53 protein-coding genes (1 of these 53 only partly in view) are annotated in these 57,671 nt (G+C 64.5%); 19 read left to right on the top strand and 34 right to left on the bottom strand.

Going from position 1 to position 57,671, the window contains the following annotated elements; genetic code table 11:
- The first annotated feature begins 120 nt into the window (after window positions 1-120).
- Complete coding sequence (locus VFO25_09825; protein ID HET9343198.1) at window positions 121-513, top strand: STAS domain-containing protein; 393 nt, start codon at window positions 121-123, stop codon at window positions 511-513.
- 13 nt (window positions 514-526) lie between these two features.
- Window positions 527-697 (top strand): hypothetical protein, encoded by a 171-nt coding sequence (locus tag VFO25_09830; protein ID HET9343199.1) that lies wholly within the window; start codon window positions 527-529, stop codon window positions 695-697.
- Between the two features lie 62 nt (window positions 698-759).
- On the opposite strand, the gene VFO25_09835 is transcribed toward VFO25_09830, so the two are convergent.
- Both VFO25_09835 and VFO25_09840 read right to left on the bottom strand, forming a co-directional pair.
- Window positions 760-1,656 (bottom strand): hypothetical protein, encoded by an 897-nt coding sequence (locus tag VFO25_09835; protein HET9343200.1) that lies wholly within the window; start codon window positions 1,654-1,656, stop codon window positions 760-762.
- Window positions 1,657-2,373: 717 nt separating this feature from the next.
- Window positions 2,374-4,935 carry a diguanylate cyclase gene (locus VFO25_09840; protein ID HET9343201.1) on the bottom strand — a complete coding sequence of 854 codons (2,562 nt, stop codon included), beginning with the start codon at window positions 4,933-4,935 and terminating at the stop codon, window positions 2,374-2,376.
- Window positions 4,936-5,174: 239 nt separating this feature from the next.
- Here VFO25_09840 and VFO25_09845 point away from each other — a divergent pair, with 239 nt between their 5' ends.
- Window positions 5,175-5,552, top strand: coding sequence for an STAS domain-containing protein (locus VFO25_09845; protein HET9343202.1), 378 nt, complete (start codon window positions 5,175-5,177; stop codon window positions 5,550-5,552).
- Here VFO25_09845 and VFO25_09850 read toward each other — a convergent pair.
- Window positions 5,549-5,968, bottom strand: a complete 420-nt coding sequence (locus VFO25_09850; protein ID HET9343203.1) for a hypothetical protein — start codon at window positions 5,966-5,968, stop codon at window positions 5,549-5,551. The two genes, VFO25_09845 and VFO25_09850, sit on opposite strands and share 4 nt — an antisense overlap.
- A 68-nt stretch (window positions 5,969-6,036) precedes the next feature.
- On the opposite strand from VFO25_09850, the gene VFO25_09855 reads away from it, so the two are divergent.
- Window positions 6,037-6,231, top strand: coding sequence for a hypothetical protein (locus tag VFO25_09855; protein HET9343204.1), 195 nt, complete (start codon window positions 6,037-6,039; stop codon window positions 6,229-6,231).
- Here VFO25_09855 and VFO25_09860 read toward each other — a convergent pair.
- A complete protein-coding gene (locus VFO25_09860; protein HET9343205.1) occupies window positions 6,228-6,443 on the bottom strand; it encodes a hypothetical protein in 216 nt (71 codons plus the stop codon). The genes VFO25_09855 and VFO25_09860 overlap by 4 nt on opposite strands.
- 100 nt (window positions 6,444-6,543) lie before the next feature.
- Between VFO25_09860 and VFO25_09865 the strand changes: the two genes are divergently transcribed.
- Entirely contained in the window at window positions 6,544-7,653 is a 1,110-nt protein-coding gene (locus tag VFO25_09865) for an iron-containing alcohol dehydrogenase (protein ID HET9343206.1), read from the top strand.
- Between the two features lie 112 nt (window positions 7,654-7,765).
- On the opposite strand, the gene VFO25_09870 is transcribed toward VFO25_09865, so the two are convergent.
- Both VFO25_09870 and VFO25_09875 read right to left on the bottom strand, forming a co-directional pair.
- On the bottom strand, window positions 7,766-8,104 hold the full coding sequence (locus tag VFO25_09870) for a hypothetical protein (GenBank protein HET9343207.1): 339 nt from the start codon (window positions 8,102-8,104) through the stop codon (window positions 7,766-7,768).
- 21 nt (window positions 8,105-8,125) lie between these two features.
- Window positions 8,126-8,764: an MBL fold metallo-hydrolase gene (locus tag VFO25_09875; GenBank protein HET9343208.1), complete on the bottom strand. Its 639-nt coding sequence runs from the start codon at window positions 8,762-8,764 to the stop codon at window positions 8,126-8,128.
- A 65-nt stretch (window positions 8,765-8,829) separates the two neighbouring features.
- On the opposite strand from VFO25_09875, the gene VFO25_09880 reads away from it, so the two are divergent.
- The 4 genes from VFO25_09880 to VFO25_09895 all read left to right on the top strand — a co-directional run bounded on the left by VFO25_09880 (window position 8,830) and on the right by VFO25_09895 (window position 14,249).
- A complete protein-coding gene (locus VFO25_09880) occupies window positions 8,830-10,080 on the top strand; it encodes a hypothetical protein (GenBank protein ID HET9343209.1) in 1,251 nt (416 codons plus the stop codon).
- Between the two features lie 88 nt (window positions 10,081-10,168).
- Window positions 10,169-11,206 carry an acyl-CoA reductase gene (locus tag VFO25_09885; protein ID HET9343210.1) on the top strand — a complete coding sequence of 346 codons (1,038 nt, stop codon included), beginning with the start codon at window positions 10,169-10,171 and terminating at the stop codon, window positions 11,204-11,206.
- On the top strand, window positions 11,203-12,558 hold the full coding sequence (locus tag VFO25_09890) for an aspartate aminotransferase family protein (GenBank protein ID HET9343211.1): 1,356 nt from the start codon (window positions 11,203-11,205) through the stop codon (window positions 12,556-12,558). The genes VFO25_09885 and VFO25_09890 overlap by 4 nt, the downstream gene beginning before the upstream one ends.
- A 419-nt stretch (window positions 12,559-12,977) precedes the next feature.
- Window positions 12,978-14,249, top strand: a complete 1,272-nt coding sequence (locus VFO25_09895; GenBank protein HET9343212.1) for an MFS transporter — start codon at window positions 12,978-12,980, stop codon at window positions 14,247-14,249.
- A 204-nt stretch (window positions 14,250-14,453) separates the two neighbouring features.
- Here the strand turns inward: VFO25_09895 and VFO25_09900 are convergent, their stop codons facing one another.
- The 5 genes from VFO25_09900 to VFO25_09920 form a co-directional block, all read right to left on the bottom strand.
- Window positions 14,454-15,287, bottom strand: a complete 834-nt coding sequence (locus VFO25_09900) for a hypothetical protein (GenBank protein HET9343213.1) — start codon at window positions 15,285-15,287, stop codon at window positions 14,454-14,456.
- A 110-nt stretch (window positions 15,288-15,397) separates the two neighbouring features.
- Window positions 15,398-16,693: a dihydrolipoamide acetyltransferase family protein gene (locus VFO25_09905; GenBank protein ID HET9343214.1), complete on the bottom strand. Its 1,296-nt coding sequence runs from the start codon at window positions 16,691-16,693 to the stop codon at window positions 15,398-15,400.
- A gap of 66 nt (window positions 16,694-16,759) precedes the next feature.
- Window positions 16,760-17,743 (bottom strand): alpha-ketoacid dehydrogenase subunit beta, encoded by a 984-nt coding sequence (locus tag VFO25_09910; protein HET9343215.1) that lies wholly within the window; start codon window positions 17,741-17,743, stop codon window positions 16,760-16,762.
- Between the two features lie 8 nt (window positions 17,744-17,751).
- Window positions 17,752-18,768: a thiamine pyrophosphate-dependent dehydrogenase E1 component subunit alpha gene (locus VFO25_09915; protein ID HET9343216.1), complete on the bottom strand. Its 1,017-nt coding sequence runs from the start codon at window positions 18,766-18,768 to the stop codon at window positions 17,752-17,754.
- A complete protein-coding gene (locus VFO25_09920) occupies window positions 18,765-20,210 on the bottom strand; it encodes an NAD-dependent malic enzyme (GenBank protein HET9343217.1) in 1,446 nt (481 codons plus the stop codon). Before VFO25_09920 ends, VFO25_09915 begins: the two co-directional genes overlap by 4 nt.
- A gap of 133 nt (window positions 20,211-20,343) precedes the next feature.
- Between VFO25_09920 and VFO25_09925 the strand changes: the two genes are divergently transcribed.
- Window positions 20,344-21,477 carry a hypothetical protein gene (locus VFO25_09925; GenBank protein HET9343218.1) on the top strand — a complete coding sequence of 378 codons (1,134 nt, stop codon included), beginning with the start codon at window positions 20,344-20,346 and terminating at the stop codon, window positions 21,475-21,477.
- 236 nt (window positions 21,478-21,713) lie between these two features.
- Here the strand turns inward: VFO25_09925 and VFO25_09930 are convergent, their stop codons facing one another.
- The 6 genes from VFO25_09930 to VFO25_09955 are packed head-to-tail and all read right to left on the bottom strand — an operon-like array spanning window position 21,714 to window position 29,837.
- On the bottom strand, window positions 21,714-23,192 hold the full coding sequence (locus VFO25_09930) for a glycosyltransferase (protein ID HET9343219.1): 1,479 nt from the start codon (window positions 23,190-23,192) through the stop codon (window positions 21,714-21,716).
- A complete protein-coding gene (locus VFO25_09935) occupies window positions 23,189-24,337 on the bottom strand; it encodes a HEAT repeat domain-containing protein (GenBank protein HET9343220.1) in 1,149 nt (382 codons plus the stop codon). The genes VFO25_09930 and VFO25_09935 overlap by 4 nt, the downstream gene beginning before the upstream one ends.
- Window positions 24,338-24,366: 29 nt before the next feature.
- On the bottom strand, window positions 24,367-24,756 hold the full coding sequence (locus tag VFO25_09940) for a response regulator (protein HET9343221.1): 390 nt from the start codon (window positions 24,754-24,756) through the stop codon (window positions 24,367-24,369).
- The gene (locus tag VFO25_09945; protein ID HET9343222.1) at window positions 24,757-25,152 is read right to left on the bottom strand and encodes a response regulator; all 396 of its coding nucleotides are present in this window, start codon (window positions 25,150-25,152) and stop codon (window positions 24,757-24,759) included. It abuts the gene before it with no gap.
- A gap of 4 nt (window positions 25,153-25,156) precedes the next feature.
- Window positions 25,157-27,736, bottom strand: a complete 2,580-nt coding sequence (locus VFO25_09950; protein ID HET9343223.1) for a M1 family aminopeptidase — start codon at window positions 27,734-27,736, stop codon at window positions 25,157-25,159.
- A 34-nt stretch (window positions 27,737-27,770) separates the two neighbouring features.
- A complete protein-coding gene (locus tag VFO25_09955) occupies window positions 27,771-29,837 on the bottom strand; it encodes an elongation factor G (GenBank protein ID HET9343224.1) in 2,067 nt (688 codons plus the stop codon).
- Between the two features lie 207 nt (window positions 29,838-30,044).
- Here VFO25_09955 and VFO25_09960 point away from each other — a divergent pair, with 207 nt between their 5' ends.
- Together VFO25_09960 and VFO25_09965 are read left to right on the top strand one after the other, a co-directional pair.
- On the top strand, window positions 30,045-30,734 hold the full coding sequence (locus VFO25_09960) for a 7-carboxy-7-deazaguanine synthase QueE (GenBank protein ID HET9343225.1): 690 nt from the start codon (window positions 30,045-30,047) through the stop codon (window positions 30,732-30,734).
- Window positions 30,731-31,099, top strand: coding sequence for a 6-carboxytetrahydropterin synthase (locus VFO25_09965; GenBank protein ID HET9343226.1), 369 nt, complete (start codon window positions 30,731-30,733; stop codon window positions 31,097-31,099). Before VFO25_09960 ends, VFO25_09965 begins: the two co-directional genes overlap by 4 nt.
- 85 nt (window positions 31,100-31,184) lie before the next feature.
- On the opposite strand, the gene rpoZ is transcribed toward VFO25_09965, so the two are convergent.
- Window positions 31,185-31,427, bottom strand: coding sequence for a DNA-directed RNA polymerase subunit omega (gene rpoZ / locus VFO25_09970; protein HET9343227.1), 243 nt, complete (start codon window positions 31,425-31,427; stop codon window positions 31,185-31,187).
- A gap of 83 nt (window positions 31,428-31,510) precedes the next feature.
- Window positions 31,511-32,074, bottom strand: coding sequence for a hypothetical protein (locus VFO25_09975; GenBank protein HET9343228.1), 564 nt, complete (start codon window positions 32,072-32,074; stop codon window positions 31,511-31,513).
- A gap of 147 nt (window positions 32,075-32,221) precedes the next feature.
- On the opposite strand from VFO25_09975, the gene VFO25_09980 reads away from it, so the two are divergent.
- On the top strand, window positions 32,222-32,740 hold the full coding sequence (locus VFO25_09980; GenBank protein HET9343229.1) for a hypothetical protein: 519 nt from the start codon (window positions 32,222-32,224) through the stop codon (window positions 32,738-32,740).
- A gap of 118 nt (window positions 32,741-32,858) precedes the next feature.
- Here VFO25_09980 and VFO25_09985 read toward each other — a convergent pair whose 3' ends face one another.
- Entirely contained in the window at window positions 32,859-33,230 is a 372-nt protein-coding gene (locus tag VFO25_09985) for an STAS domain-containing protein (protein HET9343230.1), read from the bottom strand.
- A gap of 124 nt (window positions 33,231-33,354) precedes the next feature.
- On the opposite strand from VFO25_09985, the gene VFO25_09990 reads away from it, so the two are divergent.
- Window positions 33,355-33,534, top strand: coding sequence for a hypothetical protein (locus tag VFO25_09990; GenBank protein HET9343231.1), 180 nt, complete (start codon window positions 33,355-33,357; stop codon window positions 33,532-33,534).
- On the opposite strand, the gene VFO25_09995 is transcribed toward VFO25_09990, so the two are convergent.
- From VFO25_09995 to VFO25_10025, 7 genes are all read right to left on the bottom strand, one after another.
- Window positions 33,531-33,941 carry a thioesterase family protein gene (locus tag VFO25_09995; GenBank protein HET9343232.1) on the bottom strand — a complete coding sequence of 137 codons (411 nt, stop codon included), beginning with the start codon at window positions 33,939-33,941 and terminating at the stop codon, window positions 33,531-33,533. The two genes, VFO25_09990 and VFO25_09995, sit on opposite strands and share 4 nt — an antisense overlap.
- Window positions 33,938-34,378, bottom strand: coding sequence for a PaaI family thioesterase (locus tag VFO25_10000; protein HET9343233.1), 441 nt, complete (start codon window positions 34,376-34,378; stop codon window positions 33,938-33,940). The genes VFO25_09995 and VFO25_10000 overlap by 4 nt, the downstream gene beginning before the upstream one ends.
- 7 nt (window positions 34,379-34,385) lie before the next feature.
- Complete coding sequence (locus tag VFO25_10005) at window positions 34,386-34,838, bottom strand: DUF5069 domain-containing protein (protein HET9343234.1); 453 nt, start codon at window positions 34,836-34,838, stop codon at window positions 34,386-34,388.
- A gap of 268 nt (window positions 34,839-35,106) precedes the next feature.
- Window positions 35,107-35,919: an ABC-2 family transporter protein gene (locus tag VFO25_10010; protein HET9343235.1), complete on the bottom strand. Its 813-nt coding sequence runs from the start codon at window positions 35,917-35,919 to the stop codon at window positions 35,107-35,109.
- Window positions 35,912-36,709 (bottom strand): ABC-2 family transporter protein, encoded by a 798-nt coding sequence (locus VFO25_10015; GenBank protein HET9343236.1) that lies wholly within the window; start codon window positions 36,707-36,709, stop codon window positions 35,912-35,914. The genes VFO25_10010 and VFO25_10015 overlap by 8 nt, the downstream gene beginning before the upstream one ends.
- Window positions 36,706-37,788 (bottom strand): kelch repeat-containing protein, encoded by a 1,083-nt coding sequence (locus VFO25_10020; protein HET9343237.1) that lies wholly within the window; start codon window positions 37,786-37,788, stop codon window positions 36,706-36,708. Before VFO25_10020 ends, VFO25_10015 begins: the two co-directional genes overlap by 4 nt.
- On the bottom strand, window positions 37,785-38,795 hold the full coding sequence (locus tag VFO25_10025) for an ATP-binding cassette domain-containing protein (protein ID HET9343238.1): 1,011 nt from the start codon (window positions 38,793-38,795) through the stop codon (window positions 37,785-37,787). The genes VFO25_10020 and VFO25_10025 overlap by 4 nt, the downstream gene beginning before the upstream one ends.
- A gap of 90 nt (window positions 38,796-38,885) precedes the next feature.
- Between VFO25_10025 and VFO25_10030 the strand changes: the two genes are divergently transcribed.
- Window positions 38,886-39,272 carry a gamma-glutamylcyclotransferase family protein gene (locus VFO25_10030; GenBank protein HET9343239.1) on the top strand — a complete coding sequence of 129 codons (387 nt, stop codon included), beginning with the start codon at window positions 38,886-38,888 and terminating at the stop codon, window positions 39,270-39,272.
- Between the two features lie 184 nt (window positions 39,273-39,456).
- On the opposite strand, the gene VFO25_10035 is transcribed toward VFO25_10030, so the two are convergent.
- Entirely contained in the window at window positions 39,457-42,954 is a 3,498-nt protein-coding gene (locus VFO25_10035; GenBank protein ID HET9343240.1) for a hypothetical protein, read from the bottom strand.
- 106 nt (window positions 42,955-43,060) lie between these two features.
- On the bottom strand, window positions 43,061-44,377 hold the full coding sequence (locus tag VFO25_10040) for an NAD(P)/FAD-dependent oxidoreductase (protein ID HET9343241.1): 1,317 nt from the start codon (window positions 44,375-44,377) through the stop codon (window positions 43,061-43,063).
- 78 nt (window positions 44,378-44,455) lie between these two features.
- On the opposite strand from VFO25_10040, the gene VFO25_10045 reads away from it, so the two are divergent.
- Window positions 44,456-46,792, top strand: a complete 2,337-nt coding sequence (locus tag VFO25_10045; protein ID HET9343242.1) for a bifunctional YncE family protein/alkaline phosphatase family protein — start codon at window positions 44,456-44,458, stop codon at window positions 46,790-46,792.
- Here the strand turns inward: VFO25_10045 and VFO25_10050 are convergent.
- The 3 genes from VFO25_10050 to VFO25_10060 are packed head-to-tail and all read right to left on the bottom strand — an operon-like array spanning window position 46,746 to window position 50,326.
- Complete coding sequence (locus VFO25_10050; protein ID HET9343243.1) at window positions 46,746-47,810, bottom strand: cupin domain-containing protein; 1,065 nt, start codon at window positions 47,808-47,810, stop codon at window positions 46,746-46,748. The two genes, VFO25_10045 and VFO25_10050, sit on opposite strands and share 47 nt — an antisense overlap.
- Window positions 47,811-47,813: 3 nt before the next feature.
- On the bottom strand, window positions 47,814-48,182 hold the full coding sequence (locus tag VFO25_10055) for a response regulator (protein HET9343244.1): 369 nt from the start codon (window positions 48,180-48,182) through the stop codon (window positions 47,814-47,816).
- Window positions 48,182-50,326 (bottom strand): ATP-binding protein, encoded by a 2,145-nt coding sequence (locus VFO25_10060; protein ID HET9343245.1) that lies wholly within the window; start codon window positions 50,324-50,326, stop codon window positions 48,182-48,184. Before VFO25_10060 ends, VFO25_10055 begins: the two co-directional genes overlap by 1 nt.
- A gap of 124 nt (window positions 50,327-50,450) precedes the next feature.
- On the opposite strand from VFO25_10060, the gene VFO25_10065 reads away from it, so the two are divergent.
- Window positions 50,451-54,035 (top strand): SNF2-related protein, encoded by a 3,585-nt coding sequence (locus VFO25_10065; protein ID HET9343246.1) that lies wholly within the window; start codon window positions 50,451-50,453, stop codon window positions 54,033-54,035.
- A gap of 169 nt (window positions 54,036-54,204) precedes the next feature.
- Entirely contained in the window at window positions 54,205-54,390 is a 186-nt protein-coding gene (locus VFO25_10070) for a hypothetical protein (protein ID HET9343247.1), read from the top strand.
- Between the two features lie 253 nt (window positions 54,391-54,643).
- On the opposite strand, the gene VFO25_10075 is transcribed toward VFO25_10070, so the two are convergent.
- Window positions 54,644-55,783, bottom strand: a complete 1,140-nt coding sequence (locus VFO25_10075) for a citrate/2-methylcitrate synthase (GenBank protein HET9343248.1) — start codon at window positions 55,781-55,783, stop codon at window positions 54,644-54,646.
- Between the two features lie 102 nt (window positions 55,784-55,885).
- A complete protein-coding gene (gene solA, locus VFO25_10080) occupies window positions 55,886-57,010 on the bottom strand; it encodes an N-methyl-L-tryptophan oxidase (protein HET9343249.1) in 1,125 nt (374 codons plus the stop codon).
- 54 nt (window positions 57,011-57,064) lie between these two features.
- Between solA and VFO25_10085 the strand changes: the two genes are divergently transcribed.
- A protein-coding gene (locus tag VFO25_10085) for a glycosyltransferase (protein HET9343250.1) crosses the window boundary here: on the top strand, window positions 57,065-57,671 show its 5' portion. Its footprint extends 599 nt past the window's final position; only the first 607 of its 1,206 coding nucleotides appear in the window; it begins with the start codon at window positions 57,065-57,067; its stop codon lies off the right edge, out of view.

Raw genomic sequence — 57,671 nt, forward strand, 5'->3', positions numbered from 1 at the left:
GTTCTTCACCGTAACAATTAAGGTTAGCGTGGTGTAATCTTTATACGAGAACCAAACGGTTCACGCCAACGTTACAACTTCAGCGAGCGCTAAGCTCGCCCACATAAAATGGCAATGGACATGCAACAACTCGAACATAGCGCAGCTGGTCGTAAACGCGGACGCCGTCGTGTCATTCCGACGGATCAGATCCTCGTCGGCGAGCGCCTCGACGCACAATCGGCAAAACGTTTCGCGCGCTCGATGTCGAGACTCGTCGAATCAGGCTCGCGCGATTGCATCATCGATCTCTCGAAGACCGAAGCGGTCGATTCGTCGGGCTTCGGCTCGCTCATCGCCGCCGTCCGCAAGATCGGCGACATCGGCGGTGTCGTCGCGATCGTCTGCAGCAACACTACCGTCCGCCGGCTATTCGAAGTCGCCGGCCTCACCCGTTTCGTCCCGGTCGTCCCCCGCATCGAAGACGCGCGCCTGCTCCTGAGCGCAAGCGCCCGAGCCGCGCTCGCCTCGTAGCGAGCGGTCCGCCATGGCCACCGGCATCAAGATATTCCCGAGCCTCGAAGAAGCGCAGGCTGCCGGATTCACGCTCTACGAAAAGCGGCCCGACGGCTTTCTCGTGCGCCGCGACGACGGCCATTCGTTCGCGCTCGCGCTCGTTATCACCGAACCGCCGGCCGACGAGAAACCGCAAGAATAGTTCGTTCGACTTCGCCACCCGTACCCGCAAATCGCACGCGCCAAGGCGCGTGCGATCGTTTTTTATTGGGCGAACGCGATGCCGCTCGGCAGCGTTCCAAGAACGAGCTTGCGATTGGGCCCGAGAATGGTCCCTCCGTTCTTTTGATTGGCTTGCATCAAATAGAGATCGCCGGTCGTCGGGTCAAACGCAGCGCCGAGGAATCTCGTCCTATCACCCGCCCTGCCTAGCTGCTGCCCCAAAGTGAACGGCGGCTCCAAGCTGACGGAATAGGCTTCTTGGTTGCAGCAGCCGCGTACGACCACGACGGCTTCGTTGGTCGCTGGATCGGTGCCGAGAAAGAAAGCTGCCGGACGACAGCAGTGGTGTAGACCCACCTCTTCCTTCGATATGATCGAATCGGTCGATGCATCGATGGCGATAATCGTTTGCTGCCGGGTCCCGGCTAGGACATATAAACCGTCCGAACTCGCCACTAAACTGATCGGGTCGCAGTTGTTTTGCTGGCGGCATTTCCCAGCCGCAATACTCTTACGTTGTATTCCCGTGACCGTATCGATGACCGCGATGCTGTTCGTGTCCGGCTCGCCGACGTAGAGCCGATGAAACGCTGCCGAATAGGCGATACCGCTCGTACTGGCACCGACGTCGATGGTCTTGACGACCGCCTTTTGTACTGTGGAGATCTCGGATACGAAATTGCTGCTAAAGCCGCCCGCGGCGTAGATGCGATCGCCCCGGCCGGCGGTCGCGCCACCACCTACGGTGTCCGGCACGGAGATTGTGCCGGCTAGTCTGTTGCCTGCAACGTTGAAGATGATGAGCGACGTCCCCGAGTGCGATTCGAGGTAGGCGAGAGGTCTATTCGGATCGATGAGTACTCCGGTAATCTGGTCGCCGACGTCGAAAATGTTCTTGATTGTAAGGCTGGCCGGGTCGACCGCGGCGATGGCGCTCAATGCGGGGAGCGTGACCACCAGCTCGGGCGATGGACTCGGGGCCGGGGCTCCTCGGACCGATCGTTCAAGAACCGTTACGGGGCGGACCGCCGTCGTCGCGGAACATCCGACGACCAAAATTGCAAGGACCGCGGCTACTGACAACAGCACCGATGATGAGAACGGACGCATGGCAGTATCTCCCGCAAGCGAGCTTTGGGCCGCGGTTCTTCGGAAAGGCGGTTTGGGCTCCTTCGGTCAGAGATGTCTTGACGCGACTAGCAAGCGCTTCTTTGGTTCGGTGTCGAGACGCGCGTCTCTAATCGTCCGGCTGGACCGGCGAGAATCTCGCCAGTCGTCGGATCGACAACGTAGTCCGGCATGTTGATCACAGATGAGGCCATGAAGCCACGCCCGCCGCTGCATAGCTGGTCCTGTCTGATCTCGAACACAGCCACTCCACCCTCGTAAGGCATCCAACGAACGCCGGGTCTTTCGTCAATGGGCAACCGAGCGACGATCGCTGACACGATGCCTCGAAGGCGAGGCGTGAGATGCTGTGTTGCAAAATCGCTTTTCGTCGGGCGCAAGAAGTGCGGCCAGATGTGCTCGACGCTTGGCTGCGGAGTCTTGTGCGAATCTCGTTCGCTCGCAGGCATGCCTTTGACCACACCGCCTGGTGCGACAGGGACGGGAGAAAATGCGCAGCTTGCCGGACGCGTCGTGGTTGCGCAACGGCTATCTTGCCGCGTCTTTTCCGTGAAGCGTCTCGAGGGAGCGCCCGAAGATTTTGACGAGTGCCGGATCGTAAGCGGTGCCGGCTTGGCGTTCGATCTCGCGCAACGCGGCTTCCGATGAAACCGCGCGCCTGTGCGGACGATCGTTCGTCAGCGCGACGTACGAATCGATGATCGCGAGCACCCGCGCCACGAGCGGGATCTTCGCGCCGATGAGCTTTTCCGGATAGCCGCTGCCGTCGAAGCGCTCGTGGTGGCAGGCGACGGCTTCTGCGACCGGCTCGCAACCCGCCATCATCCGCAGGATGTTCGCCCCGACGGCCGTGTGCGTCTTGACAAGCTCGTACTCGTCTTCCGTCAGCCGGCCGGGCTTGCCGAAGACCGAGCGCGGGATCGTGATCTCGCCGAGGTCGAGCAGAGCGGCTGATTGCAGCAGGGTGTCGCGATCGGTCTCGTCGAGTCCGGCGACGCGAGCGAACGCCGCGGCCAAGCGGTTGCAATCGACCATGTGCGTCCGCGCGTACGAACCGCTATTCGCGATCGCCGCGACGAGCCCGGCGAAAGGACCGATGTTCCCCTCGAGCATTCTGATCGCTTCCGGCGGCGGGGTCGGCGCCGCAGCCGCGCGCTTCTTCGTGTAGAGCGATGCATCGGCGGCTTGGATGAGATCTTCGCGGCGCTCCGCATCATCGGGGAAGACCGCGACGCCGATCGAGAGGTCGATCGGCACCGTCCGCCCTTCTTCGATCTCGAACGGACGGCGGTTCACCTCGGCGATGAGGCGCCCCGCGAACGTCCACGCGGCATCGTCGTCCGTGTCAGGGAGGATCGCGCAGAATTCGTCACCGCCGTAGCGGCCGACGACGTCGGTCTCGCGAGCGATGCGTCGCAGCGCGCTGGCCACCGTCGTCAGGACGCGATCGCCGGTCGGGTGGCCGTACGTGTCGTTGAAATGCTTGAAGTTATCGATGTCGATCATGAGCAGTGCGAGGCGCCCGTCGCTCCGCTGTGCGCGCTTGAGCTCGACCATCAGACGCTCTTGGATGCCGCGATGGTGGAAAAGCTCGGTGAGCGGGTCGTGATCGGCGAGGACGCGCGCGTGCTCGTAGAGACGCGCGTTCTGAACGGCGACCGCCGACTGCTCCGCGATCGCGCCGAGCAGCTGCATATGCCGTTCGGTATACATGCCCGGCTCGTACGACTGGGCAGAGATAGCGCCGATGACTTTGCCGCCGACGATCATCGGCACCGCGACGACCGACTGCACGGTCGTCGGGCCCGAGCCGATCGGCTGGTTCGTCAGCTGGTCGCGTTCGGCGGCGTTGCGGACGCGGATCGGCTTGCCCGCGGCCATGACCATGCCGACGATCGTACCGGTCGTCGAGAATTTCTCGGGCTCGAACACCTTTTCGCCTTCGACGAGGTACTCGAGGCGGACCGAGTCGCCTTCGCCGCTGTCGAGCGCGACGAAGAACAGCGGCGCGTCGATGACGCGCTTCACCTGGCTGTGGATCTTCGAGAAGACGCGGTGTAGATCGAGCTCCGATGAGACCGCGTTGGCGACTTCGACGAGCAGGTTGAGGTCCTCGGCGCGGCGCGTGCTCTCCAAGAGGTTCTTCGAATTCTCGATGGCGACCGCGAGCTGTTCCGAGATAGCGACGAAGATGTCGCAATCGGTCTCGCTGTACGCCCGGGCGCGGTTGCTCTGCACGGACAGGACGCCAAGCACGCGGTCGGCGAGCTTCATCGGCACGATGAGCGCCGACGCAGGGTTCAGCGCGTCGCCGAGCGTCACCGAACGGACGCGATCCCAATCCTCGGGCTGTCGGATGATGACGGGCCGGCCGGTGCGCATGACCTCACCGGATACGGTGTTCGTCGGCATGCGGATACGCTCGTTGTTGATTCGGCCGAATTCGGCGTTGTAGTGGATCTCGAGCGCCTCTTCATCTTCGGTGCGAAGCGCGGCGAAGAAGATCGACGCGTCCATGACGCGGCCGATGAGCGTGTGGAAGCGGCGGAACAATTCATCGAGGTCGAACTCGCGCGCGAGTACGCGTGCAGTCTCGAGGAGCAGCGACAGCGAGCGCGCTTGGACTTCGCGATACGCGTCGTCGCGCAGCAGCGTCAGATGTTGTGCGACGAGGGTCGACAGCATCGTGACGTCGTCGGCCGCGTCGCCGGAGAATGCGACGTCCGCTTGCGCGAGGATGAATCCGACGTGCCGGCCGCCACACCACAACGGCGCGACGAGCGCATGCGCGAGCCTGCCGACGGTGCTCGAACCGTTCGTGACGGATGCGCGGCGGATCGGTTCGACAGTCGGCAAGAGCGTCGGCTGCTGGCACCCGAGCGCGACGGCGAGCGTCTGCGCGTCGAGCGGTTCCGGCATCGGCTCGGCGAGATCGGCGTGATATTCGAAACGGACGGGGCTCGATTCGTTCGCGTCGAGCGTCGCGATCGTCAGACGGCGGACGTCCTGCTCGGACAGGATGCGATGCACCGCGGCGAATGCTTCGCCGCCGCGTTGACGCGCGAAGACGTCGGCCATGCGGACATGCACGGAACCGGCCCTCGGCCGCTCCCGCGCGGAGCGCACACCCGGGTTTTCCACTGTCTCTGGCTCGCCTCTCTTGTCGACCGCGGTCCCTCGCTTGGATTATCGGCACGGTCGACGCCCCGGTTGCACTTTACGTGATGTCCGTCACACTTTGACCAGCGTCACACTCTGGACCATGAGGTCGTTTGCCGTCACGGTGGGACCACCGTCGGGTCCTACGAGCAGGACGGTCGAACAAGCGTATGCAGACACGGGATAAATTCGATTCCGCACTTCGCAGCATCAAGATGCCTGCGACGGAATCGTCGCGTTCGCCGGTAGCGATCATCGACGTCGGAACGCGGCTCGACTATCGCGCGGCGGAGCGGATGAAGCGCCGTTTCAAGCAATTCGCGGCCGACGGCCGCCATCGCCACATCGTCGATCTATCGCAGACGAGTGCGCTCGACTCAGCCGGACTGGCCGGTTTGATCTCGGCGTTGCGCGCGGTCCGCGACAACGGCGGTTCGGTCGACCTCGTCGTCAAGTCCGGCAATGTCACGCGCATCCTCGAGCTCACCTCGGTCACGCGGGCGTTCAGGGTCCACCCTTCATTGCAAGAGGCGCTCGCCGCCGTCTAGTCCGCCTGCGGCGCGCGATACGTCGGGCCGCACGTCATCGGCGCATCCGGCCGGAAATCGCGCCACACCGACTCGATCTCGACCTCGAACGTGGAACGACCGTCGTGCGCGGCCCTTGGCGGCTTCGTCATGCGTCCTTTTATGGTATAGGCTGCCCCATCGAGGACGTACCAGAGCGACATGGCTTTGCGCGCGATCAGATTCGAGCATGTCGTGCTCTCTGCGGCGAGTGCGATGCGAAGGCGCTTGTCGTCGATAGGTGAGATCTCGGCGGTTGAAAGAACGGCGAAGCGGATAGAGCCGTCTTCGTCGATCGTGCCTAGGATGACGGCAGTCGCCGCCTCACCGGACCTGGGCCGATGGCCGAGCTCCAGGCCGACGGGTGCCGGAAGGCGGTCCCCGACGTGGTCCGACACGGCCGGATCAACGCCTCGCTGCGCGGGCGGGCGTGTTGCAGCTGCCGCCTGATGCCGAATATATATGTATGCAACGCTCGATCATGTTCTGCAACGAGTGCGGCACGCGGCTCGAAGAAGAGGACCGCTTGTGCTCCTGCTGCGGCACCGACGCGAGCGAGGCCAACTCGATCAAACTGCTGCGGCGGACGCCGCCGCGCAAGGGCAAACGCGACGGCTTCGAAGAGGCCAAAGACGAGGACTTCTTCGAGCTGCTCATCTAGGCGTCGCCCTTTTGCCGCGTGAAGCGTTCGAGCACGTACTGCGCGATCTGCTTCGCCGCAGCCGATGAGAAAAACCCGAACTGGCGCGGAGACGTCGTGCTCTTCGCGATCGCTTCGTCGATGACGCCCCGCGCGAATGTCTCGAGCGCGTCGTCTCGTTCGTACTGATACGGATTTACGGCCGCGGCCGGCTTCGCTGGCGTATCTTCCATTCTTGAGCCTTCCTCGGGTGTGAAGTGATTTCCGCGCCTCGTCGCGAACGACATGTGGCGTTACGCGCAATCGCGCGCACGCCGACGTCAGGGAGCACGCATGAACGCTGCTAGCAATCCCGTGCCCGCCATCGCCGCAGATCTCGGATTCACCCATCAATCGCTTCCGCAACGGGTCGTCTGCAAACGAGGCTGTCGCCTCGATATCGCGGACGAACTCGCGTTGCTCGGATGCTCGCGGGCGATGTTCGTCACCGGGCCTCGGGCCCACGGCCATCCTGGCGCGCAGGAGATCAAGGGCGCGCTGCTCCCGCTGCTTGCGGACGAGTTCCTCGAAGTCGATCCGCGAATGCCGACGTCGCTCGTCGCATCGTTCGCATCGCGGGTCGATGCGGCGGGCGCCGATGTCGTCGTCGCCTTCGGCGGTGGTGCGACGATCGATCTTGCGAAAGCGGGTGCGCGCGCGACCGGGCAACTGCGCGGAGGTGCGAACGAGGTGCCTGCGGTCGTGGCGATACCGTCGACGCTCGTCGGCGCCGAACTCACCGCCGTACCGGGCGGGAGCGCTCGGACCGTCTTGTACGACCCCGAAGTGCTGGCGCGAGCCGGCCTTTCTTCTGTTCTCGCGAGCGGTGCGGCAGCGCTGTCGCACGGCGCAGAGGCGCTGTATCGGCGCGGCGATCCGCTCGTCGAGACCTCGGCGTCGGAAGCGATCTATCGTCTGGCCGACGCGTTGCCGCGTTTCCGCGACGACCCTGAGGATCTGCTGGCGGCGCAAAGCTTGTTCCACGGGGCGTATCTCGCGGCGTTCGCAATGTCGCGGTCGCAGATGGGTTTGGCCCACGGGATCGCGCGGACGATCAGCGCGCGCACGCCGGTCTCGTATTCCGTCGCGCATGCGATCGTGTTGCCGCACGCACTGCGCTACAATCGCTCGGTGCTAGGCGATCGGATCGCGCTTGCCGGCCGCGCCCTTGGCGCCGCGTATCGAAGCGAGCCCGACGACGACGCGGCGGTCAAGACGTGCAATGCGCTCGAGCGGCTCGTGCGCGCTTTAGGATTGCCGGGGCGCCTAAGCGACGCCGGCATCGAAGAGGGCGCGCTATTGTCGCTCGCAGAGGCCGCGCTTGCGAACCCGTGCATGATGACGAACCCGAAACGGATCGACAGCGCAGGCCAGATCCTGTCGGTCCTCCGCGCCGCCTTCTAAACGGCGACAATCCGGGCGCTCGACGATCCGCGTCGCTCGACAGTCCGCGTCGCTCGAAATAGAGCGGTCGACCTTTAAGGTCGACCGCCGCGGTCTTTTCGCTGGGCTGATCCTAATGTGGCAACTTAGCCTTGTCCACGATCATAATAACGTGCTCTTGAAGGAGCGTCGGACCTCCCGCGGGTTCCACGACAACTGCGTAGTATTTTTCGTATTCATGAACGATGATGCTGCCACCACGAACATACGCGTCATCGCACGAGTGATTAAAGCCCTTGATTTGTTCGCAAGCGACAACCAAGACCGGCACAATGGCGCCCTTCACTTCGTATGTCGCGAGGGGTGAGGGCACGGGGATGGGGGTCGGATCGTTCGCCTGACTCCAACCAGCCGACGCAGAAGCACTAAGAGCGACCGCCGAAGCCGCGGCCACGATCAAAGGAATATTCACACGCGCCATTTCTGGCCCCCACTACAGGAATGGATTCGCTTTGCGCTCCGTGCCGATCGTCGTGCGAGGGCCGTGCCCGGGTATGACGATCGTTTCATCCGGCAGCGTCAAGAGTTTCGACTTGATCGAAGTGATGATCTCCTCGAACGATCCGCCCCACAAGTCCGTCCGTCCGATGCTGCCCGCGAATAGCGTGTCGCCCGACAGCACGATCGGCGTGCTCTCGGGCAGCACGAGCGAGACGCTGCCCGGCGAATGTCCAGGGGTATGGCGCACGTCGAAGGTCACGGCCCCGAGTGAGAGGCCGGCTTTCTCGTCGAGCGTTCCGTCGAGCTTCGTCATCGAGGGCGGATCGATGCCAAGCCACTGCGCTTGCATCGCGAGCTCGTCGTAAAGCGGCGCGTCGGCTTCATGGAGGAGCACTTTCGCGCCGGTCAACCGCTTGAGGTCGCCGAAGCCGCCGACATGGTCGATGTGCGCGTGTGTTGCGACGATCGCCGCCACTTTGAACCCGCGGCGGTCGAGCACAGCGGTCACGCGCTCGATCTCATCTCCCGGATCGACGACGATGGCCGTCTTCGTCACGTCATCGCCTACGATCACGCAGTTGCACATCAGCGGACCGACCGGAAACGTCTCGATGACGAGATTGGCGGGCATGGCGCGCGATGTTCTCTGGGTTCGCGAAAGGTCCCCGCACGCGTGCGCGAAAGTCGGACGCCGACATGACCCTGACGACAAACGGGGATGACGGCCGCGATGCGCAGGCTCGCGCGCTCGACGAGCAGATCCTGAGTTTCATCGCATCGGAGCGGCCATCAGACGCCGATTTCGACCGGCTCGCGCTGGCCTGCTTCGCATATCAATACGAACGCTGCGAACCATATCGGCGGCTTTGCGATCGAGCGGGGCAATCGCCGCACGACGTTTCGTCGTGGGTTGACGTACCGCCGGTCCAAAGCGCGTCATTCGCGATCGCGCGCCTCGCATGCTTCCCACGCGAACGCACGACGGTGGAATTCCATTCGAGCGGAACCACGTCGTCCGGCGAGCGCGCATCGACGATCGAGCTCGATTCGCCCGAGCTCTATGAAGCTTCGCTGCTCGCGCATTTCCGCCGCCGCATAATGCCCGACGCTCCGACGATGCGGATCCTCGCGCTCGTGCCCTCGCGAACCGATGCGCCCAACTCGTCGCTATCGTACATGGCCGCGCACCTCATCGATTCGGTCGGGGCTGACGGCAGCGGCTTCTTCATCGTCGACGGCGAGCTCGCGTACGAAGCATTGTGCGAAGCGCTCGCTCGGCCGGAGCCGGCGATCGTCTTCGGTACCGCGTTCTCCTTCGTCCACCTCTTCGACCGTTGTCGCCCCGATGGCCTGACCTTCCGTTTGCCGGCGGGCAGCCGCGTTGTCGAGACCGGAGGCTTCAAAGGGCGGTCGCGCGAGGTGCCACGCGAAGAGTTGTACGGGTCCTTCACCGAGTTTTTGGCCGTGCCGCGCGAGATGTGCGCATCTGAGTACGGCATGTGCGAACTCAGTAGCCAGTGGTACGATGCGACGATCGAGCGCCGACCTTCGCTCGGCATACCACATTCTGCCGGCATACCACATGCTGTTGACATACCACATGCTGTTGACATACCACATTCTGTTGACATACCACATCCTGTCGGCATGCCACATTCTGTTGGCAAACAACATTCTGTTGGCACAGCACATTCTGTCAAGGTCGGGCCGCACTGGGCCAAAGCGATCGTCGTAGATCCCATGACCGCACGACCGGTCGAGCCGGGAACCGAAGGGCTCATCCGCATCTTCGATCTGAGCAACCGAGGATCGGTGTGCGCGCTCGTCACGGGCGATCTCGGCGTCGAGCGCGATGGCGGCTTCGTCCTGCTCGGGCGATCCGCGGGCGCCCCACCGAAAGGATGCAGCATCGAAGCTGACGAGCTGCTGACTCGCGGCCGTGGTTGATACCTCGGTTCGCGCGCAGCTCATCGCGCGCGGCGCGGCGCAATGGCGCGATCATCGATCAGAGGTCCGCGAAAAAGCTCGGCTGGCTTTGCGCGACTCGGAGTGGTCGTCGGCCGTCGTGGAGGCAGCGCTCGGCGATGTCTTATTCGACCTCGACGACGAGCGCTCGCAAACGCTGGCAGTGGAACGGCCACGCGAAGATGAGCGACCGGTTCTCGTCATCCTGCCGGGCAACATCATCGGTCCGGCGATCGCGTCGGCCTACTGCGCTGCGGCGGCGGGCGCGAACGTCATCCTGAAGTCGCCTGGAAGTGAGAGGAAGATCGCGCCGATCATCGCCGAGCAATTCGATACGCTCGGCAAGCCGCTCGCCGGCACGATCGACGCGCGATATTGGAAGGGTGGCGATTTCGAGATCGAGCCGGCTTTGTTCCAATCGGTCAGAAAGATCATCGCGTTCGGCTCGGACGAGGCGCTCGACCAAATCGAACGACGCGCGCCGGTCCCTCTCCGCGGCTACGGTACATCATATTCCGTAGGCTTCGTCTCTGCGGACACTGATCTGGCGAGCGCCGCTTCCTGTGCGGCGCGCGACGTCGCGATGTTCGACCAGCGCGGCTGCATGTCACCGCGGACGATTTACGTCGAGGGTGATGAAGGACGCTCGTTGTTGTTCGCTCGCGCACTCGAAGCCGAGATGCGGAACGTCCGGCAGACATTGCCGCGAGGGCGGATAGCGCACGACGAAGCCGCGGCGATCGCGATGTCAATCCGCAAGTTGTCGGTGAACGCCCTCGCGCCGAAGACGCACGGGCTCGACACACTCATCGTCGGCCCGGACGAGGGCGGCGTGCCGGGCTTCGTAATCGTCGTGGAACCGGATGGTCCGCCGACCACCGAGGGCTTCTCGCGCATCGTCTCTGTCAAACCGTGCGGGAACATCGATACAATCGTAGCCATCGCGATGACGGCAACGATCAAGCTCGAGTCACTTGGAGTGTGCGGCGTCGTCACTTCCGCTCAGCGCGAACGCCTCCTCGCCGCCGGCTTCCTACGCGTGTGCCGGCTTGGCGAGATGCAGCGTCCGCCGTTCGGCTACCGGCCGACCGTTGAGGATTTCAGATGACCGGCCGCGACCTCGCGAAGATCGTCGTGACGCCTCCCGGTCCGAAGAGCCGGGCGCTCACGCGCGACCTCCAGGCGGTCGAGAGCCGGAACATCACCTTCGTGTCCGACGATTTTCCCGTCTTCTTCGAAGCCGGCGCGGGCGCGAATCTCCAAGACGCGGACGGCAACGTCTACGTCGATCTGTCGGGCGCGTTTGCCGTCGCAGCTGCCGGGCACAGCGACCCGGATATCGCCGAAGCGCTCGGAGATCAAGCGAAGCGGCTCATGCACGGCATGGGCGACGTTCACCCGAACAGCCTCAAGGTCGAACTTGCGAGACGGCTGTGCGCGCTCACGCCGGGCGACGGGCCCAAGCGGGTCATCTTCTCTTCCTCGGGCGCCGAAGCGATCGAATCGGCCATCAAGACGGCCGCGATCGCGAGCGGCAAGCCGGGCGTCCTTTGCTTTACCGGCGCCTACCATGGTCTCACGTACGGCGCGCTCGAAGTGACCGATCGGAGCATCTTCCGCGCGCCGTTCGTCCGACAGCTCGGCGGTTTCTCGACGCGCGTGCCGTACGCGTACTGCCATCGCTGCCCGATCGGCCTTCATTATCCCGGCTGTTCGATCGAGTGCTTGCGGCTGGTCGAGCACGCCCTCGATGGACCCGACGGCGCCGACGTCGGCGCGATCATCGTCGAGCCGATCCAAGCGCGCGGCGGCGACGTCGTGCCTCCGAACGAGTGGCTTCGAGGTCTGCGAGCGCTCTGCGATAGGCGCGGTCTGCTCTTCATCGCAGATGAGATCTACGCAGGCTTCGGTCGCACCGGGAAATGGTTCGCCTGCGATCACGCCGGCGTCGTCCCCGACCTCATCTGCGTCGGCAAGGGGATGTCGTCCGGATTCCCGATCTCCGCGTGCGTCGGCAGCGCGGATCTCATGGATCGTTGGCCCCCATCGTCGGGCGAGGCCATCCATACGTCGACGTTCCTCGGCAATCCGATGGGCTGCGCCGCAGCCCTCGCTTCGATCAGGCAGCTGCACGACAAGCGGCTCGTCGAGCGTGCTGCGACACTCGGAGCGGGGTTGGCACAGCGGCTCGAAGCTCTTCGCGCAAGATCGGAGGGCCGTATCGCTGATGTCCGCGGTCGCGGTCTCATGTGGGGCCTCGAGTGCGTCGACGAAAGAGGCGAGCCCGACGGAGCGCTTGCCGGCGCGATCGTCGTCGGCGTCTTGCGACGCGGCGTCGTGATGCTGGCGTCTGGTCCCGCGGGCAGCGTGCTCCAGCTTGCTCCGCCGCTCGTCATCACGGACGAGCAGTTGCGGTTCGGTGTCGACGAAATCGAGTCGGCGCTGGTTCAAACCCGCTAATCGATCTTATCCACAATTTAATTTCAAAACGAACAGAGATTCGTCTTGCGCCTTGGGAGCGCAGCAAGTATACTGCGCATACACCGACCGCGGTGCCGAGAAATAAAGCAACAACGGATGCTACGTTTGCAAGCGTAGAGAGCAGAGTTTCTCGGGGATGGTACCCCGCCGTTGGGGATCCGGCTTCCAGCCGGATGATGGACCCGGGGATCGCGTCCCGGTAAAGTCTACGCAGACGGATCAGAGTTCCGGAAACTCTAAGATCCCGAGCGCGACGATAGCGCCATCGACCAAACAGGAAAGGACCGGGCAGCAATGCCCGGTCCTTTAAGTTTTGTTGTGCGTGAGCGCACATGCGCGCTCGATTGCGCGTGCGACGAGGTAGGGCATGGCTTGCGCCTCCGGAAAAGTTAACCGTAATGCCCGTCGACGCGTCCCTAGACTCCACCACACTTGATCCCGCCCCACCACTTCGCTCCAGATTCGGCGCCCTCGCGTACCGCGAATTCCGGCTGCTCTGGTCGGGTCTTGTCATCTCGAACACCGGCTCGTGGATGCAGTACTTGGCGCAAGGCTGGCTCGTCGTCGAGTTGGCGGCGAGCGCCAGCCAAGGCGCTTTGTATCTCGGTCTCGTCGGCCTCGTCAGGGCCGTCCCGGTGCTCCTCCTGTCAGGCGTTGCGGGCACGCTTGCGGACCGCATGGACCGTCGGCGGATCCTCGTGGTCGCTCAATGCGTCATGGGAGGCAGCGCGCTCGTCCTCGGCCTGCTCACGCAGTTCGGCGTCGTGCGGATATGGGAGGTTATGATCGTTGCGGCCTTCTCGTCCGCCGGCGCCGCGTTCGACGCGCCGACGCGTCAGTCGCTCGTGCCGCTCATCGTCCATAAGCGCGACCTCATGAACGCGATCGGCCTCAACTCAGCGGCGTTCAACGGACCGGCGATCATCGGCCCGGCGCTCGCAGGCGTTCTCGTCGCATCGATCGGCGTCGTACCGTGCTTCTATATCAATGCGGCGTCGTACGTCGCGGTGCTCATCGCCGTCGGTATGATGTCGCCGAAACCACCCGTCGAAGGCGTCCATCGGCCGGGGATCTGGCACGAGATGCTCGCCGGCGTCAGGTACATGCGCAGCAGCACGCCGCTCATGGGCATCATGGTCCTCTCGACGATCGTCGCGATCGTCGCGCGCCCGTATATCCAGTTGCTGCCGGCGTTCGCAAAGGGCGTCATCGGCGGGGGGCCGGGCACGCTCGGAATCCTCGGAAGCGCGGCCGGAGCCGGAGCGCTGGTGGGATCGATCACCACGGCATTCATCGGATTGAAGCGCCATCGCGGTCGAGTTCTCATAGGCGCAGCGCTTTGCGCCGGTCTCGCTCTCGCGCTATTCGCGAGCACGCGCAGCGAGCTGACCGCGTCGATCGCGCTCATCTTGCTCGGCTCGACGATCATGCTCTTCATGGGGATGGCGAACACGCTGTTGCAGACGTACACGCGCATCGACATGCGCGGGCGCGTCATGGCGCTTTACACGATGACGTTCCTCGGTCTCATGCCGCTCGGTACGTGGGTGCTCGGTTCGGTCGCGAGCGTTTCGTCATTGCCGGTCGCTTTCACGTTCGCAGGTTTGGGGATCGTCGTCGTCGCGCTCGTGTGGGGTTATCGAGCGGTCGAACTGCGCGCCCTCGACTAGCCGAGCTTCGCTCGGCCTACTACATCATCGAGGGAAAGTCCGCGGCGGTCGACCATAAAGGTCGACCGCTCCCCATTCCCATTTTAAAAGACCGCGGCGGTCGACCATAAAGGTCGACCGCTCCCCATTCCTATTTAAAAGACCGCGGCGATCGAGATAAATCTCGACCGCTCCCTATTTCTATTGAATAGCGATCGAGCTGATCTAGCCGTTCGTGTCTTCGATGCCGATTATCTGGAAGCCGCTGCCGAGCGTGTCGACGACGTAGATGCTGACGTTCTGCTTGCCGAGCGGATCGGGCAGAACGTCGCCGGTATTGAGACCATTGAGCGCCGAGGCCGGAATCGATGCGGTCGCTGTGCCGAGCGTGTAGCCGCCCGACGGGATAAGACTGGTCGGACCACGCGAAACACCCGCTGCGGCCGGATTGCCGATCGGCTGATTCGTCGGACACGCCTTGCAATTGACCGTGAATTGCACGGAACCGGCATTGAGCGAAGCGTTATGGAATACGCCCATGACATCGCCGAATCCGGATTGGAACAAGCCGTCCTTGTAGAGGTAGCCCTGGAAGAACGGCGGCGCGGGCGGCGGCAATATCGTCTGGCCTGCGAGGACGAACGAGTATTTGTTGTTCGCCGACGTCGCGATGGGCAGACCGTAGACTTCGCTGCCCTCGGGACCGCCGGGTGTCGTCGGGGACGCGAAGATCTGGATCAACACCTGGCCGGACACGACCGAGACGTACGGCAAGATCGCCGCGGAACCGGGAAGTCCGCCTTGCGAGTACGGAACGAAAGGCGCGACCAGCTTGCCGTCGAGGAAGACGTCGACGCACGTCGTCGCGACGCCGAAAACCGTGCATGGCGAGCCGGCGTCGGGCGATCCGTTGACCACCCGCACGAGCGCGTTGTTCGTGGAGAAGCCTTGGCCGTTCGGACCGTTCGGCGGCATCGGCAGATCGCTGCCGGTGCAAGACGATAGGACGAATGCGGTGAGCGCGGCGACGGCGGCGGCTGCGAAGCGTCGATGCTTCAAGCTCATCGAAAACCTTTCGTAGACGTTCGGACGCGACAGGCCGTCTCCACGTGGCGGCCGCACCTGGGGTTCGCCCGGAAGACGACCTTTCCCGTCCGCCGGGCCAGCCCTTAAGCCGGTTGGAACGACTCCAACTGCGCCTTCACCGACCCTAGGAACCGGGACGCGGCCGCCCCGTCAAGGACGCGGTGATCGATGCACATGCACAGATTCATGATCGAGCGGATCGCGATGGCGTCGTTGACGACCCACGGTCGCTTGACGACCGCTTCCATCGTGATGATCGCGGCCTGCGGCGGGTTGATGATCGGCACCGATGCGATGTTGCCGAGCGCACCGGTGTTGTCGACCGTGATCGTTCCGTCGGTGAGATCTGCCATCGTCAGTCGCCGCTTGCGTGCTTTGTCGACGATCTCGTTGATCGCTTGCGCGAGGCCGGCGAGACTGTAGCGGTCAGCGTCGCGCACGACCGGCACGACCAAGCCGTCTTCGACGTCGATCGCGATGCCGACGTTGATGTGCTTGCGCATGATGATGTGGTCGCCCGCCCACGTGCTGTTGACGGCAGGCACATCGCGCAGCGCGCGGCAAACGGCCGAGACGACGATCGGCAAGTATGTCAGGTTGACGCCCTCACGCGCCTTGAACGCCGCCTTCTCCTTGTCGCGCCAGCGCGAGAGTTCGGTGACGTCGGCTTCCATCATGCACCACGCGTGCGGGATCGTCGAGGTCGAGAGGACCATACGCTCGGCGATCGTCTTGCGCATCTGCGAGAGACGGACGACAACGTCTTCATCACCGGCAGGCGCGATAGGCACCTGCGCCGGTACCGCCGTGGGAATGCGCGGCGCTGCAACTGTTGCGCTTGCGACTTGCGCCGCGGGCGAGTAGCGATCTGCGGCCGCGGCGCCGGAGCCGACATGCGCGGTCACGTCGTGCGCGGTAACGCGGCCGCCGCGACCCGTGCCGGAGACCGAACCGAGATCGATGCGATGCTCGCGCGCGAGCTTACGTACTGCAGGCGAGTACCGCACGCCGTTGCCGCCGGTCGAAACGGGGCTCGGCGATGTCGCGCCGACGTTCGCGTGGCTTGCACCGCTCGGACTCGCGGATGTCGCGGTCGAAGGCGCCGCTGCGCTCGAACCGCTCGACGACGGCGCTCCACCGATCGCCGCCTCGCCGATCTCGCATATCGCCACGCCCACCGGCACCGTCGTGCCTTCCTGCGCGAGTATCGACGTCAGCGTGCCGGCGAACGGTGACGGGATCTCGGACGCGACCTTATCGGTCTCGACTTCGAGCAGCGGTTCGTACTTCTCGACCCGGTCGCCGACTTTCTTGAGCCAGCGTCCCACCGTTCCTTCGGTGACGGTCTCGCCCAGCTGCGGCATGATGACTTGTGCCAACTCCGACCCTCGCCGAGCTTCGCTCGGCCGGTCGAGCTAAAGCTCGACCGCTACATTCACGTACGTCTAGAATTGCGCGAGTTCGCGCATCGCGTCGGCGATCCGCTCTGGCGACGGCATGAACGCTTCTTCGTACTCTTTCGCGTAGCCCATCGCCGGAACGTCGGGCCCGCACAAGCGCTTGATGGGCGCGTCGAGCTCGAAGAGCGCCTCCTCGGCGATCGCTGCCGAGATCTCCGCGCCGACGCCGCCGAACTTGTTGTCTTCGTGCACGACGAGGACACGTCGCGTCTTCGTCGCCGAGTTGATGATCGTCTCGCGGTCCATCGGACGGATCGAGCGAAGATCGACGACCTCGGCATCGATGCCTTCTGCAGCGATCTTCTCCGCCGCTTCGACCGCGAAATGCCGCATGAGACCGTACGTGATGACGCTCAGATCCTTGCCGGCCCGCGCGATATCCGCCTTTCCGATCGGCACGGTATGCCGGCCTTCGGGCACCTCGCCTTTGATGAGCCGATACGTGCGCTTGTGCTCGAGGAACAGCACCGGGTCTTCGTCGGCGATCGCGCTCGTCAACAAGCCCTTCGCATCCGCTGGCGTCGACGGCGCCAAAACCTTGAGTCCAGGCACGTGGTAGAAGAGCGCTTCGATGCTCACCGAGTGCGACAGCGCGCCGCGCACGCCGCCGCCGTACGGCGTGCGGATGACGAGCGGGCACGAGTTGCCGCCGGCGCTGCGATAGCGCGTCTTCGCCGCTTCGCCGACGATCTGATTGAACGCCGGATAGATGAAGTCGGCGAATTGGATCTCGGCGATCGGCCGCAAGCCTGCCATCGCCGCGCCGATCGCGACGCCGACGATCGAGGCTTCGGCGAGCGGGGTGTCGATGATGCGCTCGCGCCCGAACTCTTCTTGGAATCCGGCGGTGATGAGGAAGACGTTGCCGCGCGCGCCGACGTCTTCACCCATGATGAAGACGCGCTCGTCCGACGCCATCGCGTCGTGGAGCGTTTCGCGTACCGCTTCGAGGAGATTCTTCGTCGCCATGATCGTCCTTAAGAAAGGGGGCCGGAGTGGTAGACGTGCGTGTAGAGGTCGGCTTCGGTCGGTGGCGCCTGCGCTTCGGCCCAATCCGTCGCGTCGTTGACCTCGCGCAGCGCTTTCGCTTTGAGCTCGGCGATCGTGTCATCGTCGATCATGCCGCGTTCTTTCAGCCAGTTCTCGAAGCGCGGGATCGGGTCGCGCGTCTTCACCGCCTCGATCTCGTCTGGGGTCCGGTACGTGAGCTGGTTGTCGTCGCTCGTGTGCGACATCGCGCGATAGCACTTCGCTTCGACGAGCGTCGGCCCGCCGCCCGAACGAGCTCGCTCGACCGCGTCGCGGACCGTCTCGTACGACTGCACAGGATCGGTGCCGTCGCAGATGACGCCGGGGAATCCGTAACCGGCCGCGCGATCGGCGACGTTCTTGACGCCCATCTGCAACGACTGGTGGACGGAGATCGCGTACTCGTTGTTCTCGCAAAGGAACACGATCGGCACTTTGTGGATCCCGGCGAAGTTGAGCGCCTCGTGCCACTCGCCCTCGCTCGTCGAGCCTTCGCCGAACGAGGTGAGCACGACGGCGCTCTGTTTGCGCATCTTCGCCGCGAGCGCGATGCCGACGGCATGCGTGACGTGGGCGGCGATGATGCTCGAGATGCTCGCGATCTGACGATCCGGCACGCTATAGTGGTTCGGGAACTGACGCCCGCTCGAGAAGATGTCGCCCTTGCGCGCGAACAGACACATGAGCTGCTCGCGCGGGGTCACGCCGAAAGAGAGGGCCATGCACGTGTCGCGATAGTAGGGTACGAGCCAATCGACGCCCCGCCGAAGCGCGAACGCGGCGCCGACCTGGATCGCTTCGTGTCCCTGGCAGGTCGCTGCGAACGGGATCTTGCCTTGACGGTTGAGGGCGAACCCGCGGTCGTCGCACGTGCGGGTGAGCACCATGTAATAGTACATCTCGAGCAACCGCTCCGGAGTGAGACCCTCCGGCAGCGATGCCCGTACTTTCGGCTCGCTTTTCATGCGCTGCCCGTTCGAACGGCCTCCTCTGATTTCATCCTTTTGCGCGCGACGCCCGACTCGATCGCTGCATTCGCGACGGCGCGACTCACCGCTTCCACGACCCGCTTGTCGAAGACGCTCGGGATCACATAATCCGCCAACACCTCGTCGTCGCCGATGACGCCGGCGATCGCGTGTGCGGCGGCGAGCAGCATCGACTCGTTGATGCAGCTCGCGCGCACGTCGAGCGCGCCGCGGAAAATGCCCGGGAAGGCGAGCACGTTGTTCACCTGATTCGGATAGTCCGAACGTCCGGTCGCGATCACCGCGACATACGGCTCCGCCAGATCCGGCGATATCTCCGGAACCGGATTGGCCATCGCGAAGACGATCGAGTCTTTCGCCATCGACTTCACAGCGTCGAGCGACAGGGCATTCGGCCCGCTCAGCCCGATGAAGACGTCGGCGCCTTTAATGACGTCCTCGAGGCTGCCCGAGCGAAAATCTTTGTTGCCGTTGTCGGCGATCCACTGCTTCATCGGGTTGTCGTACGTCGTGCCGCGGACATATGCGCCTTCTAGGCCGACGCCGATGACGTCGCCCGCGCCCGCCGAGAGCAAGAGTTTCGCGCACGAACCGCCGGCCGCGCCGATGCCGAGGATGACGACGCGGACGTCCTCGAGCTTCTTGCCGACGACCTTGAGCGCGTTGATAAGCGCCGCAAGTATGACGACCGCCGTGCCGTGCTGATCGTCGTGCATCACCGGGATGTCGAGTCGCTCGATGAGTCGGCGTTCGACTTCGAAACAGCGCGGCGATGAGATGTCTTCGAGATTGATCCCGCCGAAGCCGGGCGCGATGCGCACGACCGTTTCGACGATCGCGTCGACGTCTTTCGTATCGAGGCAGATCGGAAACGCGTCGACGCGCCCGAACTCCTTGAAGAGCATCGCCTTGCCTTCCATCACCGGCAACGCGGCGAAAGGACCGATGTCGCCGAGCCCGAGGACGGCGGTGCCGTCGGTGACGACGGCGACCATGTTCGCTTTCGCGGTAAGCGTGTATGCTTTCGACGGGTCGTCGGCGATCGCGAGGCACACGCGTGCGACGCCCGGCGTATAGACGCGCGACAGCGCATCGCGATTGTTGAGCGGTATGCGGCCGAGCACTTCGATCTTGCCGCCGAGATGCGCGAGGAACGTCCGGTCGCTGACGTCGACGACGTGCGTGCCTTCGATCGCCGAGATCGCGTCGACGACGTGCTTCAGGTGCTCTTCATCTCCGACTTCGATCGTGATGTCGCGGACGGCGGAGCGCCGCGTCGCCTGGCTGACGTCGACCGCGCCGATCCGGCCGCCTACGCGTGCGATCGCTTCAGCGATCTTCGCGAACGTGCCGATCTGCCGCGATTGTTCGACGCGGACCACGGCGGTAAACCCGATCTTCATGTCGTGATTGGTCACGCTTTGCCGGCCTCCGGCCGCCACGCTTCGACCCGCGGGGGGCCGCACCCACCGACCCGTCGAAGGTTTTTGCTGCGCTCGCCGCATCGCGGGCGTCGTCCCCTGCGCGGGGCCGGCCGGAGATCACTCACTCGTGCGTCGATTCATCGCCGTCGCTCTCGCCGTAGCGATTCTCACCGGTCCGATCAGCGGGTGTTCGCAACCCATCGATCCCGGCAGCTCGGTTCCGGCGCAGTCGCAGCCGTTCGTCGCGCTGCTCGCGCTCATCGGGCTCGGGATCGGGCTCACCGCGTTGCATCACCACAACGAGTCGCACTCCGGCTCCGGCGGTACGGGCGGCAATGCGGTCGGTGCGCAGTTCAGCGTCGCGCCTTTCATCAGCGGCTATAAACCGGTCGACCTCGTCGTCGACCCGGTCAACGTCGCGCTCGGAGCGCTCGAATCGCCGCTCGCGGGCGGCGGAACGGGCAAGTTCACGGAGATCCAAGATCTCAGCAATACTGCCCAGCCGTTCGGAACGTATACCTTGCCTGCGAACTACTCTCCGAGCGCAGTCGCGATGGACGCGAACGGGCTCACATGGTTCGTCGACGCGACCGGCAAGGTGCAAGGCTGCGCCTCGATGACGTCAGCCACGACGACGTGCACGTCCGCCGGCACCTTCAACGACGGACTCGGCGCGGGGTCGCGCTCGATCGCGGTCGACGTCGGCTTCATCGTCGTGATCGTGGACGGCGGGAACGGCAAGGTGAAGTGGTGGGCGACCGAAGGGTCGAGCGGAAGCGGCACCGGCACGTACTCATCGACGTCGACATCGCCGATCTACGCCGCCGACGCGATCGAACTGACGACGACGCCGCCGAGCGGCTTCACGGTCTACCATCAAGATGGCTCGTCCGACTTCATCACGTTCACACTGACCGGCTCGACGTTGTCGTTGACGCCTCAGGCGAACTTCCTCTATACGCCCGCTTCGCTCGTCGGATTGAGCAACATCGGAGGCGAGGTCTCGGGCAAGGATGCGGTCTTCGGTTTCACCGGCGAACCGGCGGGATCGTATTCGATGACGAAGTACGAAACGGCGACCGCTGCCGGCATCGGACAAGCGACTGCGACGTCCGAGCTCATCGACTTCAACGGCCAGGTCGGTAATCCGAGCGGGGCACCGTTCACCGCACCGCTCGACTCCTCGCACCTGGACACTGGAGAGAACTCGATCTGGGCGATCGACGCCGGTGGCCGCATCGTCAACTTCGCCCCATTCTGATCGCGACCGTCGTTTGTAGCGGTCGTTCTTGAGTGAGGAAAGGGAGCGGTCGAGCTTTAGCTCGACCGCCGCGGTTGTTCTTGAGTGGGGAAAGGGAGCGGTCGACCTTTACGGTCGACCGCCGCGGCCTTGCTTCAAGGTCGTCTCCGGTCGAGCTAAAGCTCGACCGCCACAAGTCATTCGTCTGTAAGGTCGTCTGCGGTCGACCGTGAAGGTCGACCGCTCCATTCAATTTCTTACGCGGCTTTGGCGGGCGAGCCGAAGCCTTGGCGTTGCTGGGCGCCCCATTGTTTCTGACCGCGGATCCAGTCGATCGTGCCACGCAGGCGCCACCAGAGCGTCAGTTGCCGGTAGCCGAAGTTCTCGATGATGGCGTACAAGTTGAGCGTCAGCAGCTCTTTCCAGCGCGGATAGCGGTGGAATGAAGCTTCTTCCAACAGCACGGAGCTCACCGATAGGATGATGCCGAACACCACCGCGCACATCGTATAAAGGAAGGCGTTGAGCGGCGCGAGCAGACCGAGCAGCGCGGCGAGCGGCAATAAGATGTAGCCTGAGAGCTCGACGATCGGGCCGATCGCCTCGATGAACAAGAAATACGGCATGCCGAACCAGCCGACGCGCCCATAGGTGCGGTTGAAGAACAGGTCCTTGTGCTTGAGAAGCACCTCGAACATCCCGCGGTGCCAGCGATTGCGCTGGCGGCCGAGGGTCTCCCACGTCGCCGGCACCTCCGTCCAGCAGACGGTCTGCGGTACGAAGAGCACTTCATACTCGCGCTTCTGCTCTTTCAAGTGACGGACGATCTTGACGACGAGTTCCTTGTCCTCGCCGACCGTGTCGGTCGAGTACCCGCCGACGATCTTCGCCGTCGCCTTGTGGAAGAGCCCGAACGCGCCCGACACGATGAGCATGACGTTCAAAGCCGACTGCGCCGTCCGTCCGCACAAGAACGCTCGCATGTACTCGACGATCTGGAAGATCTCGATCGGCCTGCGCGGCAAGCCGACCGCTTCGACGCGGCCTTTGATCACGCGGCAGCCGTTCGCGGCACGGATGATGCCGCCGGTGATCGGGACGAACTTCGTGCGGTCGAGCATCGGCTTGACGACGTGGAGCAGGGCGTCCTCTTCGAGCAGCGCGTCGGCGTCGACCGTGCAGAAGAGCGGATAGCGCGACGCGTTGATGCCCGCGTTGAGCGCGTCGGCCTTCCCGCCGTTCTCTTTGTCGACGACGATGAGCTTCGGATAGCGCGGCGACGCGTACAGCCCGCGCACGGGCTTGCTCTTCACCGAGTTCTCGAACGTGAACTCGAGACGCTCCATACCAAAAGCTTCGATGAGATATTGGAGCGTCTGGTCTTTCGAGCCGTCGTTGATGACGACGACTTCGTGTTTGCTGTATTTGAGACGGAGCAGCGAGCGCACCGACTCGACGATCGTCGCGCCTTCGTTGTACGCCGGACAGAGGATCGAGATCGGCGGCACGAGGCGCGATCGGAAGATCTGCTCGAGCCGCTCCTTGTCGCGCGAGCGCAAGTACGACCGCACTTCCGCCAGCGCCATGAGCGTGAAGACGAGGTATACCGAGTCGACGAAGATGACGTAGAAGAACACGACGTCGTTGAACGCGAGGATCATCTTGCGCAGCAAGAGGTGGATCGGCGCTTCGTCGGCGACGAGCAGCGGGATCAAAGCGAAAACGGCAGCCATCATCGTGCGATCGCCGTCTTACGAGATTTCGCAGCCGACGCGATGAGATGGAGCTGCAGCGCGGACACCGATGCGCGGCGCGCCGGCGAATCGGGCGCTTCGATCATCGCTCGCGCGAGCAGTCGACGCCCGTCTTCGCCCACCTTGACGAGCGCCTCGGCGGCATGCTGTCGCACCCACCATACGCCATCGTGGAGCCCTTGCTCGAGCGTGCCGAGGTAGCGCGCGCGTTGCGAGCGTTCGTGCGGCGCACCGAGCGCCTCGAGCGCCTTCATGACGCGCACGCGGACGAACCAGGCGGGATCGGCGGCCGCTTTCATCACCGCTTCGGTCGCTTCGAGCGCGCCCGCTCGTCCGAGCGCCTCTGCCGCACGCGCACGGACCTCCGGCGATACGTGCGTCAAGGCGCGGATCGCCGGATCGAAATCCGACATCCAGCCGATGTCGGCGAGGATGTCGAGCGCGAGCGCGGACATGCGTGCGTCGTCGTCGTCGATGGCAGCGGTGAGCGCGGGAACCGCCATCATGCCCATGCGGGCGAGGACTTCCGCGACGCGGACCTGTTGGAAGCGCGTCGGATCGCGCAGCGCCTTGAGCAGATGCGCGACGGCAGGTTCGGCACCGACGACGCCGAGCGCTTCGGCCGCCGTGATGCGCACCATCGCGTCCGGATCGTCGTTGAAGATCTCGATGAGCGCCGGGATCGCGATGCGCGAGTGCATGCCGCCGAGCATCATACATGCCTTGAGACGCGTCTCGCCGAGCGGCGAGCGCAGCTGGCGCATCGACGCCGCGACGTAACCGGCGGACTCGAGGATCGTCACGAGCCGGCCGCGCAGGTCGCCGCTGATGAAGCTGAGATGGTCGACGAGGAACTCTCGCACCGCATCGCCGACAGGACCGCCCGGCTTCGGGATGGTGTAGAGCTGCTCGCCGTCGATGAGCACCGCGCGATCTTGTATCGAAAATGCGCGTTCGGTATCGAGTATCTTGCTGAGGACGCTGGTCATCGACTCGCGCACGTGCACGTGCACCGCCGCTCGCCACTCGCGATACATGCGCATCGTCATGATGAACAAGACGAGCGACGCGAGCGCGATGCCAAGTGACGACAGCACGAGTTCGAGCGTGACGAGTTCGAGCGACATCTACATATAGGGATATCGGCGGGGGAGGCCTATTGACGCTTGGCGAGGACCGCCCGAACCCGCACTTGGAGCTCGCGTGGCGAGAACGGCTTCACCATGTAGTCGACGGCGCCGGAATCGAAGCCCTCGAGAACATCATGTTCCTGACCGCGGGATGTGAGGAACATCACAGGTACCTCGGCCGTCGCCGGATCGCTCTTGAGCGCGCGCGCCACTTCCCAGCCATCCATCCGCGGCATCAGCACGTCGAGGATGACGAGATCAGGCTTCGACTCCCGGACGCACTCGAGCGCTTCTTCTCCGTCCGATGCGACCGTGACGTCGCAGCCCGCGTTGGTCACCGTCATCTCGACGAGACGGCGGATGTCGGGATCGTCATCGGCGATGACGACGCGCGGCCTGCTCTCTTGTTCGTCCATCTATTGCCGCGCGTTCGGTGCGAGGATGCCGCGCACCCGGTCAGCGAGCACGACGGGATCGAACGGTTTGTCCAAATAGCCGGCGGCACCGGCGGCGAGACCCTCGGCGCGATCGCTGTCCGTGCACTTCGCCGACAAGAAGACGATCGGTATCTCGGAAGTCGCGGGCGATGCCTTCAGCCGCTTGCACACGTCGAGTCCGTCAGCGCCGGCGAGCATCCGATCGAGTACGATGACATCCGGACGGCGCTGCGCGATCGCCGCGTCGACGCCGTCGGCACCGTCGCACGTCACGACTTCCCAATGGCCGATGAGCTTCAGCGCGAGACCGATGATGCGTGCGATATCGGCCTCGTCTTCGACGACGAGAACCGTGCGCACGTCCAACGCGTCCACGCGGTCAGCGTCTCTTGGGCGCGGCTTTGCGGCCGTTTTTCGATGCCGCCGTGCGGCCGCTCGCTTCGAGCCTGTCGATACGCTCGCCGAGCGCGCGGTTCTGCGCGCGCAACTCGACGAGTTCGTCGCGCAGCTTCACGAGCTCCGCGGGCCGCTCGGCGTGCTCGCGAATGGCTCTGATCGCTTCGGCGCAGCGGCGCTTGAGCCGTCCGTCGACGTCTTGCGCCGCGATCGCCTCGAGCGCGGGCAACGCCGCGATGTCGTGGAGCGCCTGGAGCGCCATGACCGACGAGATGCGGACGTCGAACGAGCGGTCGTCGAGCAGCGCGATGATCGCTTCGCGCACGTCCTTGCGCCCCTCGCCGAGTTTCGCCAGCGCTCCGATCGCCGCGCGGCGGGCGCGCCTGTGACGACCGTATTTCGTCCAATCGAGACAGATCGGCACGGCGCGTTCGTCGCCCAGCTCGGCGAACCCGGCGAGCGCGCCGCAGCGCACGACCTCGTTCCAGGACTCCTTCGCCATCGATTTCTTGAGCATATCGAACGCGCTCGCCGCGCGCGTCCTGCCGATCGACGTCGCGGCCTCGGCCTCGACGAAATAAGACGCGTCTTTGCGGGCGAGCGGTGTCAGCGATTTCACCGCATCTTCCGAACGGAAATCGCCGAGCGCGTGTGCGACCGCCGCTCGCGCCTTCGGGTGCTTCACTTTCGTGGCCGCTGCGAGCGCCGCGAACGCTCGATCGCCACGGATAAGGCCGAGCGCACGAGCCGCTTCCGCTTGAACGCCCCAGAATTTGTCTGAACGCAACGCGCCGGCAAGCGCTTCAACGCTCGCAGCCGACGTATCGGTGGACAAAGCCCGCGCAGCCTGGACGCGGGCGGCGACGAACGGATGCGTCGTCAGTTGACGCGCGAGCATCTCGAACGGCACATGCTGTTTCAGCGCTTTCAAGATATCGCCGCGCGGGTCGAAGACGCACGTCACGGGCTTCGCACGCAAGTTGAAGTGGAACGTCTGCTCGGTCGAATCGCAGTCGACCGTGAAGGACTCCGACGCGCCGCTCGAGTGGCCGAACTCGATCGTGATCGGCGTGTCGAATAGCGGGGTCTGCTCGTCGACCGTCTGCGTCTGCTTCACGGTGAGGACCGCCTGCCCGCGCGCGTCATCCCATTCGTACGCGACGTCGAACTCGGGGTGACCGGCGCGAAAGACCCACTGGTCGAAGAACGGGGCGAAATTGAGACCGGTGACCTCTTCAATCGCGCGCGCGAGATCGACGGTCTCGACGTTGCGCGTCGCGTTGTCTGCGACGTAGCGCCCCATCGCCTTCCAGAACAGGTCGTCGCCGAGACGGCTGCGGACCATGTGCAGCACGCACGCGCCCTTTTCGTAGAGATGACGATCGAACAGCTCGACGGGCTCCATGTAGACGTTCGTCACGATCGCGCGGCGGTATTGCTCGGCGTCCTCGCGCTTGTACGTGTCCTGGAGCGCGACGCGGTAGTACTGGAATTCGTCTTCGCCGCGATCGAATTCGCGGTAGAGCGCCTCGAAGTATGTCGCAAAGCCTTCGTTGAGCCACGCATGGGACCAGTCGCGGCACGTGAGCAGGTCGCCGAACCATTGATGCGCGAGCTCGTGCGCGACGAGCGGATCGCTCGAGAAGTCGAGATGCGCGCGCGCGTCGTGGAGCGTGTCGTCGGTCTGCGTCGTCGCCGTCGTGTTCTCCATCCCGCCGAAGATGAAGTCGGTGACAGCGACTTGCGCGTACTTCGCGTAGGGGTACGGATAGCCGAGGATATCGCCGAAGAACTTCACCATCTTCGGCGTCGCGCCGAACGAGCGGGCGCCGTCCGCCTCGCGACCGGGCCGGACGTAGTACGAGACCGGAATATCGCCCACCATGTCCGTGTGCTCGGAGAACTTGCCGGCGACGCAGGTCACGAGATACGTCACGTGGGGGACGTCCATCTGCCAGTGGTACGTCGTCGTCTTGCGCTTCGTATCGCGCGTCGTCTTGAGGAGCGCACCGTTGCTCAGGACGAAGAAGCCCTTCGGCACCGTCGCCGTGACTTCGGTCGTCGCCTTCGCGTTCGGATAGTCGATGCACGGGAACCAGTAATGCGCGTCCTCGTCTTGGCCTTGCGTCCACACCTCGACCGGTTTTTTCGGATAGCCTTCGTCCGGCCCGATGAAATAGATGCCTTGACGCGGCTGCCGAGCTTCGTAGTCGATGATGATCGTCGCCGACTTGCCGGCGCGTAACGGCGTGTCGAGCGCAACACGCAGCTTCGTGCCGGTCATGTCGAAGTCGAGCTGCTTGCGCGCCGGCGTCGATGCCTTGAGGATCGTCAGCTGCGCTGCGTCGAGATCGACGTGCGAGATGGTCGCGCCGACGGCGGTGAACGTCGTCGCGCAGCGGCCGTATAGGATCTTGCGCTCGAAGTCGAACGACAGCGTCAACGCGATGTGGTCGACCTTCGCGGGCCGATCGGGTCCGTAGCGCGCTTTCGCGGCGGGCAGAGCGAACGGTCTGCGGCGCAGCGCCACATCGAGCGCCCGCCGGCAATAGGCTTCGTTCATCCTCGTCCTTCTGCGAGCGTCCCCAGCGGAGCCCTCACTTGGCGGCGGCGAGTTCCTTGCGAGCGGCCGCGACGGTCTGCACGACCTTCGGCGGCGCGAACTCGAAATGGTCGTGGTAGGCCGTGTAATACCCGAGACCTTGCGTCGCCGTGCGCAGCTCTGTGAGATAGCGCTGCATCTCCGCTTGCGGAACGAGCGCTTTCACGAAATCCCAACCCGGGCGATCGTCGGTCGCGCCGTAGCTGAGGATCTGACCGCGCCGCCCTGAGACCTGTTGGAGCACCGCACTCGTGTAGTGGGTCGGTACGAGGATCTCCACGCGCTGGATCGGCTCGAGCAGCGACGGATTGCATTTCGGCAGCCCGTCGCGCATGCCCATCGACGCAGCCATCTTGAACGCAGCTTCATTCGAGTCGACGCTGTGATACGAGCCGTCGTAGAGCGTGACGCGGACGTCGACGACGGGGAAGCCCGCCACCGCGCCCTTTTCAAGCGCTTCGCGTACGCCCTTCTCGACGCCGGGGAAGAACTGTTTCGGTACGACGCCGCCGACGACGCGCTCGGCGAACTTGAAGCCCTCGCCGCGAGGCAATGGCTCGATCTCGAGATGGACGTCGCCGAACATCCCGTGGCCGCCGGTCTGGTGCTTGTAGCGGCCTTGTTGCTGCGTCTTCGCCGTGATGGTCTCTCTATACGGCACTTGCGGCAGCTGCGAGTCGAGCTTGACGCCGTACTTGCGCGCCATGCGTTCGGCGATGACCGTGAGCTGCATCTCGCCGTGCCCGCGCACGACGAGTTCGTCGGTGAAGTCGGCGCGCTCGACGACGAGCGTCGGCTCTTCATCGCGCAGCCGCGCGAGCAGCTGCGACATCTTCGACTCGTCGCTGCGATCGTGGGGCCGGATCGCGAGGACGAACGGCGGCCGTGGCACGGTCGGGACCGGCATGACCGTCTTGGCGCCGCCGGAGCACAGCGTGTCGCCGGTTTGTGCGCCCTCGAGCCGGGCGATCGCGATGAGCGATCCCGGCTCGGCCCTCTGCACGGCGGTCTGGGTCTTGCCTTGCAGCGCGTACAGCCCGCCCGGACGCTCTTTCGTGTCGCCGCGCGACGTGTTGACGAGCTGCGTCTCCGGCGTCAGCGTGCCGGAGAGCACGCGCGCCACCGAAAGCTTGCCGCTTTGCGGGTGCACGAACGTCTTACAGATCTGGACGACGACCGGCCCGCTCGGCGACGGCTCGATGATCTTGCCTGCGTTGTCGGCGCGAACCGCGTGCGTGCCGTCGGGGAACTGTCTGACGATGACGTCGAGCAGTTCAGCGACGCCGAAGCTCTTGACGCCGCTCGCGACGAGCACCGGAACGATGCGATCGGTGCTGACGTCGTCGGTGAGGTCTTTTCGGACCTCGTCGATTGGCGGCTCGACGCCTTCGAGGATCTCTTCCATGAGATGGTCGTCGAAGTCGGCGAGCGCTTCGAGCAATTCTTCGTGCGATTTGTCCGCGATGCCGTCGGGCATGGCGGTCGGCGACGCCTTGCCGCCGTCGGCATACTTGTAGGCTTGCATCGCGACGACGTCGGCGTACCCGGCGAAACCGTCGCCCTGACCGATCGGCGCCTGCTCGGCGACGACGTGATTGCCGAAACGCCGGCGCAATTCGGCGTAGGTCGCGGGGAAGTCGGCGCCCGGACGATCCATACGGTTGATGACGAAGCAGTGCGGCATCTTGACGGACTCGAGATGAGTGACGAGCATCTCGACCTGCGCGATGCGATTCGGGTCTGCTTCAACGACGACGATCGCCGCGTCCGCACCGAGCAGCGCGAACTTCGTGTCCTCAAAAAAATCGATCGCCCCCGGGCAATCGATGAGATTGATGTGCGCGCCTTGCGAGGTCGCGTGAGCGAATCCGGGCGCGACGGACATCTGATGGGAGTGCGCTTCGGGGTCGTGGTCGGTCGTCGCGGTGTTGTCGACGACGGATCCTTTGCGCGTGACGGCGCCTGACAGCGAGAGCATCGTTTCGACGAGTGTCGTCTTGCCGCTGTGGTGCGGACCGACGATCGCCACGTTCCTGATGCCGGCGGCATCCTGTGCAGCCATATGTGATACACCTCCTCCAAGGAAGGCGCGGCCGACATCGTGCGGGTGCCGGCCGTCGGAGCGGCCGGCATGTCGAGCAGCCGGCCATTTCGAGCGATCGCGAGACGCGACCGAAAGGACCCCGGCCTTCGACGCCGATAGCGGGTCGCCTCTCGCACGCGCGGTCCACAGCGGGTGCCTAAACGGACCTTCGAGAATTTCTGTGCGATGCTCGCCGTCTCGACGCTCGAAGTGAGCGAGACCTTTCCATCGTTGCAGGGCGAGGGCTCGCTGGTCGGCTCTGCGTCGTTCTTCATCCGGCTGGATGGCTGCCCGCTCCGCTGCACGTGGTGCGACACGCCGTATGCGCTCGCCGGCGATGCAGGACGCACGATGTCGATCGACGATCTCGCTTCTCTCGCGAGCGGTTATCGGCGCGTCGTCATCACCGGCGGCGAACCTCTCGCGCAGGACATCGGGCCGCTCGTCGATCGCCTCACGCCGCGCCACCACGTGACGGTCGAGACGAGCGGCGCTATGTTCGCCGATCTGCCGAAGGTGTCGCTGTTCTCGCTCAGCCCGAAGGTCGGAAGCTCGGGCTACAAGCCCAAGATCGAAGTGCTCCGCAAGTATTGCGCGAGCGCGCCGGGGCGGATGCATGTGAAGTTCGTCATCGCGGACGGCCGCGATCTCGACGAGGCGTTCGACTGCCTCGCCGCGATCGAGAACGAGTTGCCCGCGGCGACGCCTGTGATCTTGCAGCCCGAGAGCGGCTCGGCCGGACGAGGCGAGGACTATAGCGCGGCGCTGCGTCGGATCGCGGACCGCGTCATCGGAGAGGAACGCTGGCGCCGCTTCGACGTGCGCGTGCTGCCGCAGCTCCACTACTTGATGTGGGGCGGAGAGCCGGGCCGTTGATCTCGATCTCCTATGCGTGCCACTTCGACGCCGCGCATCAGCTCGACGTGCCGTACGAATCGCCATGCAATCGCCGGCACGGTCATCGCTATACGGTTCGTATCGTCGCGTCAGCCGAGGAGCTGCTCCACGGCATGGTCGTCGACTTCAACCTGCTGAAAGCGGTCGTCGACGAATTCGATCATCGCGATCTGAACGAGCTGGCGGACTTCAAAGAGACCGGCCTTCAGACGACCGCGGAGAACATCTGCATCGTGCTCGTCCGCAAGTTGCAGGCGGTCGTCGGCACGCGCGTGAGCATCGATGAGGTGATCGTGCGAGAGACGCCGCGCTCTGCTGCGAAGTGGCGCAAAACTCCGCGCTAGAAAAGGGAACGGTCGAGATCTATCTCGACCGCCGCGGTCTTGCTAAACGCTGATATGGGAGCGGTCGAGATTTATCTCGACCGACCTAACCTCGCCGGCCGTTCCCTTGCGGTGTGGTGTCCATTTCGATATCGAGCTTGCCGGTACGGATCTCGGAGAACGCAGTCGTCACGGCCTTCTCGGGATTCGCTCCTTCGACGAGCGGTTCGATGCCGTTGACCAGCTGCTGCGCACGCACGCGCGCGACGTTGACGAGCAGGTACTTGTTGCCGATCTCCTCGAGAAGGCGATCGATATTGCCGAACGACGGCGATGCGGCGTCTTTCATGGGCCTCACTTGCGGGACATCAGAAAAGCGCACGAGGGCGCTCAAGTTCTGATTATACCATAGCGCGCCCCGCGAGAACAGCCTTATATGGCTGTCTTGATGCCGAAATAGAAACCTGTGAGCGCGGAACGCGTGCCGAGGATGTACTTGGCTTCGACCGACGTTCCCGAGCCGGCGCCAATATCGAGGTACGTGTCGCCGACGAGCCCATTGCTGGCCTGACCGCCTTGTAGACTGTGCGACACGAAATCGTAGCCGAGCCCGCCGCCGAAGCGCACGGGTCCGAGGCCGGCGCCGCTGCCTTCGATGAAGACGGGGATCTGCGTGATGGTCTCGTCCGCCGAGAACGGGCCGATCGGCGACAGATACGTCCCCGTTTGTTTCTGCTGCAGCGCCATCGCGGTTATCTGGTAGCCGCCCGGGATCACGCCTTGACCGAACGATACTTCGAAGCTGATATCGCCATGCTGGTTTATCGACGTGCCGGGGAACGGCTCGAAACCTTCGAGGCTCGATGACGGCGAGGACGGCACGAAGTCGCCGATGCCGATGGTGAAGGCAGACTTCGTGTCGGCGAGCGCGACGGCCGGCATCAGCAGCGCGGCGGCGAGCGCGACGACTGCTGACCGGAACGATCGGTGGATCATAGTGTGAATTCTCCTCCGGTGACGTGATAGTCGTGGTCGTGACGAGTCGGGAACGAAGATGGGGCGGCCCTTGGTTCCCAGCTGATAGGTCGAGTATGTGACGTCGCACTCGCGCTCCTTTCGCGAAAGGCACGTGGGAAGGGCTGCATGAAAGCGCTAGTCATGATATTTTCTTCCATCATCTCGATCGTCTCCGTCGCCGGCGCGCTCGTGACTTCGGCGCTCGCCGTACCATCGCAAACCATACCCGTTCCTGCTTCCGCCACTGCGACGCGCGTCGCCATCGATAGCATCCAGGACGCGCCTGTCGGACAAGAAGTCGAAGTCGTCGGGTACTTCTCCCACAAGTCCGACGAGATAGACGGTGACCTGCAGGTGTGGCTCATCGATCACAGAGGGAATTTCGTCGTCGTCGAAGCCCCCAAGCGTTTTCGCGACATGAAGTACTTCATCCGCGGCATGCGTCTGCATCGTGGCGAGCTCGTTATCGCGCGCGGCGTCATGACGCGCCAGCACGATAAGCCGACGACCGAATATCGCAACGGCTGGATGGAGATCCAGCCGGTCGACTACATCGCTCGATATGAAGGGCCCAAACCCTCCGATCTGCACTACGTGCGCGTCGCGCACCACCTGTTCGGCCGCGTGACGACCACGCAAGAATAGGGTTAGTTTGTAGCGGTCGAGCTAAAGCTCGACCGCTGACGATCTTGCCATCGGCGAAATGAAACGACCGGCCGAGTGATTCGGCCGGCCGTTTCGTTCCTCGCGCCTTGAGGATCTTTTACGCCGCTTGCTCCGGATCGATGAAGCGGAGCGCGTCTGCGCCGCGGCCGTAGACCGGGATCTTCTCCTTCGAGAGCGCGCCCGCGAGCGAGGAGTCGGGCGCGACGGCGATGACGCGCAGGGCTGGATGACGGGCGACCGCCTGTCGCACGGCCGCCGCGAGTGACGCGACGCCGCGATCGTCCGCTGCCGTGACGTCACCGAGATCGATCACCATGCGCGCGACCGCGTCGTGGTCAGCCGCTTTCGCGAGCGCCGTTCGAACGGCCGGCGCGCCGGCGAAGTCGAGTTCGCCTTCAATCTTCAGCAGCGCCAGGCCGGCGGAGATGGGAATGTCGTGGAGTATCATGTCCAGGAAACGTGGCGCCATCGTCTTCAGTTCGTTCCGTTGCGCGGTTTTGTGAGGCCTTCATCACAACCTCATCGCGCGTCACAGCTCCGTCACAGGCTATCGCGGCGAGGCCCCATTCAGGGAGGCGCTGAATCACGGCGCGATGGACGTCGTATGCATCATCGGCGAGCGGCTGTACCACGCGTCGGGCAGCCCTTGTCATCAAGCGCTCGTCGAATCGGGTGGCGCAATCCTCGCGCTCACCGAAGCGCAAGCGCACGAAGTCGGCATGGAACCTTGCGGCGTCTGCTTGAAACCGAACGAAGAAAATCGCTCTAACTAGCCCGCGAACGGCGCGAGGGCTTTGCGGAGTTCTTCTGGGACCGGTTTCGGCTTGAACGATTTCCTGTCGACGCAGACGAGGACGATGCTGCAGTCGGCGACACGTTCGCCCGCATCGTCGTCGAACGTGAACTCGAGCGCTATCGAGCTCGTGCCGATGCGCCCGACACGCGCGTTGACGGTGAGCTGCTCGTCGAGAACTGCCGGCTTGCGGAATTCCATCTTGTAGCTCGCCCGCGGCAGCCAGCAGTCGAAACGCTCGAAGACCTTGCCGTACGGGATGCCGGCTGCGCGGAAAAGCTCGGTCTCCGCGATCTCGATGAAGCGCACGTAAGCGCCGTAGCAGATGACGCCCGCGGCGTCGACGTCGCCCCAACGGACGTATTCGCGGATCGAAAAAGGCGTCACGTCTTCGCCCGCGGATCGACGATCATGAACGTCGACATGCAAAGCGCGATGAGCTTGCCGGATTCATTTTCTACTTTTGCGCGCCCGCGCACGAGCGTCTGCCCTGCGTGCTCGATGACTGCGGTCGCCGTTGCGATACCCGACGTCAGCGGCCGGACGTATTGAACGGTCAGCTCGGTCGTGACGAAGTCGCGCCCTTCGGTCACGATCGACGCGACGGCGAACGCGAGCGACGCGTCCGCGTACGCGACGACGATGCCACCCTGGACGGCGCCTTGGTATTGCGTCAGCTCCGGCCGGAACGGGAAGCGCAGGATCGCTTGTCCGCGCTCGAGCGCCACGACCTCGAGGTCGAAGTGCTCGGCGAACGGATTGCGCGTGAGAATCGCCCGATATCGCTCGGGAACATTCGCGGGGTCGATCCCTCGGACCGGCAACTGGCGGCTAGCCTGCCACCGCGGCGAGTCGTCCTTCTTCTACGTCGAGGAGATCGGTCCACGTGGTGATGTCCGCCCTGCCGGGGGCGAGGACCTCACGCTGTCGTTCGAACCGCGCCTTGCTCTCGGCGGATTTCGGCGCCCAGTTCTCGATCGAGTCGTTGTGCCCGTCGAGCGCTTCGCCCTCGGGGATCGCGTTGCGACCGCGCAGCCAGGCGACGACGGCGATGTCGTCCGGCGAGCGCGAGACCACTTCGAGGAACTCGTCGCTCGCGATGCCGAGCGTCGCGAAGAGCTGACGGTCCATCGGGCAATCGTACACGTATTCGCCAAGCGTGCCTGCGAGCTGTGCGCGGGCTTTGTCGATCGTGCGCGCCAGCATGCTCACGCCGGCGAGACGTTCGCGCGGTCCACGTGGATATGAGTTCGTAAGGTCGATGATCGGAGCTGTGAGATTCATTTCAGTAGGAAAGTTCTTCTTGCCGGGTAACTCCACCCGCGTGATTTCGGACGCGCCGCGGGCACATCGATGCCCGAAGTGCCAATCGCCCGGTCTCAACCGGACCGAGTTCCGATACCCGGTGCTCGGCTACAGCGATTTCGAGCTCGCCTGCATTTGCTGCGGGCTTTCTCTCTGGCAGCGTCCCGATGAGTCACCTCGCCAGACGTATTTCCGCTGGCTCATGGACCGCATCGCGTTCTAAAGCAGCGTCCGCCGCACGCCGGTCCTACGACCCCGTTCCCTGATATCGGTTGAGTCCTATGCGCCAGAACGTCAGCGATCCGGCGGCCCATATCGCTGCGACGAGCGGCGCCATCCAACCGAGCGCCGGATTGAACTGCGCGGCGTCGGCCGTCTTGTGCAGCAGCACGGTCGCCGGGAAATAGTTCATGAATGCGAACGGAAAGACGTAGCCGAGTATGATGCGCACCGCGCGATTGTACATCGACAGCGGAAAGCGTGTGAAATCGTTTTCGAGCGACATGACGACCCAGCGCAGCGCGTCGAGCCGGATGACCCAGAACGAGAGCGTCGCGACGACCAGCTGGACGGCGCCGTCGATGACGGCGGCCGAAAGTATCGTCATCACGATGAGGAATGCGACGACCGCCGTCCATTGCAGGTGGACGAGCGCCGCGGCGATCCCGAAGACGATGATCGAGACGAAGAAATCGTCGGGAAAATTCTGGCCGGGCTGCGCGATGATCTGGAACAGCGAATCGAGCGGTCGCACGAGCATCCGGTCGAACCGGCCTTCTTGCACGGCTTCGGGCACGTCGCCGACCATGAAGAAGAGCGAGTTGTTCAGCGTGTGGCCGACCATCCACAACGCGTAGAGGAAAAAGACGTCGGTCCGCGCCCAACCGTTGAGCGACGGGAACTTGGTGAGGATGACCCATATCGCGGTAAGCGCGACACCGTGGTAGACGATCGTGAACACGAACCAGATGAAGAAATTCGCCTTGTACTCCATGAGCGTCAGCACGTTGAGGCGCCACACCTCTTTGTATGCATCCCAGTAGCGCGCCGCGCTAACCACCTTGGATCACCACTTTGCGCTCGCCGACGCTCCACAGCCACACGGCGAACGATCCGAGGACGGCCGCCCAGAACAGCTGCATCCCGAGCGCCGCGACATACTGCGCCGGCTCGATCTTGCCGATCCAGATCGAGAGCGGCACGTTGTAGAGCGTCGCGAACGGCGAGTTCAACAGGATCTGTTGGATCGGGCCTTGCGGGAAGAAGTATAGCGGCACGAGCGATCCCGACAACAGCGACGCGATGAACTGCACCATGATCTGGATGCCGAAGATCTCCATCGTCCAGAACGTCATCGTCGCCATGATCATATCGATGAAGTAGTTGACGACGAACCCGATCGCGAGCGCGACGACGAAGGCGACGAGCGCAAGCGCCGACGGCGGACCGTCGATGTGGACGAGGAACGCCGACAGGGCGAGCGCGGGCACGCACTGGATCAGGGCGAATCCGGTCTGGCCGAGCGTGTCCGAGAAGACGTAGAGCGGCACGCTGATCGGGCGCATGAAGTCGATCGCGATCGTGCCTTCGCGGATCTTCTCGCGGACGACGTACGCGCCGTTGATGCCGTAGACGATGTCGAGCAGCAACGCGAGCACGACGTACGTGAGCATGCTGTGCAGCGGGATGCCCGCCTGCTCGCCGTTCGCACGGTAGAGATTCGTCCAAAGCGTGGCGAGCAGGAAGACGCGCAAGAGCACGGACCCGACGCGACTGAATACCTGGAATCGATACGTGCCTTCGCGCGAGAACGCGCGCTTGGCGAACTCGACGTATGCCTCGAGCCTCACGGGGGCGCGCGGCCGCCGAACTTCACCTTCACGACCGGGATGACGTAGCGCAATACGCTCGCGGTCGGCGATGTCGAGTCGGAGCTCGATCCGCCGATGACCCAGACGATGTGCCCGAGCACGGCGACGGCCATCCCTTCGCGTGGGAACGGCAGCCATCGCCCATCCATCCATCCCTCGCCGTTTTGCCCCGATATCTCCGTCGTCTGCGTCGTGACGCTGGTGAGCAGATTGCCGCCGCCGATCGCGAAGAGGCGGTCTTCGACCGATGCAAGACCGAAATGGCTGCGCGCGAGATGCAGGCTCGAACAGACCGACCAGCCGTTGTGCGCGGGATCGTAGAGATCGCACGACGCGATGTTGTGCTCTTCGCGGTCGCGTCCGCCGACGAGGACGATCTTTCCGCCGAACAGCGCTGTCTGCGACGCCTCGCGCTCCGTTCCGAGCGCGTCGCTGATCATGCTCCACGATGCCGTCGCCGGATCGTAGACCTCGATGCTGCGTTCGTCCTGTCCGTGCGACGATGCACCGCCGATGAGGTATAGCTTGCCGCCGAACGGCTGCATCGTCGCCGCATAGCGCGGCACGGGCAACGGTGGCAGCGTCGCCCAAGTGTCGTCCGCGGGATCGTAGCGCCAGAACTTGTTCGAGACGAGCTTCTCGACCGATCCGCCCGCGACGTAGATGAAGCCGTCGAGCGCGGCGGCGGCGGCGTGGTCGATCGCTTCCGGGATCGCGCGCGCGCTCGTCCACGAACCGACCGGAAAGACCGGAGCGGGCGCCGCCGATGCCGATGGCGTGAGGTTCGTGCCGGGTGGCTGCTCGAGGACGAAGTTCGACGTCGTCGGACTTCCGCCGGGTCCGAAGCCGCCTATCACGTAGATGTGGCCGTCGAGAACGGCGACCGCGGAGTCTTGGCGCGGTGCCGGCAGATTCGGACCGTGAAGCCACGAGCCCGCGTGCGGGTCGAGCGCGTAGATCGGCGCCGGCGTCGCGTCGTCCGCGATCGCGGAGCGAGGAAGCGCGATCGCTGCAATCGCGATCGCGGCGAGGAGCGTGGACGAGAATATCGTTCTCACGTCGTCGCTCCGGCCGTGAGCGGCTCGAGACCGCTTTGGTAGATCTGGCGGATGATCACTTCGAGCTCGGGCTCCGCGATCGTCACGTCCTTGAGCTCGCAGGTGCGCGAAAGCTCGACGATGAGCTCGTCCGCGCGGACGCGGGTGCGGTCGAACTCGATCGTGATGCGATGACCCTCGCGCGCGACGACGGTCGTACCGGGCAGGCGGACCTCGATGTCGGCGCACGCGACGTTGAGGTCGGCGGTGAGGACGCGCTTGGCGCCGTATCGCTCCTTGATCGCATCGATGCTTCCGTCGTAGAGCTTGCTGCCGTGGTCGATGATGATGATGCGGTCGCACAGCTTTTCGACGTCGTTGAGGTCGTGCGTCGTCAAGATGTACGTCGTTCCGCGCGTGCGATTCGTCCGCGCGATGAACTCGCGGATCGCTTCCTTCGCGACGACGTCGAGTCCGATCGTCGGCTCGTCGAGGAACACGACCTTCGGCTCGTGGAGCATCGCGGCCGCGAAATCGCCGCGCATACGTTGACCGAGGCTCAGCTGGCGCACGGGCGTGCGGATGAACTCGTCGAGGTCGAGCAGATCGGTGAACGCCTTGAGGTTCTGTTCGTAGCGGTCTTGCGGAATGCCGTATATCGCGCGGAGAAGCCGGAACGATTCGATGAGCGGCAGGTCCCAATATAGCTGGGTGCGCTGGCCGAAGACGACGCCGATCTGGCGCGCGTTGCCTTTGCGATCGAGCCACGGCACCACGCCGTTGACGGTGCACGATCCGGCGCTCGGCACGAGGATGCCCGTGAGCATCTTGATCGTCGTCGACTTTCCGGCGCCGTTCGGACCGATATAGCCGACGAGCTCGCCCGCCTCGAGCTCGAACGATACGTCTTTGACCGCGTCTTTGAGGTCGTACTCGCGCGAGAAAAGGTTCGCGAGCGTGCCGACGACGCCGTCTTTGCGACGCAAGCTCTTGAACTGCTTCGTGAGATGTTCCGCGCGGATGATCATCGGACGGATAGGGTTGGCCAAACGCGGCGGCCGACCTTGCCTCGTACGCGCATGAAAGACCATGCGCTGCGGTGACGAATGGCGGACACCGTGGCGGATCCCGATCTCGTCTTCGTCTATGGGCTTCTCATGCGCGGTCACGAACTCCACCATCACATGGAGAGCGGTGAGTTCGTGGGTGATGGCAGCGTTGATGGAGTGCTCTTGTCGTTAGGACGGTATCCCGGACTTATCGAAGGGACGGGTTCGGTGCGGGGCGAGCTATATCGCTTCGCCGATCTTCCCAGCGCGCTCGATGTGCTCGACGACGTCGAGGAGTTCGAACCGACCGACCCGTCGCGCAGTCTCTATCTGCGAGTCGCCATGCACGTGAAGACGGATGACGGAAACGACGTCGAGGCGTGGGTGTATCGCTACAACGGCTCGACCGAAGGCGCAGAGCGCATCACATCGGGAGAATGGAGCGGTCGAACATAATGGAGCGGTCGACCTTAATGGTCGACCGCAGACGACCTCGCATCATTGCTCCCGTATCGATGCTCCCGCTAAGGTAAGACCGCGGCGGTCGACCGTAAAGGTCGACCGCTCCCCCCATTTTTGATAAGGTAAGAGTGCGGCGGTCGAGCTAAAGCTCGATCGCTACGGTCCTTAAGATCCTCCGCTAGTTGTCGGGGGTCCAGTCTTTCGGGTTTTGGCTCGTGTGGCCGACGCTCGTCGCGTGGAAGACTCCGAGCTTGTCGATCGTGCCGTATACGACCACCGCCTTGTCGACCGGCAACATGCCTGTCGTGCGCGCGGCAGCCGCTTGCCGTAGGTCGATCGAGACGATACGTCCATCGCGTAATCGCAAATGCAGTGTCGCCGACGTCGCCGAGACGACGACGCCGTGCACTTGGTGCGTCACCGGACCCGACGCGTTTGTCTGCGCGATCGGCAGCCGCTTGCCGCCGATGCCGAAGACCGTCACGGTGCCGCTTGCCGGCACGAAGACCTTGCCGTCGGCGACGAGCGGCGTGAGGAATCCGTTCGATTGCGGATTCGACCATATCCCAGCCGCCGCGCTGAAGAGCATCTTCGATACGTCAGTCGCGTCGTATGCTTCCAGCTTGAGCGGCGAACTGCGATTGATGAGCCAGACGATGCCCGTGCCCGGTTTTTGGAGGAACGATGAGACGACCGGCATCGATCCTCCGTAGCCCGAGTAGCTCGAACCCGTTGAGGACAGCTCAAGTTTCGGCACGCCGTTTTGGCCTTGCTCGACCGCGTACGCGGATAACGGTGCGCCGCCGGCCTGGTAGTAGACGAACTGACCTGTCGGTCCGCTATAGTACGCAGGTCCGCCCCAAACGCCGCCGCCTGTGCCGGTGATGTGCTGGAGCGCTCCGGCGTCGCCGTTTTGGACTCCGCCGAGCGCAGCGCGATTGAGCAGGTAAAGCGTCGACTCTTTGCCCTGTGCGACCGCGACGTTCGGCACGGAACCTTGTTGCGCCGGCAACAGCATGATGCCGCCCGATCCGAAGTCTGTGTCGCCGTCGTTGAGCGTCTGCCAGTCGTCGGGCGTGAAGTAGTCAAGGTCGGCCGTCAGATCGGCGCTCAACCGGATGACGCTTTCGCCGTAGTTCTTGCCGCCTTGATCGATGTCGAACGCGCCGTTGCCGGTGACGGCGAACAGCGAGCCGTCTGTGTCGACCGCCGGTGCGAAGCCAGTCATCCACACGCTGCTGAGCAGATAGGTCGTCGAGTCTTCATCGGTCGCGAACTTGCCGATCTGATTGAGGTTGAAATCGTAGCGCAGCACCCAGCCGGTGATTGCGCCCGCGTTGTTGTCGCAATGCGATCCGATCGGCACGTAGACGGATCCGTTGGCGAGGACGAGGCTCGAACGGTTCATCTGGTGCTGCGGATCGAACGTGATCTGCATTCCGTTGCTGATCGTCTCGGACGCCGTGATGTCGACCGGCGCTATCTTGTCGGCCAACGTCGCTATATCGAGCGCGTGGAGCCGCGTCTTGAAGTGGTCGAGCGACGGCTCGGTCGCGACGACGACGTACAACGTCTGCGATGTAGGATCGATGACCGGCGTTCCCGTGATGCCGTACTCGGGGCGGATGTCGAGACAGCCGACGTCGTGCGAGCTCTGCGACGTTCCGAAATGGACCTTGTTGATCTGTTGGCCGGTGTCGGCGTCGAACTCATAGATCGACGCGTGCTCGGTCGCGACGATGAGGATGTTGCGCCCGCCGAGCGGCGCGAAGTGCTCGAGGTAGAGCGGCTGGGCGAGCACGCTGCCGTCGACGGCGAGCGTTTCGAGCAGTCCGAATTGCGACGCGACATTGGTCGTGTTGAGCTGCGTCTCTCCCATGTCCCATCCGAGCCGGAAAGGCCCACCGTGGTACGTCGTCATGTCCGACGAGGCGAGCGAGAGGTTCGCCGGCAGCGGGGTCAGCGTCGCGCCGTAGAACGCGACGTCGCCGTGCGACGGGTTCGTCATCGAAAGCGTCACGTCGATGCGCGACGTCGTCGATGAATGATAGACGAGCGTATAGACGTACTCGTGCGAGCCTCTCGGCGTCGAGACGGTTCGCCGAGATATGCTCGCACCGGCCAGCGTCACATCGAACGTCGCCGTAGCAGAGCTCAGGCCGAAGTAGAGCCGCAAGACGTTCGATCCACGCGAGGCGGGCGCGGACACGTGCGCGATCGTCGAGCCCGTGAACGCGATGCCGGCCGACGACGAGCCGCTTCGGACGCCGACACCGTCGCGCCAGGCGAGCGCAGCAAAGCCGGGCGACGTGCCGCGCACCTGCGAGCCCTCGAATCGAATGCCGAGCTGGCCACCGTGTGCTTTGCGCTCGAAGCGTCCTGGCGCCGAGACCGCGATCCAGTCCGTCGTCCCCTCGGCGGTGAGATCGGCGAGTTGCAGCGGATCGCCGATCGCCGACGCGACTTCGTGCGAGCCGTCGACCCGCGGCGACAGCGACCCCGGCGACAGCAGGGGCGTGAAATGAAGGGCCTGCGGCGGCGGCCCGGGCCGATCCGGCGCCGGCGCCGTATCGGATCCGACAGCGAACGAAGCGACGGAGGGAACGATGCGCGCGTGTGTTGACGCATCGCCGTTCATCCACGTCGAATCGCCGATCTTCCGCCACGTTGTGCCGGTCGAATCGCCGCGCGACCCGTCTTGCGATGCGATCATGAACCCGACGCGCCCAGCGTCTGCGCCGAACACGCGAGCGACGATCGATTCGATCTGGTTCGACCGGACCGAATACCAGCGCGACGCCGCGTCGCCGGCATCTCGAGCTAGCCCGGTGTTCCGCGCCGCCATTTGCGCATACGCATTGGCCGGCGATCCTACGGTCAGCACGCCGTCACCGTATTCAAATGACGGGCGCAGTCGCGGATCGATAAAGCGGTGGACCAGATCGCTCATGCCGGCGACGTACGCGTTCGTCGCGCCGACCGGGATGACGAACCAAGGGTCCGCGCCCGTTTCGTCGGCAAGCTCGATCTGGTATTCCCAAGCGACGCCTCGATCGCGCGCTTGCGTCACATCGCCGACGCGCGGGCGAAGCGGCCACACTTGCGATGAGACGAGCGCACTCGCGTGCGACCACGTCGCGAACCGCAGCGTGTCCGCGCCCGTCATCGAAGCGACGAACGCCGGGTAGAACGGACGGCGCGCGAACGAATTCTCGAAACCCGGCAAGATGAGATGGAGATCGTGCGGCGGGTCCTGCGCGTCGACGTTCACGAGTGCGACCGCGAGGCCGGAATTCGAGGGTCCCACGCGGATGACGATCCGTCCGCTTCGCATCGCGATGACCCGACCGCCCTCGAACGCAAAGCGGCCGCGCCCTGCGTAGAGGAGCACGTAGTCGCCCGCGACGTGCGCTTGGCCGGGAGCGAAGACGATCCGCGACGCGACCTGGCCCGGACGCAGCGCGAGCACGTCGCCTTCGGGCGACAACGCGAGCGGCGATGTGCTCGACCACGGTGTCGACTGCTGGAGGGTATCGACGAAGACGATCGGTGTCGAAGTGCCGGGCTCGATGCCGGGAACATCGACCGCGGTGCGCGCGGCCGCATATCGCGGAGCTAATGCGACGATAGCCAGCAGCCAAACAGCGGCGGCGGAAATACGGATCGCGCGCGGCATGCGAGCCTCCGATCGTCATATGATGAAGATAGCCGGGTTCGGTGGTGCGCTTGTTTTGCGCGCAGACGCGTTTCTAATCCTACGTCGCGTCCAATCCTAGATCAGATCAGCCGGGCTTCGCTCGGCCTGCTACGTCTTCTCCCCAGGGAGCGAGCTTGACGATGTCGCGCGGGAAGATGAGATCGAGCGTCCAGTCGATCGCGACGCGCACTCGGCGATCGAGCGTCGGAAGGCGCAGCAGATAATAAGTCCGCCATAACCACCACGCCGGGAAACCCGAGACCTGGATGCCTCCGAGCATCGCGACGGCGTCGCGCTCGCCAAGATTGGCCATCTGCCCCTTCATCTTGTAGTCGAACGGGCGCAGCGGCTTTCCGTCGATCGCCGCGATGATATTGTCCGCGACGTGCGGACCCATCCGTACTGCGTGCTGCGCGGTCGGCGGATATGGACGGCCGCCTTCCGGGGGTATGATAGAAGCGCAATCGCCGATCGCCCAAACACCCGGCCGGCCCGCGACGACAAAATCGGCGGATGCTGGAGCTCGGCCCCGCGCGTCCGCTATCGGAAGCGAAGCGACGAGCGGGTTCGGCGCAACGCCGCCTGCCCAGACGATCGTCGCGCCGTCGACGCGACTGCCGTCTTTGAGCGTCACGCCCCGATCGTCGGCGGAGGCGACGAAGATGCCGAGGCGCACTTCGACGCCGCGCTTTTCGAGCGTGCGTTTCGTCAGCTCACCGAGACGCTCGCGCAGCTCCGGCAAGACGCGAGCGCCGCCATCGACGAGCTTCACCTTCACGTCCGCCGGCGTGAAGCGGTGATATGCACGCGCGGCACGGTGCACGAAGATGTCGAGCTCTGCGGCCGTCTCGACGCCTGCGAATCCGGCGCCGACGACGACGAACGATAGGAGTGAGGCTCTCACGGCAGGATCGTCCTCGAGCTCCGCGCGTTCGAGCATGTCGAGCGCGTGATTGCGAAGCCGCACCGCGTCGGACAGCGTTTTGATCGGAATCGAGTGCTCCGCCACTCCAGGGATGCCGAAGAAGTTCGTGACGCCACCGAGGGCGAGCAGCAGATGATCGTAGCCGAGGATGTGGCGCGGGCCATCCTCGTGCGCGACCGTCACCAGCTTGGCATCGAGGTCGACGGCTTCGATCTCCGCTTCGAAGAAGTTCACGCGGCGGAGGACCGCGCGGACCGGCGTGACGATATGCCGTGTGTCGATCCCGCTCGCAGCCACCTGCGGCAGCATCGGCGTAAGCAGGAAGAAATTCTCGCGGCTGACGAGCGTCACGTCGATATCGGCGCGACGTCGCAACAAGCGTTCCAAACGCAAAGCGGCGTACAATCCGCCGAATCCTCCGCCGAGGATGACGATGCGGGTCTTCGCGGGTGGCGCCTGTTCTTGTGCTGCGGCCATGTCCTAAGCGTATTTGGCCAAAGGTCGAAGGGACCCGTCTTAATGCACCCGTAATCGCACGCCGTCATGATTGGAGATATGATGCGAAAGTCGCTCGCCCTCGCCTCGGTCGTGTCGACTGCGGCCGTCTTCATGTTGCTCGCCGCGGTGCACGCGCAGGCGACGGTCCTCCCGAACGGCTGGACGGTGCGGCCGGCGGGGGCGCTCACCTCACTCGGCGACCTGCCGCTGCACATGGCGTTCGATAACAGCGGCAAGTGGATAGCGGTGACGAACGCGGGCTATGCGCCGCCCACCGTGTCGATCATCGAAGCCGCGAGCGGCCGCGTCGTCGACACGCAGCCGCTCGACGGCGTCTTTTACGGCGTCGAGTTCGCTCCCGACGACTCGACGCTTTACGTCGCGACCGCCCAGGCGAGCGGCGTCAAAGTGTTCGGCTTCGACCAGTCGAGCGGCAAGCTCACAGCGCGCGCGACTTGGGCGCTCGCGAAGGGCGATGCGTGGACCGACGGCCTCGCCGTATCGTCGGATGGATCGACCGTTTACGTCACCGGCGGGTTGACCCAGAAACTGTACGCCGTGGATACGGCCAGCGGCAAGCTGCGCTGGACCGCACGCACCGGACCCGAGCCCTTAGCGGTGCTGCTGTCATCCGACGGCGATCGCGCGTACGTCAGCGACTGGGGCGGCTCGTCGATCGCCGTCATCGACGCACGCACGGGCCGGCCGATCGCGACGATCGTCGTCGACCATCACCCGAACGCTCTCGCTGTCTCGCCGGACGGCGCGACGCTCTATGCGGCGTGCGCCAACGCCGACGTCGTCGACGTCATCGACGTCAAGTCCGGCAAGGTCCGTGCGCGGTTCAAGCCGAGCCTTTGGGAGAATGCGCTCGAAGGAACGACACCGAGCGGTCTGGCGGTTACGCGCGACGGCAAGACGCTCTTCGTCGCGGACGCCGGCGACAACGCAGTCGCGGCGCTGTCGACTTCGACCGGCAAGCTGACCGGCGCGATACCAGTCGGCTGGTATCCGACCGACGTCGCGCTCACCGCCGACGGATCGACGCTCTTCGTCCTTGACGGCGATGGGGTCTCCGGTCATCCGAATCCGAAGTTCGGCCACTCCGCGATCCGCAAGTCCGACGACAGCCAGTACATCGGCACGCTCCTGACAGGTGATCTCGAACGCGTTCCGTTGCAAGGTTCGTCGATGCTCGGACAGGGGCTCGCCGCCGCGCGCGATGACGCGCTCTATCATGGCGATGCCCCGGCGACGCGGCCGCGGAGCGCGCTCGTCCGTCACGTCATCTACATCATCAAGGAGAATCGGACGTACGACGAGATCCTCGGCGACGATCCGCGTGGCGACGGCGATAAGTCGTTGGCGCTATTCGGCCGCAAGATCACGCCGAACATCCACCGCCTCGCGGACGAGTTCGTCCTCATGGATCACTTCGAAGAGAACGGCTTCGTCAGCGTCAACGGCCACAACTGGGCGACCGCCGCCTATGCGGACGATTATGTCGAGAAGCTCTGGCCGACCGCATATGCCGGCCGCGGACGCGAGAACGATTCGTTCTTCCCCGACGATCCGCCGGCCGTTCCCGATGCCGGCTATCTATGGAACGACGCGCTCGCTCATGGGCGCACCGTCCGCGATTACGGCGAGTTCATCATCCAAGACGGCAAGAAGATCGACTATCAGGCGCGGTCTCTGCGCGGCAAAATCGACCTCAAGTTCCCGGGCTGGAACCTCTACGTCAGCGACCAGACGCGTATCGATGAATGGATGCGAGAGTTCGACGGGTACGATCGCGACGGCGGCCTGCCCGACCTAGAGATCGTCTACCTACCCGACGATCACACCGCTGCGACGCGCCCAGGGTATCGGACGCCGTTCGCGATGGAAGCGAGCAACGATTACGCTGTCGGACGTCTCGTCGACCGGTTGAGCCACAGCCGCTACTGGAAGGACACGGTCGTCTTCGTCGTCGAGGACGACTCGCAATCCGGCCCCGACCATGTCAGCGCGCAACGCGCCGAGGCGCTCATCGCCGGCGGACCGGTGCGGCGTCGAGTCGTCTCGCACGACGGCTTCACGCAGTGCTCGGTGCTGCGGACGATCGAGCTCGTGCTGGGCTTGCCGCCGATGAGCCAGTACGACGCCGGTGCGCTGCCGATGACGTCGCTCTTCCTCGACGAGCCCGACACGACGCCGTGGACGGCGTCGAAGCCGAACATCTCGCTCGCAGCGCGCAACGGTTCGAACGCGGTGCATGCGCAGACGTCCATGCTGTTCGACCTGTCGAAACCCGATGCGTCCGACGAGGCCGCGTTCAACGCCGTCCTCTTCGACTACGCGAAGGCTACTCTCGGTCGTAGTAGTCGAGGCGCGGCGACGCGCGAACGATGAGGCGGCCGCGGCCACGCACGAGCACTTTGTCGGAGTCGGGGTAGTAGGCGACCTCGTTCGGCTCCGCGTTGCCGAGCAGGAAGACCGTGCACGGCGCTTTGCTTGCATTGACGAGTTGGTGCATGCCGACGTCGCCGACGGGGAAGCTGATGACGTCGCCTTTGCGGCACGCGAAGTCGCCGCGCGGCGTCCGGATCGTCGGCTCGCCATCCCAGACGAGGAACATCTCCTCCTCGAGCTGGTGCGAGTGCATCGGGCACAGCCGCTCTCCGGGTTTCATCGTGACGAAGATGTAGCCCAGCCGGCGGGCGCCGATCGGCCAACCGGTCTCGTAAGCGGTCGCACCGTACTTGCCGCTTAGGTCGCTGAACGTCTCCGGCTCGATCTCGTCGAGGTTGATGCGGTTGACGTAGACGTCGGAACGAGATTGCAGAAAGTCGCCGATGATCCGATCGGCTCCCGCCAAGATCGATTGACCGTCGCCTACGAGCAACATCTCGAGCCGCAGTGCCCATAACTGCCGCAGGCTCAATACCGCGCGCGGCGCGTCGATGAGTTTGTCGTCGGGCAGCATGCGGATCGCACCCGCCGGATCGCCCCAAAGAGCGTCGCCGACGAGCGCCGCGCGATGCTTCGGCATCGATAGCGCGATCTCGCCCGGCGACTTGAGACCCTCCAGCGCGATGACGGTCGCGCCATCGAACGGCTCGTCGCCCGCCTTGAGCACGAGGTCGACCGGGCCCGACAGGAGTGGGGCGTCGCGTTCGCTCGCTGCGATCTTCGCCTTGAAGCGCGCCGCGAGATCGCGCGACTTGCGCTCGTGATCGCGATTCGTGATGATGATGAGCGCCACGCCGCCGAGCGAATCCATTTGCACGAGATCGGCATCGGACGCGGCGAGCGGGTCGACGACGACGTTGCCCGCGTCGCGCGTGAAGAAATGCGAGTTGAAGTAGACGTTGCGTTCGGGCTGCCACACCGACCAGGTGAAGGCGCCCGGGATCGCGAGGGGCTGCATGCGTTAGTCCTTTTTGACTGCTTCGTCGATGGCGGCGAGGAGGTGGTCGGGTTCGAAGGGTTTGATGACGCATCCCGCACCGATGCGCTCGATCTCGTCGAAGAGATCCGATTGCGTGTTGCGCGCGGTAATGAAGAGGAAGGGGACGTCGGCGAAGTCCGGATCCGTGCGAAGCTCGCGGCAGAGCGACATGCCATCGCGTCCGGGCATGAGGACGTCCGACACGATGATGTCAGGACGTTGCCGGCGCGCTTGGACGAGCGCATCGTCTCCATCGGGTGCCTCGTCGACGTCGTGGCCGGCGAACTCGAGGTATTGCCGCAGCGCGCTGCGGAGCACCGGCTCGTCGTCGACGAGCAAGACGCGCGCCATCAGGCGCTCGCCGCCGCGGGCGCATCGGCCGCGCTCGTGCCGGGCGCGCCCGGCACCTCGACCGACACCGTCGTGCCGTGCCCGACCTCGCTCGAAATCGAGATGGCGCCACGCATTCGCTCGACGAGACGCGCGACGATCGCGAGCCCGAGGCCGGTGCCGCGGATCTCGGTGCCCGGGCGCTCGACGCGATAGAACCGCTCGAAGACGTGCGGCAGATCGTCCTCCGGTATGCCGATGCCCGTGTCGGCGACGACGAGACGGACGCGGTCGCCGAGCCGTTCGACGCTGACCGTGACGCGGCCGTCCGCCGGCGTGAACTTCCTCGCGTTACCGACGAGGTTCACGATGATCCGGCGCAGCGCGTTTTCGTCCGCTCGGACGTACGCCGGCGTGTTGGGCAAGCGCACCTCGACCGCCGGACCTGCCCTGGCGTCGAGCGCGAACGTCGCGTCGACCTCGGCACTCACGAGCGCGCGCAGGTCGACGTCCGTCTCGTCGTGCGGCGCCTCGGTCGCGTCGACTTTCGCCACCTCGAGAAGGTCGTCGACCAGACTCGCGAGGCGCCGCGTCTCGAAGTCGAGCATGCCGAGAAGCTTCGCGTCGTCGTCCGTGAACGGATAGCGCGGCAGCACCTTGCGCCCGAGCAATGCGGAGAGCGTCCTCAGCGTCGTCGCCGGCGTCCGCAGCTCGTGGCTCGCAGTGCCTACGAAATCGGTGCTGACACGCATCTGACGTTCGGCTTCTTCTTTCGCGTGGACGAGCTCGTCGACGAGCCGGCGACGGTCGCTGACGTCGCGCGATACCGCGATCATCTTGTCTTTTAGGCCTTCGTCGCTGTGATGCGTCACCGTGATGCCCGCCCAATACTTCGTGCCGTCGACGCGCGTTCGCTCGGTTTCGAGATACGCATAGCCGCGCGTGGCGACCGTGTCCGAGAGCTCCGCGAGCTGCGCTTTCGAGATCGCGAGCGGGGGATAGTCTTTCACCGCTTTGTCCATGAGGTCGTCGAGCGTGCATCCGAGTTCGTGACAGAGCGCGTCGTTCGCGTAACGGACGATCCCATCGGCGTCGACGAGCATGACGCCTTCGTGCACCGACTCGACGACGGCCGCGAGCGTCTGCGATTCCGCGACGCTCGCTTGGAGTTGGCGCGTGCGCGCCGCGACGCGCGCCTCGAGGCCTTCGTTCAGCACTCGAACTCGCCGGTTGATCTGACCGACGACTTCGATCGGCACGCTCACCGCGAGCCACGCGACGAGCCACAGCAAGACGAAGAGCCACGGCTGCGCGGGCTGATCGGTCGGCGGCGGCGCGATCGTCAGGCTCCACGCGCGGTCTGCGAACGGGATCGAAAACGTTTGGACGTAGGGTTGGGTCCCCGCGCCGGTACCGGCGATGCCGCCCGGAGAGCCCGATTGCAGCCTGCCGCTTCCGTCGTCGAGCACGTACGGCACGGGGAGCACCGCGGCAAGATCGTCCGCCAACAGCAGCTGGACATCGATGCGCGCGACGATCGTTCCGGTGACATCGAGATGGCGCACGAGCGGCTCGGCGACGTAGACGAAGAGGCGGCCTTGGCCGCCCGGCGGGGTCGACGGATCGCGAACGCGGAGCGCATGCGACGACGTCGTCGTGCGCGTCACGGTCGACTCGCTCAGCACGAGATCGACCGCGCTGATGACTGCACCGGGTACCCGATTCGCGCCGGCGCGCGACGGCATGCCGAACGCTTCGCGTCCAGTCGCTTCGACGTGTGCGACGTGCTGATCGTTCTCGTCGAAGTAGTCGACGACGTCGATCATCGGATCCGAACGCATCATCGAGCGCGCGGCCTGTGCGAACGGAGCCTGTGCGAAGCCGGTCGTCTCGAATTCGTTCTTGAGCGTCAAGAGCGAGCCGAGCGTCTGGTCGATGCGAACGGCTTCGCGCTGAGCGACGCGACCGCCGAGCGAACGCGTATCGTTGGCCGTGCGAACGGCGATCGCATCGGTCGAGGTCCGATAGAGGATCGTCGCCATGAACGCCAAGACGACGCCGACGAGGATCTGGGAAATGCGGACGCTCGCGTTGCCCATGAGGGCGACGCCGTCACCGTCGGCTTGGGAACGCGCACGAGGACGCTCGCGTGACCTCGACATCATGCAGTAATTTCGCTTAAGTGCGCATCTATGCTTGCCTCTCCTGTGTACGTACATGGTGAAGAAATGACAATCGGCCCGGGCTTTAGAGGGAACCGTGCACCCGGACCGTCGAAAAGAGACGAATATGGCCATTCGCGCGCAATCGAAGCCCCACCAGCCGGTGATGCTTCGCTTCGAGGACGGTGTTGCTCCCAATCGCGGCGGACCGCCGCTCGGCTCGTGGCAGGAATGGTTGCCGTCTCAACCATCGATCGAAGGCACATTCCCGAAGCCGATCATCGCGCAAGGCCTCGCCGCCTATCAGCGCGGTAAAGTCAGAAGCCTGAATCTCCGTCGCGCTGACATCGTCGCGACGGTCGCCGACACCGAGACGCACACGACGACGCTGACGCGCGACACGTCGCGCCCGCCGCTCGGCATGCGCTGCAACTGCACGTGCCGTTACGGATACGACTGCAAGCATGCGGTGGCTGCGCTCTACATGCTTCTCGAGCTGCGCGAACAACAAGAAGACGGCGAGAGCTCCCCGCCGGCGCCGCCGAACGGACAAGCGCCCGCGACCAACGGTCACGCGACCACCGCGCCTTCGACGCCTCAGACACAAAACGGCAATGGTGCAGCGACCGCCGCCGTCGTCGCGCCGACCCCTTCTGCGGCGGCGAAGTCGCCTGCCGGCTCGCCGGCGTTCGTCGAATTCCTCGACCTCCTCACACCGCATCATGAAGCGGTCGTGCCGCGCCGTCGGTTATGGATCGTCGTCGGCTACGACGAGCGGCTCGGCGTCTTCCACGCGCGGCTTTGCCTCGACGCCCCGAAGCTTCACGGCGTCGCGCGCACGCACGCGGATCTTCAACAGCTCTATCGCACGACGCGACAAGCGAACGTCACGGGCGAAGAATGGGATCGCCACGACGCCGCGCTCCTCTCCGATGCGTCGCTCGGCGCCGTCTTCGGCACGCCCGCCGACTACGCGCTCGCCCGCGCGACGAGCGAGCAGACGCAACGTCTGACGCACAACTTCGCGCAGTTGCTGCTTCGGCTCATCTCGCATCCTCGTTTGCGGCTCGACGATCATCTCGGCGCCCATCCGGAGACGATGCCGCCCGTGCGAATCGCGCTCGCGCCGTTGCGCCTTCGACTAGGCGGCACGCGCGACGACGAGATGCATCTCGACCTCGGCGGACGGCTCGTACGGCCCGATGGCTCCGAGATCACGTGCGAGAGCGTGCGCACGGTCGACGGCACCCCCGCGTGGCTTTTCGACGGCAGCACGTTTTATCTTCACGACGGCAGCTTCAGCGTCCGCGTCATCGACAGGTTGAAGGCGTCGCCGACCATCCGCCTCTCGCCGCCCGAGGTGCCGCAATTCCTCGAACGCGCGCACGGCTTGCTCGACCGCGAAACCGCCGCGGGCATGATGCTCGTGCCCGAGGACATGAAGCAACAAGTATTGCTCCGGCTCCGATGGCAAGGCGACGGCATCACAGCTGACGCTGCGATCGAAGACGCCGGGAGCGGCGCGAATTGGCCAGTGACGACGCTCGAGTTCAATCCGCTGCAGCGAGTCGACGACGGTCATCAAGGCTCGACGCCGCGCTACGCATATTGCGATCCCGCGGTCGCTGCGCGCGTCCGCAGCCAGCTCGAAGCCGCAGGTTTCCGGCCGTGGAAAGAGATCGCCGACGCGTACGCGGCGCAGCATCAAGACGAGCCGCCTCCACATTTCGACGAGACGAAATGGCGTCTCGAGCCGACCGATACCGCATACCAGTTCGGCACCGACGTCCTCCCGCTGTGGCGCTCGACGCTGCAGCTCGACCTGGACGATACGGTCAAGTCGCTCGTGGAAGGCCCGAAGGCGCTGCAAGTCTCCGTCGCCGTCGATACCGCCGAAGAGCGCGAACGCGCGGATAAGGGGAAAAAGGGCAAAGGCGCCGTTTCGACCGGCCCCATCGATTGGCTCGAGATCTCGGTCGAGCTGCTTCTCGACGGCAAGCCGCTCTCTCCCGAAGACGTGAAAGCGCTCTGGCATTCAAGCGGGCGTTTTCATCGTCTCTCCGACGGCCGATTCATCGACCTCTCGTCGTTCGCGCTGTTGCGCGAAGCGACCGGCGGTTTCGGCGGCAGCCTCGAGAAAGGCGGACGTGCGCGACTCACCGCCGCGCAGATGCTTTCGGTCTACGACGATCTCAAGCGGGCGTGCGGCGAATCGCAGCTGCCGGCACCGCTTCGCGAGCTGCGCGAATCCGTGCGAGACTTCAAGGGCATCGACGAGATCGAGCCGCCGGCCAATCTCGCGAAGATCCTGCGACCCTATCAGAAGCGCGGCCTCGACTTCCTCGCCTATCTCGGCAGCTATCACTTCGGCGGCATTCTCGCCGACGACATGGGCCTCGGCAAGACGCTCCAAGTGCTCTCGTATCTCGAACATCGCCGCGTCGGCGTCGGCAGCGCACCGAATCTCATCGTCTGCCCGACTTCGGTGACGCACACGTGGGTCAACGAGGCCGCGCGCTTCGTGCCCGAGCTCAAGGTGACGCTTCTTTCCGCCGGCTCCGGCCGCGATGCGATCTACAAGACCGCCGGTGAGTACGACATGCTCGTGACGTCGTACGCGCTCGCCCGGCGCGACGCCGAAAGCCTCAACAAGATCGGCTTCCGAGCGGTCGTGCTCGACGAAGCACAGCAGATCAAGAACCCGCAGGCGAAGATATCGCAGGTCATCAAGTCGCTCGACGCCGAGCAGCGCTTGGCGCTCACCGGCACGCCGATCGAGAACTCCGTCCTCGACCTCTGGTCGATCGTCGACTTCGTCATGCCGGGCCTACTCGGCAACGAGAGCCATTTCCGGACGACCTTCGAGACGCCGATCATGCGCGACGGCGACGCCGAGAAGCAGCAGCGTCTCGCCAAGCGCATCCAGCCGTTCATGATCCGCCGCCTCAAGACGCAAGTCGCGGCCGACTTGCCGTCACGTACCGAGCAGACGATCGAGTGCGAGATGACCGCGGCGCAGAAAAAGGCGTATCGCGAAATCGTCTTGCGTGCGCGGCGCGAGATATTGCGCGAGGTCGACGAGCACGGCATCGGCCGCGCGCAGCTCTCGATCCTCGCGGCGCTCACGAAGCTGCGTCAGATCTGTTGTCACCCCGGCCTTGTCGGCGACCATTGGCGCGAAGACGAAGAGGCATCGGGCAAATTCCTCGCGTTCCTCGAACTCGTCGAATCGATCGTCGAGTCGGGGCACCGCGTCTTGGTCTTCTCCTCGTTCACGGAGATGCTCGGCATCATCCGTGAGGCGTTCGATTCGCGCACGCTCGGCTATTCATACCTCGACGGCACGACGAAGAACCGCAGCAAAGTGCTCGAAGATTTCAAGCGCGAGGACGGACCGCCGGTGTTCCTCATGAGCCTCAAGGCGGGCGGCGTCGGTCTCACCGTCACGGAAGCCGACTACGTCATCCTCTACGATCCTTGGTGGAACCCCGCCATCGAGCGCCAGGCGATCGACCGCACGCATCGCATCGGTCAGACAAAGCCCGTGACAGCGTACAGGCTCGTCACGCTCGGCTCGGTCGAAGAGAAGATCCAAGCCCTCCAGGGCCGCAAACAGGCACTCGCAGATTCCGTCATCGCGACCGACGCCGCGTTTGCGAAGAGCCTCACGCGCGAGGACCTCGACGACCTGTTCGCACCCATCGGAGAATAGCGTCCTATTCGGGAGCGGTCGAGAGTCCATCTCGACCGCCGCGGCCTCACCACGCGGCTTTTACTCGGCTAGCCCTGTGACGGCGGTCTCACACGAGGCCGCAGAGTCACGCCGCCGGCACCGTCTTGTCGTATGTACGTAACGCTCTTCACGACAAGGAATCGCCGACATGGACGCCTGTGCCTTCTGCCACTCGGACGCGAAACAATCGAATCTCTACGTCAGTTTCGTGTCGGCGGGACCGCCCCAGTTCCACATCTGCTCCGCGTGCTACCTCGTCGCCATCCGCCACGGTTACGCGGTCGTCTACCGCAACCCGCACGTCGCCTCGATGCCGCAAACGGCAGTCGCCTAACGCTCCAGACGTCGCCAAAATCGCAACTGTAAAGACGGCCGGTCCCCCTCGGCCGTCTTACTTTTTTTCGCGTCGACGTTTGAGTAATGGGAGCGGTCGAGATTCATCTCGACCGCCGCGGCTTGGCCAAATTTTTGTAGCGGTCGAGCTTTAGCTCGACCGTCGCGGCCTCACCGTTTCGGACAACTGGGTAGACCGCGGCGGTCGAGATAAATCTCGACCGCTCCCCTTTTCTTTAGGAAAGGTCCGGACCTTAGCGGCGGTCGATGGAAGTCCAGGGCAGGTTGAGCAGGCCTGTATATTTCACTTGCGGGCGGATGAGGCGGTTATCAGCCATCTGCTCCATGATGTGCGCGGTCCAACCCGCCATACGACTGCACGCGAACATGCACGTGAACGTATCGGGCTCGAGGCCGAGACCGAAGAGCGTCGGCGCCGAGTAGAACTCGACGTTCGCATAGAGCTGGCGTCCGGGCTTCTTCTCGTGGAGCTGGCGCACGGCGATCGCTTCGAGCTCGTGCGCGATCGCATACCACTGCGGCTCATCCGAGCTCTTGCCGAGATCGCGCGCCATCGCCTCGAGCGGACCCGCGCGCGGATCGCGCACTTTGTATTCGCGATGACCGATGCCCATGACGCGGTCGCCCTTTTCGAGCAGCCGGCGCACGTACGGCTCGGCCTTCTCCGGCGATCCGATCTCTTGGATCATCTTCATGACCTTGCCCGGCGCGCCGCCGTGCAGGTCGCCTTGAAGGGTCGCGACGGCCGTCGTCGCGGCAGCGTACATATCGGACCACGTGCTAGCGGTCACGCGCGCCGCGAACGTCGACGCGTTGAAGCCGTGATCGGCGAGAAGCACGAAGTATGTGTCGAGCGCTCGGGCGGCGGTCGGAGACGGAACATCGCCGTTCTTCATATATAGGAAGTTCGCGGCGTGGCTGAGGTCGGTGCGCGGCTCGACCGGGTCGAGCCCGCGGCGGATGCGATCCCATGCCGCGACGGCGGTCGCGGCGACCGACGTCAGACGGATCGCCGTATTGATGTCGGAAGGATGCGTGCCGTCCGGGCGAGGCGGCTCGTGCGTGCCGACCGCGGAGACGGCCGTGCGCAGAACGTCCATCGGCCACGACTTCGGCTCGAACGAGCGGAGCATGTCGATGACCGGCTTCGGGAGCGCGCGCGCCGCTGCCATCGCGCTGCTCAAGCTCGTCAGCTCGGCGCGACTGGGCAGTCGACCGTTCCAAAGCAGATAGGCGATCTCTTCGAACGACGCGTTCGCGGCGAGATCGGCGATGTCGTATCCGCGATACGTCAGACGTCCTTCGTCGCCGGCGACGAGACTGATCGCGGTCGATCCGACGACGACGCCTTCGAGGCCGGGGTTGACCGTCACGCTGCTGTTCTTGACGGAGATGCCCTTTCACGCGCACTGCGAGCGGCTGTGAACGTTCACTCGCCGCGCTGGACGCACCTCCAGCATCGCCTTAGCGGCGCTTCACGCGCGTGAAAAGCGCTCGCGACGGAAGCGTGAGATGTCGACGCGCGGAGGACGATCGAGTGCGATGTCGGCGACGACCGCGCCGAGCAGCGTGCCGAACTTGAACGCGTGACCGGAACAGCCGCCGACGAACGCGCAACCGGGAATGCCTTCGACCGAGTCGACGATGAAATCCTCATCCGGCGTCACCGAGTACAAACACGTCTTCGCGAATATCACTTCGCCGTCGGCGAGCGCAGGAAAACGGCGGCGTGCGTATGCGCGCGTCCGCTCGATCTCGCGATCGTCGATCGTTCGATCGACCCGATCGGGATCGACCGTCGGTCCGAAGTCGTGGCTCGCGAACTTCACGCCGTCGACGTCGCCGTGGCGCGGAAAGCCGTACCAGTTCTCGGCAGCGTCGATCCAGATGGGCATCGCGCCCGGCTCGAACATCGCGGCGTCGCGCGTCGGCGCTATGTACGCATATTGCTGACGCGTGACGCGGATCGGCAGACGCAAGTCTTCGAACATGGCCGGCGTCCAGGGACCGGCGCAGACGACGGCGCGATCGAAGATCTCGCGCTCGCCCGCGATATCGATCGCGACGCCGCCACCGGGCGCGCGCGCGATCGCGCCGGCTCTGCGACCGGTGACGAACATCGCGCCGTCACGACGCGCCGCCTCGACCGCCGCACGGACGCAACGCGACGCGCGCAGGCTGCCCGCGGATCCGTCGATGATGCCCGCTTCATCGTCGCGAAATCGGAATGCGGGAAACCTTGCGCGCAGCGCTTGCGCGCCGAGCAGCTCGGCGGGCTCGCCGATCGCTTCCAAGCCGCGCCGCGCGGCGGCGAGGCGCTCGTGATCGCGCGGTCCGAAGTATAGGCCGCCGAGCGTGTCTATGAGATGAACGCCTGTCGTGCGCTCGAGCGCGCGCCACAGATCATACGCAAGAGGCATGAGCGCCGTGTAATACGGATCATCGTAGAAGCGTCGAATGATGCGCGAATCGCCGTACGAGCTGCCGCGATCGTGATCGATGTCGAACTGCTCGAAGACGGTGACGTCGTGGCGCTGCGACGCGAGCTCGAACGCTGCGCACGCGCCGATAATGCCTGCGCCGACGACTGCTACCTTCATCGAGTCACGGGACAGGCGAAGGCGCAAGCTGCCTGCCGTGCGAAAACCATAAGCGTGCAGTCAGAACAGCCGGCCCCCGGCTCATCGGCGCGCATCCTCTTCCTCTATTCCGACACCGGCGGCGGTCATCGCGCAGCGGCGCAGGCGATCGACCGCGCGCTCAAAGCGTTGCCCGGCGGCACGTCGATCGAGACGAATCAAGTCGACGCGTTCGCGTCTTCGTGGTTTCCGCTCCGCGAAGGCGTCGCCTCCTACGGCACGATGCTCAAGGTGCAGCCGAGCCCGTATCCAGCGATCTATCATCTGACGAACGGCCGCACGCGCTTCCGCGTGATCGCCGAACTCGGCATGCCGTTGATCCGACGCAGCTTCCGGCGCATGCTCGCCGCCATCCGGCCGGACATCGTCGTGTCGGTCCATCCTCTGCTCAACACGTTCGCGCGTCGCCTGATCCACTCGATGCGCATCGATGCGTCGCTCGTCACGGTCATCACCGATCTCGTGACGATCCATCACAGCTGGACGACCGGTGCTGCCGCCGACGAGTACGTCGTTCCCTCGCCTGAGGCTGGTGCGCTCTGCGTCGAACGCGGGATTCCGCCGACGCGCGTCCACGATCTTGGTCTACCGATCAGAGCCGGATTCACGCCTCGCATCGGCA

It is taken from the genome of Candidatus Eremiobacteraceae bacterium, from assembly GCA_035710745.1.
In the GTDB taxonomy this organism is placed as follows: Bacteria; Vulcanimicrobiota; Vulcanimicrobiia; order Eremiobacterales; family Eremiobacteraceae; genus JANWLL01.

Bases quoted from the DNA above. Each gene is read 5' to 3' on its own strand.
- VFO25_09825 (HET9343198.1), top strand. From the start codon at position 121: ATGCAACAACTCGAACATAGCGCAGCTGGTCGTAAACGCGGACGCCGT.
- VFO25_09830 (HET9343199.1), top strand. From the start codon at position 527: ATGGCCACCGGCATCAAGATATTCCCGAGCCTCGAAGAAGCGCAGGCT.
- VFO25_09845 (HET9343202.1), top strand. From the start codon at position 5,175: ATGCAGACACGGGATAAATTCGATTCCGCACTTCGCAGCATCAAGATG.
- VFO25_09855 (HET9343204.1), top strand. From the start codon at position 6,037: ATGCAACGCTCGATCATGTTCTGCAACGAGTGCGGCACGCGGCTCGAA.
- VFO25_09860 (HET9343205.1), bottom strand. From the start codon at position 6,443: ATGGAAGATACGCCAGCGAAGCCGGCCGCGGCCGTAAATCCGTATCAG.
- VFO25_09865 (HET9343206.1), top strand. From the start codon at position 6,544: ATGAACGCTGCTAGCAATCCCGTGCCCGCCATCGCCGCAGATCTCGGA.
- VFO25_09875 (HET9343208.1), bottom strand. From the start codon at position 8,764: ATGCCCGCCAATCTCGTCATCGAGACGTTTCCGGTCGGTCCGCTGATG.
- VFO25_09880 (HET9343209.1), top strand. From the start codon at position 8,830: ATGACCCTGACGACAAACGGGGATGACGGCCGCGATGCGCAGGCTCGC.
- VFO25_09890 (HET9343211.1), top strand. From the start codon at position 11,203: ATGACCGGCCGCGACCTCGCGAAGATCGTCGTGACGCCTCCCGGTCCG.
- VFO25_09895 (HET9343212.1), top strand. From the start codon at position 12,978: ATGCCCGTCGACGCGTCCCTAGACTCCACCACACTTGATCCCGCCCCA.
- VFO25_09910 (HET9343215.1), bottom strand. From the start codon at position 17,743: ATGGCGACGAAGAATCTCCTCGAAGCGGTACGCGAAACGCTCCACGAC.
- VFO25_09915 (HET9343216.1), bottom strand. From the start codon at position 18,768: ATGAAAAGCGAGCCGAAAGTACGGGCATCGCTGCCGGAGGGTCTCACT.
- VFO25_09930 (HET9343219.1), bottom strand. From the start codon at position 23,192: ATGATGGCTGCCGTTTTCGCTTTGATCCCGCTGCTCGTCGCCGACGAA.
- VFO25_09935 (HET9343220.1), bottom strand. From the start codon at position 24,337: ATGTCGCTCGAACTCGTCACGCTCGAACTCGTGCTGTCGTCACTTGGC.
- VFO25_09940 (HET9343221.1), bottom strand. From the start codon at position 24,756: ATGGACGAACAAGAGAGCAGGCCGCGCGTCGTCATCGCCGATGACGAT.
- VFO25_09950 (HET9343223.1), bottom strand. From the start codon at position 27,736: ATGAACGAAGCCTATTGCCGGCGGGCGCTCGATGTGGCGCTGCGCCGC.
- VFO25_09955 (HET9343224.1), bottom strand. From the start codon at position 29,837: ATGGCTGCACAGGATGCCGCCGGCATCAGGAACGTGGCGATCGTCGGT.
- VFO25_09960 (HET9343225.1), top strand. From the start codon at position 30,045: ATGCTCGCCGTCTCGACGCTCGAAGTGAGCGAGACCTTTCCATCGTTG.
- rpoZ (HET9343227.1), bottom strand. From the start codon at position 31,427: ATGAAAGACGCCGCATCGCCGTCGTTCGGCAATATCGATCGCCTTCTC.
- VFO25_09975 (HET9343228.1), bottom strand. From the start codon at position 32,074: ATGATCCACCGATCGTTCCGGTCAGCAGTCGTCGCGCTCGCCGCCGCG.
- VFO25_09980 (HET9343229.1), top strand. From the start codon at position 32,222: ATGAAAGCGCTAGTCATGATATTTTCTTCCATCATCTCGATCGTCTCC.
- VFO25_09985 (HET9343230.1), bottom strand. From the start codon at position 33,230: ATGGCGCCACGTTTCCTGGACATGATACTCCACGACATTCCCATCTCC.
- VFO25_09990 (HET9343231.1), top strand. From the start codon at position 33,355: ATGGACGTCGTATGCATCATCGGCGAGCGGCTGTACCACGCGTCGGGC.
- VFO25_10005 (HET9343234.1), bottom strand. From the start codon at position 34,838: ATGAATCTCACAGCTCCGATCATCGACCTTACGAACTCATATCCACGT.
- VFO25_10025 (HET9343238.1), bottom strand. From the start codon at position 38,795: ATGATCATCCGCGCGGAACATCTCACGAAGCAGTTCAAGAGCTTGCGT.
- VFO25_10035 (HET9343240.1), bottom strand. From the start codon at position 42,954: ATGCCGCGCGCGATCCGTATTTCCGCCGCCGCTGTTTGGCTGCTGGCT.
- VFO25_10040 (HET9343241.1), bottom strand. From the start codon at position 44,377: ATGGCCGCAGCACAAGAACAGGCGCCACCCGCGAAGACCCGCATCGTC.
- VFO25_10045 (HET9343242.1), top strand. From the start codon at position 44,456: ATGATGCGAAAGTCGCTCGCCCTCGCCTCGGTCGTGTCGACTGCGGCC.
- VFO25_10050 (HET9343243.1), bottom strand. From the start codon at position 47,810: ATGCAGCCCCTCGCGATCCCGGGCGCCTTCACCTGGTCGGTGTGGCAG.
- VFO25_10055 (HET9343244.1), bottom strand. From the start codon at position 48,182: ATGGCGCGCGTCTTGCTCGTCGACGACGAGCCGGTGCTCCGCAGCGCG.
- VFO25_10060 (HET9343245.1), bottom strand. From the start codon at position 50,326: ATGATGTCGAGGTCACGCGAGCGTCCTCGTGCGCGTTCCCAAGCCGAC.
- VFO25_10065 (HET9343246.1), top strand. From the start codon at position 50,451: ATGGCCATTCGCGCGCAATCGAAGCCCCACCAGCCGGTGATGCTTCGC.
- VFO25_10070 (HET9343247.1), top strand. From the start codon at position 54,205: ATGGACGCCTGTGCCTTCTGCCACTCGGACGCGAAACAATCGAATCTC.
- solA (HET9343249.1), bottom strand. From the start codon at position 57,010: ATGAAGGTAGCAGTCGTCGGCGCAGGCATTATCGGCGCGTGCGCAGCG.